Origin of the sequence: Sphingomonas sp. Root710 (assembly GCF_001429065.1) — a bacterium.
In the GTDB taxonomy this organism is placed as follows: domain Bacteria; phylum Pseudomonadota; class Alphaproteobacteria; order Sphingomonadales; family Sphingomonadaceae; genus Rhizorhabdus.
On the sequence record NZ_LMIB01000016.1, the window covers coordinates 185,603 to 241,525 of the forward strand.

Genomic DNA, 55,923 nt, shown 5'->3' on the forward strand with positions numbered 1-55,923 from the left:
GCCGGGTGCTGGGGGCCGAAGTTGATCGTGTAGTTCTGAATCTCGGTCTCGCCCTGCTGGGCCTCCGGAGTCAGGGTCTCGTAGGTCGAGGCCATTACTTCGTCCCTCCGTCACCCTTGGGCTTGCGCGGCGCGCGCGGCTTGGCCGGAGCTTTCGCCGGGTCGGTGTCCTTCGAGGTTTCGGCCTTCGGCTTCGCCGACGCGCGCGGCTTGGCGGCGGCCTTGTTCGCGGCCTTGCCCGCGCCGGTGTCGGCTGGGCTGTCGGTGGTCTTCGGCGTGGCCGGCGGCGGCGTGGCGGCCACGGGGGCCGGATCGGCATTGGCGGGCGCAGGCGCGGGCGTCGGCGCGCCCGGCTGGGCCGGCGAAACCTTTTCGTCGCCCGGCAGGATATAATCCGCACCTTCCCATGGGCTCATGAAGTCGAAGCTGCGGAAATCCTGCGCCAGCTTCACCGGCTCATAGACGACGCGCTTGTGGCTTTCCGAATAGCGCAGCTCGACATAGCCTGTCAGCGGGAAATCCTTGCGCTGCGGGTGACCGCGGAAGCCATAATCGGTCAGGATGCGGCGCAGGTCGGCATTGCCTTCGAACAGCACGCCATACATGTCGAACACTTCGCGCTCGAGCCAGCCCGCGACCGGCCAAAGCCCGGTCACGCTCGGCACCGGCTGCACCTCGTCGGTCGCGACATGGACGCGGATGCGGTGATTCTTCGTGAGGCTGAGCAGGCAGTACACCACCTCGAAACGCTCGGCGCGCTCGGGATAGTCGACGCCGGCGATCTCCATCAGCTGCTGATAGGCCAGGTCGTCGCGAACGATCGTCATCGCCTCGACCAGCGCCTCGCGACGGACATGCAGCGCATATTCGCCGACGCACTCGCGAACCTCGATCAGCCGGTCGCCCAGCGCGGCCCGGGCCGCATCGGCGAAACCCTCGATCGTCGCGAAGCGCGGAAAGGTCATCGAGCCGCTCACGATTTCCCCACTCACCGTTCCAGCGTCCCGACCCGGCGGATCTTACGCTGCAGCTGCATGATGCCGTAGAGCAGCGCCTCGGCGGTCGGCGGACAGCCGGGGACGTAGATGTCGACCGGCACGATCCGGTCGCAGCCGCGCACCACCGAATAGCTGTAATGATAATAGCCGCCGCCATTGGCGCAGCTGCCCATCGAGATGACGTATTTGGGCTCCGACATCTGGTCGTAGACGCGGCGGAGCGCCGGGGCCATCTTGTTGCACAGCGTGCCCGCGACGATCATCACGTCCGACTGGCGTGGGCTGGCGCGCGGCGCGGCGCCGAAGCGCTCGAGGTCGTAGCGCGGCATGTTGACGTGGATCATCTCGACCGCGCAGCAGGCGAGGCCGAAGGTCATCCACCACAGCGAGCCGGTGCGCGCCCACTGGAACAGCTCTTCGGTCGAGGTGACGAGGAAACCCTTGTCGTTGACCTCGGCCTGCAGCGATTTGAAGAATTCGGCGTCCGGAGCCATATTTTCCGTGGGGTGCGGGTTCCGGGCCGGGTCGAGGATCACTCCCATTCCAGCGCTCCCTTTTTCCACGCATAGACATAGCCGATGGTCAGTTCGACCAGGAAGATCATCATCGACAGCCAGCCGACGAACCCGATTCCGCCGAGCGACACCGCCCAGGGATAGAGGAAGGCCGCTTCGAGGTCGAATATGATGAACAGGATCGCGATCAGGTAGAAGCGCACGTCGAACTGTGCGCGGCTGTCCTCGAAGGCGGGAAAGCCGCACTCATATTCGGTGAGCTTTTCCGGGCTGGGCTTGTGCGCGCCCGTAAGGCGGCCGACTGCCATCGGCAGAAAGACGAACGCGCTCGACAGCGCGAGCGCCACGCCCAGGAACAGCAGGATCGGCAAATATCCGGCGGCGACTGACGCCATGAACAGGCTCCGAACAAGGGGCCGGGAATCCGGCCTTTGTGGCGTCGTTTAGGCCTGCCGCACCTGCGAAGCAAGGTGCTGGGCCGGTGAGAATGAATCGCAATAAGCGGGAGTAAATCGGGGCTTTTGCCATCCCGCCGCCTCCGTTCGTCATCTCAGCGAAAGCTGGGATCTCATTGCCTTTGCCAACGGCGAACCAAAGGGAGATTCCAGCTTTCGCTCGAACGACGATCGAGCGCCTTCAGACCCCCTTCAAACCCTGCGCGACCAGCTTGTGGATCTTGGTCGCGAGGCCATCATTGGTGGCGAGATATTCGTTGCGCTCGTGCATCCGGTCGCCGCCGCGGAAGTCGCTGACGAAACCGCCGGCCTCGCGCACCAGCAGGATGCCTGCTGCCACGTCCCAGATGTTGAGGCTGCTTTCCCAGAAGGCGTCGTAGCGCCCTGCCGCGACCCAGGCGAGGTCGAGCGCTGCCGAGCCATAGCGGCGGATGCCCGCCACTTCGGGCGCGACCTGTGCGAAGATCGACGTCCACTGCCGGATGTCGCCGTGCCCCATGAAGGGAATGCCGGTCGCGACCAGCGCCTCGCTGAGATCGCGGCGTGCCGACACGCGCAGCCGGGCGTTCTGCAGCCAGGCACCACGGCCCTTTTCGGCCCAGAAGCTCTCGTCGGTCAGCGGCTGATAGATCAGCGCCTGAGTCACCTCGCCGCGCTTCTGCCCCGGGCGCGGCTCCTCGACCGCGATCGAGATGGCGAAGTGCGGCAGGCCGTGAAGGAAATTGCTGGTGCCGTCGAGCGGATCGACGATCCAGCGCGGCTTGGTCGGGTCGCCCTCGATCTCGCCGCCTTCCTCCATCACGAAGCCCCAGTCGGGCCGTGCGCGCTTGAGCTCTTCATAGAGCGTCTCTTCGGCGCGGCGGTCGGCCATCGACACGAAGTCGGCGGGCCCCTTGCGGCTCACCTGAAGCTGCTGAACCTCGTTGAAGTCGCGCCGCAGCCGCGGCGCCGCCTTGCGCGCCGCGCGGTCCATGACGGTGATGAGGCCAGAATGGGCTACCATGGCAAAATCTCCCCCCCTCCCTGCCAAGGGAGGGGGTTGGGGGGTGGGTTAGTCCGTCGATCAGGGCAGAGCTATCCGCCACAACGCGCGGCGAAACCCACCCCTCGATCCCCTCCCTTGGCAGGGAGGGAAGTTTAGAATCAATCCGCCCGGCGGACATATTCCTGGCTGTAGACGTCGACGACGATGCGGGTGCCGCTGGCGATATGCGGGGGCACCATCACGCGGACGCCGTTTTCCAGCAGCGCGGGCTTGTAGCTCGACGAGGCAGTCTGCCCCTTCACCACCGCATCGGCCTCGACGATCAGCGCCTCAACCGTGTCTGGCAGCTGCACCGAGATCGGGCGCTCGTCATAGAGCTCCATCACCACGTCCATGCCGTCGTTGAGGAAGGCCGCCGCGTCGCCGAGCAGGTCGCGCGGCAGGGTGATTTGCTCGTAGCTGTCCTTGTCCATGAAGGTCAGGTCGTCACCTTCGGCGAACAGGAACTGGAAATCCTTGGTGTCGAGGCGGACGCGCTCGACGGTCTCGGCCGAACGGAAGCGGACATTGTTCTTCCGCCCGTCGATCAGGTTCTTCATCTCGACCTGCATATAGGCGCCGCCCTTGCCGGGCTGGGTATGCTGGATCTTGACCGCGCGCCAGATGCCGCCTTCATATTCGATGATGTTGCCGGGACGGATGTCCACGCCGCTGATCTTCATGATTCACCTGAGACTGTGAGGATTTGAAAGAGCCGGCGGGCGCCATAGCCGCGCGGGCGCGAATTGGCAACTTTGCCGGTCTTCTCGTCCCGATCAGCCGATCGACTTCGAAACCCGCGCCACCCAGCGGTACAGGCCGATCAGCAGAGCGATCACCAGCGCAGTGCCCGCCAGCATCGCCAGTCCTTCATGCCCTGCGCCGATCAGCGCCAGGGGCTCGCCGCTACCGGTGGCGACGATCAAACCGGCGAGCAGGACACCGAACAGGCTCTCGCCGACGATGAAGCCGGAGGCGAGCAGCACGCCCATGCGCTGCGACACCGGATCGGGGTGACGGCGGTCATAGATATAGCCGATCACCGCGCCGGCGACGACCGGCAGGGTTGCCGACATCGGCAGATAGATACCGATGCCGACCGCCAGCGGCGGCATGCGCAGCCACTGCCTGCGCCCGAGATAGGCGTCGAGCGCGATCAGCGCGACGCCGACCCCCGCGCCGATGAAGATCATGTGCCAGTCGAGCCCTGCGCCGAGGATGCCGCTTGCCAGCGTTGCGATCAGCGTCGCCTGGGGCGCGGGCAGCGGCGCCTTCGGCGTCGGCAGGCCGCTGCCGGCGAGCGGTGCGAAGCCATAGGCCGCGTTGAGCAGGTCGAGGATCGGCGGGATCACCGCCGAACCGGCCAGCACGCCGATCATCAGCGCCACCTGCTGCTTCCATGGCGTCGCACCGATCAGCTGGCCGGTCTTGAGATCCTGGAGATTGTCGTTGGCGATCACCGCGCAGGCGAGCACCAGTCCGGTCACGAACAAGGCGAAGGCGACGAGATGCGGCCCCGCCCCGGCATCGGCAATCGGCCGTACCGCCACCGCGAGCAGCAGCGCCGAACCCAGCACGCCGAGGATGGCCAGCCCCGACACCGGGCTGTTCGACGATCCGATCAGCCCCGCCATATAACCGCAGATCGCCGCGACGAACGCCCCCATCAGCAGCACATAGACATAGAAGCCGAGCGACAGCGGCAGCGCATAGGGTGCGAGCGGCCCCTGTCCGGCGAAATGCCAGAGCAGCCCAACGATCAGCGGCGCGATGCCCGCGACGATCACCGCAAGCCAGCCGACGCCGATGTCGCGCTCCTCGACCGGCAGCAATTCCGCCGCGGCCTTGCGCGCCTTCGACGCGGCGATCGCGCCGGCCATGCCCTGCCATAGCGGCCGGGCCAGCTTGCCCATCGTCCAGATCGCCGCCGTGCCGATCACGCCCGCGCCGAGGAAACGGACATCGCTGGTGAACACCGCGAGCGCGGCGTCCTCGGCCGGGCCCGGCGCGGCGGCAAGATAGCTGAGGACCGGCATGGCGACGCCGAAGCCGATCAGCAGGCCCAGCCCCATGGCCAGCCCGACCGACAGTCCGACCAGATGCCCCGCGCCGAGCAAGGCGAAAGACAGCGAGGTCCACAACCCGGTCGCGGCATAGCTGGTGCCGATCCGGAACCAGGTCGCGGCTTCGGCGGCAACCAGCTTGGTCGCGGCGAGCATCGCATAGCCCATCGAGGCGACCGACCCGGCCAGGATCACCCGCAGGCCCGCCTTCGACTCGGCGGCGCCCTCGGCGGTCTGGGTGCCGACGCGCAGCACCTCGGCGGCGGCGACGCCCTCGGGATAGGGCAGGTCCGATCCGGTCACCAGTGCGCGGCGCAGCGGCACCGACAGCACGACCCCCATCATCCCGCCGGCCGCGCACAGCAGGAAGGTCTGCCAGAAGGGAAAGCCCTGCCACCAGCCGATCATCACCAGCCCCGGCAGCACGAAGATGATCGCCGCAATACAGCCTGCCGCCGAGGCGACCGTCTGGACAATATTATTCTCGAAGATGCTGCTGTTGCGTACCAGCCGCAGGATCGCCATCGAGATCACCGCGGCGGGAATCGAGGTCGCGAAGGTCAACCCGACCCGCAACCCGAGATAGACGTTGGCCGACGTGAATATGAAGGTGATGAGAACGCCGAGCAGCAGCCCGCGCAGGGTCAGCTCGCGCGCCGCGCCCGCCACGGCATCCATCTTCCCCGCCATATCGCCTCCTTCGATCGAACGGGCGCAGAATGGCGGCGCAGCCGACTCCTGACAATGGGGAGCGATTCTGTTCGCCGTTGCGATATCGATTTAACGCAGGTGCAGCACACTTACACGGCTGAACATAAAATATGATTATAAACCAACGTTTTATAATTTTTTTTAACGTGCATCCCATTTTTTACTTGCGAAAATCCCTTCGCACATGCACAAAGAACGGGCCTTTCAGGCATCCTCTCCTAAAACTTTCAAGGCCGGTCCTTCGGGACCGGCCTCTTTTTTTGTTTTGCCTCAGACGCCGGCGGTCGCATCCGCGACCTTGGCTTCCCTCGCCTGCGCTCGGACGCGCTTTTCGCGCTTGCCTCTTCGAACCTCGCCAAGTTGGAGAAAGAGGAAAGCCCACATCTCCTCCTCGTCATGCTGAACTTGTTTCAGCATCCACCGGGCGGCAGGAGTGACGTCAAAGATACGCGGCGAACGTCCCTCCGCAGACAGGATCGCTCTATTTCGCAGCGAATGCTGAAACTGGTCCAGCAAGACGGTGTGGCTAGGACTGGCGTCCGGCCAATCCCCGCTCCCATGCCAGCGCATGGGCGACGATCGTGTCGAGATCATCGAGTCGCGGCCGCCAGGAGGTCGTCGCCAGGATGCGGGCATTGTCGGCGATCAGCGCATCGGGATCGCCCGCGCGGCGCGGCTCCATGCGGCGGGTGATAGCGCCGCCCGCGATCCGATCGACCGAGTCGAGCACCTCGAGCACCGAGAAGCCGCGGCCATAGCCACAGTTCATCACATGGCTGTCGCCTGGCCGCGCGATCAAGGTGTCGAGCGCATGGAGATGCGCATCGGCCAGATCGCCGACATGGATATAGTCGCGCACCCCGGTGCCGTCGGGGGTCGCATAATCGGTGCCGAAAATCGCGACCTCGGGGCGCTTGCCCAGCGCCGCCTCCACCGCGACCTTGATCAGATGGGTCGCGCCCGCGGTCGACTGGCCGGCACGGCCGTACGGGTCCGCCCCCGCCACGTTGAAATAGCGCAGTGCGCAATAGTTGATCGGATGCGCGGCGGCGACGTCCTTCAGCATCGCCTCGGTCATCAGCTTCGACATGCCATAGGGGTTGATCGGCACGGTCGGCATGTCCTCGCGCACCGGGATCTCGTCGGGGATGCCATAGGTCGCCGCGGTCGAGGAGAATATGAAATGGCGCACCCCGCCGCTGACCGCGCTCTCGATCAGCGCGCGGCTGTTGGCGGTGTTGTTGCGATAATATTTGAGCGGGTTCTCGACCGACTCGGGCACCACCACCGATCCCGCGAAATGCAGGATCGCGCCGATCCCGTCCTCCGCGATGATCCGGGCGACCAGCGCCGCGTCGGCTATGTCGCCTTCGTGGAAGCACGCCCGCGCGTCGACCGCCCAGCGGAATCCGGTGACGAGATTGTCGATCACCGACACCCGCCAGCCCGCGTCGAGCAGCGCGAGCACCGCATGGCTGCCGATATAGCCGGCACCTCCGGTCACGAGAATGGCGAAGGGGCGGGCATTGTCGGATGGCATGGGCGAAGGCTATCGCGGCAATGTTACCGGGTCAAACGCCGCGCTTGCCGCGACGGCCCCACTTTTCGGCCGGTCCGTCGCCTGCGGTTGGTAGGATTTCGCCCCGATATCCGTGAGCAAGAACGGCTCCCCTAGCCACAAGCGAACGCGGGGTATCGGCGCTGATATACCAATCGGCGAACGCCGGACCGCCCTTCGTCAAGCTCCCGCTTTAACCGGCTGCGAAAGTAAGCCAAAAGCTGAAATCGTCGGGAGTGGTTGATTTGCCTCAGGATGAATCTGACGACAACAGCATCGGCTTGGACGGCGAAGCCGTCCAAGCCCTGTTGCAGGGCGCGGTGTTGCAGGGCCATGATCCAGCCGCGATGTTGTCGGCGTCCGCCATCGATCCGTCGGTCTACGGCAATCCGCACGCGGCGATCGACGGACCGGCGCTTGTCAGGCTCGTTCGGCAAATTCAATTCTCGCTGGACGACGTCTATCTCGGCTTCTTCGTTCAGAGTTGCAGATTGGCGCTGGAAGCTGAGCGGCTACTGTCCTTCCTCCACTGCGGCAGTTTCGGCGAAGCCCTGCGGGTGAGTATCCGCTTCACCGATGCTATGTCCGCGGATGTCGGCCCCGGCATCTCCGAAGAGCATGGCTCCGGGCTACGCCATATATGCAAATATCAAACGATCTCCGGTGTCGATCGGAACATCCTCGTGTGGATCCGGTTCGTCTGGATCTATCATTTCTTCAGCTGGCTCATTGGACGTCCGCTGGCGCTGCGTCAGATTTCCGTCCGCGGCCCGAAGCCGGTCCAGTTGAACGGATTTGACCGATTTGCCCTGTTTCGCTGTCCGGTGAAGTTCAACGCTCCGCTCGACGCTTTGACATATGACCGGAATGATCTGACCGCGAGGCTCATCCACAGCTCGATCCAGGATTATAACGATTATTATGCAAGCGAGCCCGACTGGTTCGCTGCTGCCGGGCACGAGTTGAGTTGGCGCGATCGGACACAGCAGGTCCTGATCGATCTCCAGCGCGCCGGCCTTTGGTCCGCTCCTATTGAGGTCGTGGCGGCGCGCCTGCGTACGAAACCACGCCGCCTGCGCAACGACCTGTCGCACGAAAGCGAGAGTTTTCAAGATATTCGAACACGGCTGCGCGGCGAGCTCGCCGGTGCCTATCTGCTGGCCAGCGATTTGCCGGTGACCTCGATAGGATTCCTTCTCGGCTTCAGCGAACCCGGCAGCTTTTCCCGCCACTTCATCTCATGGGCAGGAATGAGCCCGTCCGCCTATCGGGCGGCCCATGTCAATGACGCCGCAAAGGTGGCGGTCGCCACATCGCTGCTGAACGAACGCCGCCTGACCTGATCCCGGTGCATCGTATGCCGGGCGCGAAGCAAGGTCATTATCGCTTTCAAGGAAGTCCGGTGCCGCCCCGCCGCTCGACCGGCGGTCTCCGATGCATTGGCCCATGTCACTTCCGACAAATCAGTGTGTCAGGCGTGTCATTGTTCTTCGTGCCCCACAACGGGAGATAGCGGTGACTGGAGCAGAGCCTCCGGCGTTCAGAACAACCAATGGAGGGGATAACGATGAAACGCAGCAAACCGACTCGTCGCGCGCGAACCCGAGCCCTGAGCCTGGGAGCGACCGCGTTGCTCAGCGGGTGCCTGTTTCCCGCGGTCGCATGGGCGCAGGCCGGAAAGGCCAGGAACGTAGAAGACGGCAAAATCGAAGAAATCGTCGTCACCGCGGAAAAGCGCGCCGAGGGGCTGCAGAATATCCCAATCGCAATCACCGCCGTTTCCGGAGCAACCCTCGAAAAGGCCACCGTCAAGGATGTATCGGACCTGACCCAGCTCGTGCCGAGCCTCCAGTTCGGCACGCGTTCGACCAACATCTTCATCGCGGTGCGCGGCATTGGTCAGGCTGGCCAGGACATCGGAAGCCAGTCCGGCGTCACGGTTGCGCTGGACGGTGTGCCTCTGCTGCACCACTTCATGATGAACGCCGCCTTCCTGGACGTCGAGCGCGTGGAAGTGCTGCGGGGGCCCCAGGGCACGATCGCAGGACGCAATGCCACCGGCGGCGCAATCAATATCAACGCCAAGAAGCCGACCGATACAACCGAAGGCGATATGAGCTTCACCGTCGGAAACTATTCACGCATCGGTGTACGCGGCGCGGTCAATGCGGCCATCTCCGACCAGGTGGCGGGGCGCCTGTCGTTCCTCGTGGATCATGCCGACGGCTGGATGAAGAACGGGTTTTTAAAGCGGCGCAACGACAATACGGAACTGGCCCAGTTACGCGGCCAATTGCTGCTGAAGCCAAGCGAGACGCTCAGCGTGCACGCTCTGGTCGAATATACGCGCGACCGAAGCGACCCCTCCTTCGCTCAAATCCTGGGGCGGGCCGACCCCAACCGGCCGACCTTCCCTGAAACGCCCGGCTATGCGTTCCCCCGGAACGACATCAAGCATCTGACCTTCTATAACGACATGCCCAACCAACGTGATCTCGAGAGCGTCCGTGCGGTTCTGACCGCCACCGCGCAGCTGGGCGACCGGGCAACGCTCACGTCGACCAGCGGCTTTATCAAGCATGACATCGCGCTGACGAACATCGACGTGGACGCCACGCCGCGTAACGAACCTTTTGCGGGATCATTCTTCCCGTTGATCGGCATCAACACCAAACAATTCACCCAGGAGTTCACGCTCACGACCGATCTTGGCAGCCGCGCCGACCTGGTGGCCGGCCTGTTCTACATGCACGGCGTATCGAAGGAGCCGCTCTACTTCAGCTTCAACGTATTCCCCAATTATCTCATATATCTGCCCACCGAGAAGCTGGACTCCTATGCGGCCTACGCGCAGTTCCGGTACAACCTCACCGACAAGCTGCGTGTGATCGCAGGCGGGCGATATACGATCGACGACAAGTCTTATCTGATGGACTCGACGACCGCCGGCGTTCCACTGAACCGGACTGGGAGCGGCGTTTTCAAGGCGTTCACGCCACGCTTCGCCGTCGACTTCACCCCCACGGACCAAACCCTGGTCTACGCCAGCGTTTCACGCGGATTCAAATCTGGCGGGTTCAACACGCTCGGCGATCCGTCCTTGCCCGTAAACGTATTCAATCCGGAATTTGTCTGGAGTTACGAAGCAGGCGTCAAAGCCACCTTGTTCGATCGTAAACTCAGACTGGGTCTGACCGGCTTCTACTCCGATTATTCCAACCTTCAGCAAACAGTCTTCCGGCAGAACACGACGACGACCGTATTCTATCCCCGGGTCGAGAATTCAGTGACCGCCAAGATCAAGGGCGTGGAGCTGGAAGGCGAAGTGGCGCCTGTGGCAGGCTTGAAGATCAATGGCGCCCTGACCTATCTCGATTCCAAATTCGGCTATTTCTGCAACAACGATCCGCTCTACCCCAATCTTCCCACGGCGGCGAATTGCGTGGGCGCCCTGAGAGATGGCGTGGCGCTGCCCCCGGGTGCGCGCGAGCTGACCGGGAATCACCTGCCGCAGGCGCCGAAATGGCAGTATACCCTGTCGGCCCAGTATATTTTCCCGATTTCGGATACGCTCGAGATCACGGCTCGCACTGATCACAAGGGACAGAGCCGGGTCTTCTTCGACATCTACAACAATCCGCAAAACTCCCAGGCTGCCTATGGCCTGACCAACTTCTCGCTATCCGTGGGGTCACAAAAGAAGACCTGGTCGCTGTCGGGCTGGATCCGCAATGCGTTCGACAAGCGCTATATCAGCTCGGCGAACGCCGGGTCCGGCGTCAATGCCGCGATCACCGGTTCTGTCGGAGTACCGCGGATGTACGGCGCGACGCTCTACACACGGTTCTGACGGATTTCGATCTACGCCCGGAGCCTGGCACTGAATGCGTAGGCTCCGGGCAAAATCTCAGAGAATTCGGAGCCGGCATTTCATCCGGTCGGAAGCGGTCGCCTTGTCCTTGATCCGGCATCGCAGTTTCACTTTGTCTCAGGTGCTCGACGATGCCCGATAACGACGCTGTCCCCATACCGCAGATGCAGCTCTATCGAGAGTGGCTGCATCGCGAGCTCGGACTTGAGTTCGAAGATTATGCGGCGATGTGGCGCTGGTCGACGGATGACCTCGAAGCCTTCTGGCGCAGCATTTGGAACTACCACCAGATAGAAACACGCACGCCTTTCGCGGCGGCGCTCGGCGAAAGCACGGAATCCGGCGCAACTTGGTTCAAGGGTGCACAGGTCAACTATGCCCGGCATGTCTTCCGGCATGTCGACTCCGCCGAAACATGCGGACAACCGGCGATCATCGCCGACGACGAGTCAGGCCAGGTTCGCCAGCTGAGCTGGAAGGAGCTTCGCCGACAGACCTATTCCCTGGCTCTCGAACTGCGCCGCCTTGGCGTCGGTCGCGGTGACCGGGTGGCTGCCTATCTTCCGAACATTCCCGAGACTGTGATCGGCTTCCTCGCCTGTGCCAGCCTGGGCGCCGTTTGGGCGCTGTGCTCGCCCGATATGGGCACGCCAGCGGTGCTGGATCGGCTCGAGCAGATTTCTCCCAAAATACTGATCGCCGCCGACGGCGTCCAATATGGCGGAAAAATCAAGGAATGCAGCCAGGCGGTGGGAGATATGCGCGCGGCGCTGCCCGGTCTCCTGGCGGTCTTGCGCGTATCTGGCCTTTGTGGCGCCACACCTATTTCGGATGCGATCGATTTCGCCACCGCATCGGGACGGACGGAACAGGAGGTCGATGCCTTCGAACCTGAATGGGTCGCGTTCGATCATCCGCTCTGGGTGCTCTATTCCAGCGGGACCACCGGTCTGCCCAAGGCGATAGTCCATAGCCATGGGGGCATTTTGCTCGCGGCCCTGGCGGGGCATCTGCATATGGATCTCGGGCCCAGCTATACGCGAAACACGCTCGGCGACAGGTTCCATTGGTATACCGCCACCGGCTGGGTGATGTGGAATCAACAGGTCAGCGCACTGCTTTCCGGAACGACCATCTGCCTCTTCGACGGCGCACCGAGCGGATCGAAGGAAAGCCCGGACTGGGCCGTACTCTGGCGCTTCGCGGCGCGGCATCGCGTGACGTGGTTTGGGGCGGGGGCCGCCTATTATATCGCTTGCAGGAAGGCCGGCGTCACGCTGGAAAATATCGATGGGCTGGGCGCCATCCGCGCGCTTGGCAGCACCGGCTCGCCGTTACCGGCCGACGTCGAACGATGGGGCAGCGAACAATTCGCGACCATTGGCCAACCCGACATCTGGTGGTGCAATATCAGTGGAGGAACCGATCTGTTCGCTGCCTTTCTTGCTGGCAATCGGGAGCTGCCCGCATATCCCGGAAAGCTGCAATGCCGTCATCTTGGCGCTGCCGTCGCTGCTTGGGACGAGGCGGGGCACGCAGTCGAAGGCGTCGTGGGAGAGCTGGTGTGCACGCGCCCCTTCCCCAGCATGCCACTCTACTTCTGGGGCGACATGGACGGCAGCCGCTATCGCTCCTCCTATTTCAATAGATGGCCCGGCGTGTGGCGGCATGGGGACTGGCTGCTGATCGAGCCGGACGGAAGCTGCTCCATTTCGGGCCGGAGCGATGCAACGATCAATCGCAACGGCCTACGCATGGGGACCGCCGAAATCTATTCGGCGGTGGAACGTCTGCCTGCCGTTGCCGATACTCTACTGATCGATCTGGAGGATGGCCAAGGGGGCAGCGCGCTGCTGATGTTCGTGGTGCCTACAGCCGACGGCGCGTTGGACCAGGTCTTGGAACGGGCGATGACGACGGCGATCCGGGCGACCCTGTCGCCGCGCTTTGTCCCCGATCATTTCATCGCCGCGCCTGGTATTCCGCGAACGATGTCGGGCAAGAAACAGGAGCTGCCGATAAAAAGGCTGTTTCAGGGATGGCCGGCGTCCAAGGTCATCAATCCGGATGTCATCGCCAATCCCGACATACTGCCATGGTTCATCCGTCAGGCAAAGGCTTGGCGCGATGGCAAGCCGCTGGAGGGCAATGACGGGGCGGCCAGATCGATGGGGATGCAGCCGTGAAAATTGGAGGCGTGCGCGCCGGACCGAGGGGTTCCCGTCTAATGCCGTTGTCGGCGCGAACCGCCTTCACAGAAGGCAAGGCTGCCGGGACGGATAAGCGTCACGCATGAGGCCGGTCGATGGGAGAGAAGGACGTGAAACATGGCCACTGAGACATCCCCCGACGGCACGCCGGCGCGCGCGACCCATCGGGGAAGCAGCCCGGGATTCGTGCTGGGTCTGTTATGCTTCGTCTACGTACTCAACTTTCTCGACCGGCAGCTGATCTCGATCCTGGCGAAGCCGATCCAGGATGAACTGGCCATCACCGACAGCCAGCTCGGCAAGATCACCGGCTTATATTTTGCGCTTTTCTATTGCTTCATCGCGATCCCCGTGGGCTGGCTCGCCGACCGGACAAACCGCGTGAAAGTCCTGTCGGTCGCCTGTGCGTTGTGGAGCTTGGCGACTGCGGCCTGCGGTATGGCCGGCAATTATGTCCAACTTGTCTTCGCGCGCATGGCCGTGGGCGTGGGGGAAGCTGGAGGAGTCCCGCCCTCCTATGCCATCATCTCCGATTATTTTGCGCGCGAACGCCGGGGCACGGCGATGGCAATCTTCAATCTCGGACCACCCTTGGGTTCCGCCTTGGGCGTGGCGTTCGGGGCTTACCTGGCCGCGACATATGACTGGCGCGTTCCCTTCTACGTCATCGGAGCGATCGGCGTGGTCACGGCCATAGTCGTATATTGGACGATCGCGGAACCGCCGCGCGGCCAGTTCGACGCGCCTCGTGCGATGCGTGAAGGGCAGATCGGACAGGCTGGTTTCGTCGAAACCGTTCAATCCTTTTTCGCCAACCCCCTGTTGCTGCTCGCCGCCCTGGCAAGCGGCGCCGCAAACTTCATTACCTATGGGATCAGCAACTTCGCCACGCTGTTCCTGATGCGAGAGAAGGGCATGGAGCTGGGACAGGTGGCGGTCTGGTACGCCCTCGTCGTCGGCATCGGCATGAGCGCGGGAATCTTTACCTCGGGTCGGCTCATCGACAAGTTCGGCGGGCGTTCGCGATCGGCCTATGCGATGATTCCCGCGGCGTCCCTCCTGCTTGCGCTGCCCTTCTTCCTCGGTTTCGTCTGGTCGGAACGCTGGGAAATCGCGCTGCTTTTCTTGATCGTTCCGATGTTCCTGAACTACTTCTTTCTGTCTGCCACCGTGACCTTCGTACAGGACGAAGTCCGGCCGGATCAGCGTGTGATTTCGGGCGCCTTGCTGTTGCTCGTCATGAATTTCATCGGTCTCGGCCTGGGCCCGACCTATGTCGGATCGGTCAGCGACTATTTCCGCCCGACACAGGGTGCTCATGCCCTCCAAACGGCCTTTCTTGCATTGGTGCCGATGTATGTGATCGCGGCCGCCCTGTATTTCGCGCTCGCGCGCCTGATCAACCGTTCCCATCCGGAAGGATCCAAATCATGAGAGGCTTTCTCCTGTCTGCCGTGGCCGTCTGTCTCATGTGCGCGCTGGGGGGTGCAATTCCCGTGCGTGCCGGGGAGGATGCGGCGCCGGTGGCGAACCCGCCGGCCGGGAAGCTGCGCGGCGTTCGCGAGGACGGCATGTCCGTGTTCCGCGCAATCCCCTACGCCCTGCCGCCGACCGGCGCGCGCCGCTGGCGTCCACCGGTTGCCATGCCCCGCTGGGACGGTGTGCGTGCCGCGCAACAAGCCGGCGTGGCCTGCATGCAACCGCCCATGACGCCAGGGATCTACGATCGCGGGCAGATGCGGATGAGCGAGGATTGCCTGACTCTGGACGTGACCGCGCCTCCCAACGCTCGAAAGGCCCCGGTGATGGTGTGGATCCATGGCGGAACGCTGATCTGGGGAACGGGGCATTCCGCCATATATGCGGGCCGGGAGTTTGCGAGACGCGGGATCGTGCTCGTCTCGATCAACTATCGGCTCGGCGTTTTCGGCTATCTGGCCCATCCCGACCTCAGCAAGGAGTCGGCCGACAATGTTTCGGGAAATTATGGGCTGCTCGACCAGATTGCCGCCCTGCATTGGGTGCGCGAGAATATCGCCGCGTTCGGCGGGGACCCGCGGAAGGTAACGATATTCGGGGAGTCAGCCGGCGCTCTCAGCACCGAATATCTGCTGGCATCGCCACCGGCGCGGGGACTGTTCGACAAGGCGATCGTGCAAAGCGGCTACCTCTTCACCATGCCCGAATTGCGGACAGCGAGATATGAAGAACAATCGGCCGAGGCCATCGGCGCCGACGTAGCCAGGAAAATTGGCGCGAACGGAATCGCCGCCATGCGGGCGATCGATGCCGAAAGCCTTCTCCGGAAGGTCAGCACGACAGGCTATCTCCCTTACGGCACGATCGATGGCAAAATTCTGCCCCGCCAGTTGGTCGACACGTTCGACCGGGGTGAGCAGGCGCGCGTTCCGTTGATCGCGGGATATAATAGCGGCGAAGTGCGGACGCTCCGCTTTCTGCTTGCGCCGTTGCCCATATCTGCCGAAGCCTATGTTGACGATATCAGGCGGCGCTATGGCGACCTCGCCGATTCCTATCTGAAATTTTATCCCGCCCGGGAAGCCGACGAAACCCGCCTCGCCGCGGCGCGGGACGTCGTTTTCGGCTGGGCGGCTGAAAGATTGGTTCGCAAGCAGGCCGCAGTCGGCCAGCCATCATATCTTTACTATTTCGACCACAGCACCCCCAGCCAGATTGCGGCCAATATGGCGGCATTTCATGCGAGCGAAGTGCCTTTCGTATTCGGGACGCTGCGCAGCACGCCGCCGGAGTGGCCGGCAATCCCGGACACGGCGGGGGAACGAGACATTTCCGCCGCCATGCTGGACTATTGGTCGAGCTTCGCGCGCAGCGGCAGACCCGTGGCTGCCCGAGGGCCGGCTTGGGAAAGCTTCGCGCCCGGCCACGCCTATATGCATTTCGCCGGCGTGCCCAATCTCTTGCGGCGGCTCATGCCGGGCATGTACGAATTGCATGAGCAGGTCATGTGCCGCCGAAAGGCCAGTGGCGCCCAGACATGGAACTGGCGCGCCGGATCGATCGCGCCCGTCCTGCCGAAGCCGTCAGCGCCGTGCGCCCCCGAACCTTGAGAAGCGGCCCCGATTTCTGCTAGCCTTTCCTCAGATCGATCCAGCACTTCGGCGACGCTCGCGGCCTGACGTCAACGAACGTCGCCGGCCTTACCCCCAACGTGCGGCGCCGGCGTGGATTCCCTATCCCGGAAATACCGGGACCAGCCCCGAGGCGAAGGCGATGCGCACGGCCTCCGCGACGCTACGCACGCCCAGCTTGTCCATCAGGTTCGCGCGATAGATCTCGACGGTGCGGGGGCTGATGTCGAGTTCATAGGCGATGATCTTGTTCGCCTTGCCGTCGATCAGGCCGAGCAGCACATCGCGCTCGCGCGGGGTGAGCTTCTCGATATTCTCGCGCGCGACCTGGATCGCGCTGACCTCCTTCTCGCGATTCTCGATCCGCGCGAAGCCGTTCTCGAGCGCGTTGAGCAGCAACCGGTTGTCATAGGGCTTCTCGATGAAATCGATCGCCCCCGATTTCATCGCCTCGACCGCGACGCCGATGTCGCCCTGCCCGGTGAGCAGGATCGTCTCGAAGCGGCCGTCCATCTTCTGCAGCCGCCGCAGCACCTCCAGACCGTTCAGGCCGGGCATGTTGAGGTCGAGCAGCACACAACCGCCCTCGGCGCGCGGCACCTGTTCGAGAAAGGCTTCGCCCGAGGCGAAGGACGAGGTGACGAAGCCGCCAGCGACGTCGAGCAGCACCTCGACCGACTGGCGCAGGCCGTCGTCGTCGTCGACGATATAGACATGCCTCGTGATCATCGCGGCCCCTCCTCCTCCATCACCGGCAGGGTGAAACGGAACACGGCGCCCCCATCGGGCGCCGCCGCCGCCGACAGCTGACCACCATGCGCCTCGACGATACGGCGCGAGATGGCAAGGCCAAAGCCCAGCCCCTCACGCTTGGTCGTGGCGAAGGGGCTGAACAGCCGTTCGAGCATCTCGGGGGCTATGCCCGGCCCCGAATCGCGCACCGCAATCTCGATCAAATTGTCCCTCGCCATCATCGTCTGGATCAGCAATTCGCGCCGGGCGCCGCCATGCGCGGCCATCGCGTCGGCGGCGTTGCGGATCAGGTTCACCAGAACCTGCTGAATTTGGATGCGATCACCCAGCACCAGCCGCTCCTCGCTTTCGAAATCATAGGCCAGCCGTACGCCGAAACTGCTCGTGTTGAACAGCGCCAGCGCCGCCGCCTCGCGGATCAGGCTGGTGACATGTTCGGCGCGCATGTCCGCCTCGCCGCGCAGGATGAAGGCACGCAGCCGCCGGATGATCTCGCCGGCGCGGGTCGATTGCTCGCTGGCGCGGTGGATGGCGTTGCGCAGCCGCTCGCTGTCCGCAGCCGCGCCGCCCTCCAGCATCAGGTCGGCTGCGCCGAGAAAGTTGACGATCGCCGACAGCGGCTGGCTCAGCTCATGCGCCAGCGCGCCAGCCATTTCGCCCATCATGCCGAGGCGGGAGACCTGGGCGAGATCGTTGCTCAGCCGGTGGAAGCGCTCCTCGGTAGCGATCGTCGGGCGCATATCACGGCCGCACACGACGTACATGCGGGTTCCCTCCACCATCGCATCGCCGATCACGAAGGAGGTCGGCACCAGCGTACCGTCCGCGCGGCGGACGTTCATCGGCAGCGGCCACCGGGCATCGGGACCCTGTTTGATCGCAGCCTTCAGGTCGCGGCGCAGCGCCGCGAGGCTGCGGCCGTCCTGGAACAGGTCGAGCATGTTGCGGCCGACCAGTTCCTCCTCGGCATAGCCGAACAGTTCGCAGGCGGTGGCGCTGCAGGCGCGGACGATGCCGCGCTCGGTGCACACGAAGATCGCGTCGGGCACAGTGGCGAGAATCGCCCGCCGTTCGGCCTCGCCATCGCGTAGCGCCTGTTCGCGCTGGCGGCGCTCGGTGACGTCGAGATGGGTGCCGAGCATACGCACCGGCCGGCCGGCCCCGTCGCGGATGATCCGCGCCCAGCCTTCGGCCAGGCGTTCGCTGCCGTCGGGATAATGGAAGGTGAAGTCGAAATGGCAGCGATCCTCGCCCGTCCGCTTGACCGTCTCGATCACCTTGCTGATCTGCAGATAATGTTCCGAATCCATCGTCTCGGGCGAGGCCGGATCGGGATCGACCAGGGGCCGGCCGAAAAAGGCCTCGCTGCGCGTCGTCCAGATCGTCCGCCCGGCGAGCAGGTCGATTTCATAAATGAAGATGCCCTGCACCGAGACCGCGGTGGCCAGCCGCGCCTCGCTCAGGCGCAACGCCGCTTCGGCCTTGCGCCACTCGGTGACGTCGGTCACCGCGATCACCGCCGAAACCCGGCCATTGCCGTGGTCGAACAGCTTGGCATGGTCGTGGATCACCAATTCATCGCCGTCGCGATGCCGCTCGATCACCTCGGTGTGCAGCCGCCCCTCCTCGCGCAGCCGCCGCCATAGCGCTTCCATGCTGTCCGGCGTCTGGGTATGTAACAGGACGCTCCGTTTGCGCCCGATCGCCTGGCTGGCGCGCCAGCCATAAAGCTCTTCGCAGCCGCGCGACCAGTGGCGGATGATATCCTGGTCGTCGATGATCATCACAGCCGCCAGCTCGACCGCGTCGACCAGCTCGCGCCGCGCGAAGCGCAACTGGATATGCGGCTGCGTCCGCCACGACCAGATCAGCGCCGCGCCTGCCAGCCCCCCTGCCAGCATCAGCAGCAGCACGAACATACCCTGCCGGGCATCGAGCAGCAGCGGCGGCATCATCGCGGCTTCGATCACGACCCACATGATGACGATGGCGAACAGCAGCGACAGGCCGGCGGTCCGCCGGTCGACCGCCATTCGCATGCGGGTGCGCAACAGAAGCTTCGAGACGCGCGTCTGACCCTCCCTTGCCGGCACCGGGACCGAATCAACCGTTTCTATCAGCCGGGGCAAGGCCGGAAATGCCGCAGATTTACGGCCTTTACCGCGCGGCGGACAATCTCTAGCCTAGCGTTTTTCCGGAGATCGACAAAATCCGCTCGGCTTGCACGAGATGGAGCCGCTCGACCATCTCGCCATTGACGCGGATCGCGCCCTTGCCGGCATTTTCAGGCGCGGCGAAGCCCGCCATCGCCGCCTCGGCCCAGGCGATTTCCGCCGCCGAGGGGCTGAACCCCCGGTTTGCGCCTTCGATCTGGCGCGGATGGATCAGCGTCTTGCCGTCGAAGCCATAGGCCTTGGCCTCGGCGCATTGCCGTTCGAGCCCGGCATCGTCCTCGAACGCGTTGTAGACGCCGTCGAGGATCGCCAGCCCATGCCCCTTGGCCGCCGCCACGGCGAGCGCCATCATACCCAGAAAGGGGGTGCGTTCCACGGTCAGCGCGGCGCCCATCTCCTTGGCCAGGTCGTTGGTGCCCAGCACGAAGGCGCCAGGCCGGGCCGCCGCCATAGCCGACGCGATCGCGTCGAGCCGGAAGATCGCCCGCGCCGCCTCGATCATCGCCCAGAATCCGGTCCCGGCCGGCGCTCTTGCGAGCGCGGCCTGATAGGCCTGCACCGTTTCGGCATCGCCGACCTTGGGCGCAAGCACGGCATGCGCGCCCGATTCCGCCGCCGCGGCGAGATCCTCTTCGGCCCAAGGGGTGCCGAGCGCGTTGACGCGGATCACCAGTTCACGGTCGCCGAAGCCGCCCGCGCGCACCGCCGCGACCGCATTGGCGCGCGCCGCCTCCTTCGCCTCGGGTGCCACCGCATCCTCGAGGTCGAAGATCACCACGTCGCACGGCAGGCTCCGCGCCTTCTCGATCGCGCGGAGGTTCGAGGCAGGCATGTAGAGCGCGCTGCGGCGGGGGCGGATAGTCATGATCGAACTCCTATTCCTCCCCGTACCGGGGGGGAATGTGCCGATCAATGCACGAAGCGCGCCACGACTTCCCGATACGACCGGCTGACCTTCACCTGCGCGCCCGAATCGAGCACCAGGAAACATTCGCCGTTGGTATGCGGCTTGACCTGGCGGACGAGGTCGAGATTGACGATCGTCGAGCGGTGAACGCGCTGGAAGCGGCGCGGATCGAGCCGCTTCTCGAGATCCTTCATCGTCTCGCGCAGGATCAGCGTGTTGTCGCCGGTGTAGATGCACATATAATCGCCGGCGGCATCGATCCGCTCGATCGAATCGACGTCGACGCGGAATATCTTGCCGCGATCCTTGATGTTGATCAGCTTTTCGAAGCGGTTCGATGCCGGCGCGTCATCACCCTCGGCCAATGTCTCGGCCGCATCGGGCGCCACTTCCTGCAACACGCCCTTGAGCCGGCCGGCTTCCTCGACACCGCGCTTCTCGGCCAGCCGCTGACGGACCCGGTCGAGCGTGTCCGCCAGCCGCTGCTCGTCGACAGGCTTGAGCAGATAATCCATCGCCTGCGCCTCGAAGGCGCGGATCGCATGGTCCTGATAGGCGGTGACGAACACGAACAGCGGCGGTTCGACTTCCATCAGTCCCTGAATGACCGAAAAGCCGTCGAAACCCGGCATCTGGATGTCGAGGAAGACCAGATCGGGCTTGTGGGTCTTGATCGCCCTGATGGCCTCACGGCCGTTCAGGCAGGTTTCGATGATTTCGACATCCTCGTGCGGCGCCAGCCTCAATTGAAGGCCCTGAATGGCCAGCGGCTCGTCATCGACGAGAATGGTTCGGATCGTCATGCACTATCCTTGCGCTGTTTCGCGGACTGGAAGGGGATGTCGATCACGACACCAAAGCCTTCCTCCCGGCCAGTCTGGACCTCAAAACGCTGGTCCGTGCCATAGGCCTGCGCCAGTCTGTCGCGAATATTCGCCAGACCGACGCCGGTAGAAGAGGTGGGGCGTTGCATGCCATCGGTCAACCCGGGCCCCGTGTCCGTTACCGAAATGATCAAACGGCGATCCGGTTCCACGCCCTGCAGCCGCGCGGCGACATTGATGTCGGCACCTTCCTCCTGCGGCGTCACCGCATATTTGATCGCATTTTCGACGAGCGGCTGGAGCAGCAGCGACGGCAACCGCGCTTCCAAAGCGGCCGGGTCGATGTCGAACCCGGCGCGCAGCCGGTCCTCGAAGCGCATTTTCTCGATATCGAGATAGAGTTTGAGCGTTTCGATCTCCTGGGCGAGGCTCACCGTGCCCTCGGGCTCGTTGGCCAGCGTGTAGCGCAGGAAGGAAGACAGGCGCGACAGCATCGCGTTGGCGCGCTGGGTTTCCTTGAGCAGTACCAGCGTCGAGATCGAATTGAGCGTGTTGAACAGGAAATGCGGGTTGAGCTGATAGCGCAGCATCGCCAGCTGTGCCGACGAGGCCTGGCTTTCCAGCCGCTCGACGCGGTCGCTCTGCTGTTCGAGCAGCAGGTAGAAGTTGATTCCGTAATAGAGCGCCGACCAGGCCGCGAGCAGCGAGAAATCGAGCAGGATCGCGCCGAAGAACTGGATGCCGACCGGCATTTCCTCGGGCCGGTAGAAGGTCGCATGCGCCCAGGTCTCGATCGACGAGAAGATCGCGGCGGCGATGATCAGGATCGGGATCGACAGCGACCAGGTGATGATCGGCCTCTGCTGGATCAGCCGGCGATAGGCCGACGCCATCAGCAGCGTCAGCGAATAGCCCGTCGCGGTGGTCAGCGCGGTCGGAACGACGAACAGCAGACCCATATTGTTCGCAAGGCCGCCCAGCGATCGCAGCACGAAATAGCCGGTCCACCCCGCCGACTGGAGCACCCAGAAGGCGTGGTTCTTGTCGTCGAAGAAGGGTTTCTGGCCAAGGGGAACGAAAGGCATGAGGTGAGTCTTAGAGGATGGAGGAGAAGTTTCCAAACCTCGCCTCTTTTCCAACGTCATCCTGAACTTGTTTCCGGATCCGCCGTGCCCCGGGAGAGCGCTCTCGGGTGGAGGAATGGATCCTGAACAAGTTCAGGATGACCTATTCCCTTACCCCAGCGCCGCCTTCAATTTCTCGCGATCGAGCGCGCCTTCCCAGCGGGCGATCACTACCGTGGCCACCGCATTGCCGATGAAATTGGTGAGGCTGCGGCACTCACTCATGAAGCGATCGATGCCGAGGATCAGCGCCATGCCCGCGACCGGCACCGAGGGGACGATCGACAGTGTCGCCGCCAGGGTGATGAACCCCGCGCCGGTGACCCCCGCCGCGCCCTTCGACGAGATCATCGCGACGAGCAGCAGGCTGATCTGCTCGCCCAGCGACAGATCGACGTCGCAGGCCTGGGCGATGAACAACGCCGCCAGCGTCATGTAAATGTTGGTGCCGTCGAGGTTGAACGAATAGCCGGTGGGCACGACGAGGCCGACCACAGGCTTGTCGCACCCCGCCATCTCCATCTTGGCGACGAGGTTGGGCAGCGCGCTCTCGGACGAAGAGGTTCCGAGCACGAGCAACAGCTCGTCCTTCAGATAGGTGATCAGCCTGAAGATAGAGAAGCCCGCCGCCCAGGATACCGCCCCGAGCACGAGGACGATGAAGGCCAGCGCGGTCAGGTAGAAGCACAGGATCAGCCCGCCGAGATTGGCGAGCGTGCCTATCCCGAATTTGCCGATGGTGAAGGCCATTGCCCCGAACGCCCCGATCGGCGCGGCCTTCATCAATATCCCGACCAGCCGGAACACCACCGCCGTCAGCCGCTCGAGCAGGTCGAGCACCGGCGCGGCGCGCTCGCCGCTCAGCGACAGCGCGATGCCGAACAGGATCGCGACGAACAGCACCTGGAGAATCTCGCCCTCGGCCAGCGCCGATACCAGCGTCGCGGGGATGATGTTCATCAGGAAGCCGGTCAGCGTCTGGTCGTGCGCCTTTTCGGCATATTCGGCGATATGGCTGGTATCGAGCGAGGCGGGCGCGATGTGCATCCCCGCCCCCGGCTGGACGACATTGGCGACGATCAGCCCGACGATCAGCGCGAAGGTCGACAGGACGAGGAAATAGCCGAAGGTCTTGACCGCGACCCGCCCCAGTTCGCCGAGGTCACGCAGACCGGCGATGCCGGTGACGACGGTCAGGAAGATCACCGGGGCGATGATCATCTTCACCAGCTTGATGAAGGCGTCGCCGAGCGGTTTCAGCTGGGTGGCGATGTCCGGGGCAAAGGCGCCGAGGGCGATGCCCAGCACGATCGCGACCAGCACCTGCGCATAGAGCGACCGCCAAAAGGGGGGGCGAACCGGAATCATGGTGTCGCCGTCGATGATCATAGCTGGCCCCCTCCCTGCTGATGGGTGGAGGATGCCCTAGTCCCCCCTCCCTGCCAAGGGAGGGGAGTTTACCTACCGCAGTTCGTATCTGAGCGCCGCCCACAAGGTCCGCGGCGTCGCGCGCTCGACCGTACCGTCCGCGCCCACCGTAGCTTCGACCCGCTTGTTCGCGATATTCTCGGCGCGCAGCTCGGCGGTCAGGCCCCGGCCCAGCGGCACCGACGCCACCGCGTCGACCGTCAACGCATCGTCGAGGCGGCGGCTGTTCTGGTCATCCTCATATTGCGCGCCGATGTAGCGGACGGTCGCGCCGACCCTGACGAGGCCGGGCCGGTTCCACTCGACGGTGGCGCTCGCCTGGTCGCGCGGGGTCTGCGCCGGGCGCAGCCCGTCGAGCGCTACGGCCGCGCCGCTCGACCGGACGCGCGGATCGATGTGCGAATAGCTGGCGTGGAGCCGCCAGTCGCCCAGCGTCGCGAAGCCCTCGACCTCGACGCCGCGGCTGCGGATCGCGTCGACATTCTGCCGCTGGCGCGTGTTGGGCGCGATGGTGACGTTCGAAATGGCGTCGTCGAGCCGGTTCCAGAAAAGCGTCGCCGCGATCCGCCAGTTCGCGATCGGCTGGAAGGACAGGCCTCCCTCGATGCCCTTCACCCGTTCGGGATCGAGCGCCGGATTGGCCACGGTCGAGTCATTGCCCGCGCGGAATGGACGATAGAGTTCGTTGAGCGTCGGCAGCCGCCAGCCGGTATAGGCCGCCGCGCGCAGGGTGATCGCCGAGGCACCCGGCGGGTTCCAGGCGATTCCCGCGCGCCCGGTCGCCTCGGTGCCCGAACGATCGGGGTAGCGCGCCGTATTCGCCGCGACGAACGCGCCGGTATTGCGGTTGATCTCGGTCCGCCGCCCATCGCTCAGCGCCCAATGATCGACCCGGCCGCTCGCGGTGAGCGTCACCCCGTCGAGGGGCAGCAGCGCCAGTTCGGCGAAGCCGCCATAAATATCCTGCGTGCCGCCTGCCACGCGGCCGACATTGGTCGCGATCACGCGCTCCTCGGTCCGCCCGCTGACGTGGCGGACGTCGCCGCCCAGCCGCAGCTGGATCGCCTCGCCCAGCGCCGGGCGAATTTCCATCCGCGCGCCAAGCCCGTTGGCGGGGACGTTATATTGGTCGAGCGACTGGCTGACGGTCGCGCGGCCCGCGCCGATGCTGGCGAAGCCACTCGAAAATTCGCGATGCTGGAGCCAGGCGCTCGCCTCCCATTGCCAGGGTCCCCGGCCGACCAGCCGGACCGAGCTGTCGACCGCCAGATTGGCGTTGCCGGTGAAGGGCACGCCGCGGTCGCGCTGGTCGAGCAGGAACGACCCGTTCGCCTGAAGCTCGGTGTCCTCGCCGACCGGGATCACCGCCCGGGCCGAAGCGCGGCTCTGCTTGTAGCGCGCCGCCCGGTCGATCGGCCCCCGATCCTCCTCGACGACGGGGATGAAACCGTCGCCGCGCGCATGCCCGCCCGACAGCATGACGAAGCCGCCGCCCAGCTTCGCGGTCAGCGTCGCGTCGGCGTCGATCGATTCGCGGCTGCCATAGGCGATGCCCGCGCTGACGCGCTTCGCCTCGTCGGGCCCGAGGCTCGACAGCTCGATCGTCCCGGCCAGCGCCCCCGCGCCATAGACGCCGCTGCCGCCGCCGCGGGTCACCCGGACATGGCCGATCCGCGCCGGATCGAGCGCCGCCCAGCTGATCCAGCCGCCGAACGGATCGATCATCGGCACCCCGTCGAGCAGGACCAGCGCCCGGGTCGAGGCGTTCCCGCCCAGCCCGCGCAGCGTCGCGCCCTGGCTGGTCGGATGTGCCGAGCGCGCGTCGGAGCGGCGGAACTGCTGGAACCCGGCCGCGTCGCGCAGGATATCCTCCATCCGCCCGCTCGCCGACAGGTCGAGCCGCGCCTTGTCGATGCTGATCACGTCATAGGCGGCGTCGCCGGGGCTATTCGCGAGCCCCTGGCCGGTGACGACGATATCCCCGGCGTCGGCGAAGGCCGGAGCCGTAACGATCGCGATACAAGCCACGCCGGACAGAAATCGAAAATGCCGCATGATCATCCCCTTCGCCTTGCGGCGGCGGATGGCCATGCGGGGCGGAAGCGTCAATCGGAAACTGTTTTCATCTCCGGTTGTCCCGATGGCGCGGCGGCGCAAAGACCCGCTAAGCGGCGACCTCGAACCGCTGCGCATAGCGCGAGGCGATCCGCGCGACCGGCATCACGACGAACACGTCGATCGTGTTGAAGGCGTGGTCGATAAAGGCGCCGTCGCCGAGTTCGGCGCCGACGCGCAGATAAGCCTTGATCAGCGGGGGCAGCCGCCGGAGCGCGAGACGCGGATCATAGCCGCCGATCGGCAAGGCCGCGAGCGGGATCGCGTCACGCCCGATCGCGCGGGCGCGCAGTTCAGCCGGGGCGAGGTGGTCGTGCGCGAGCAACGACATGCCTTCGGCGTGCTCGGCCGGATCGGTGCCCGGGAAGCTGCCGCAGCCGAACATATAGCCGATGCGGTGGCGCTGGAGATAATCGGCGATGCCGCGCCACAACAGCTGGATCGTGCCCGCGTCGCGATAGGCGGGATCGACGCAGGAGCGGCCAAGTTCGAGCAGTTCGACGCCTTCGCGCTGCGCATGCGCCAGCACGCTCGACAGGTCGAACTCATGCGCCGAATAAAAGCCGGCATGGGCGTCGGCGACGCTTTGACGCAGCAGGCGATAGGTGCCGACCACCGGACTGCCCGGCCGGGCGTGATCCTCGACCAGCAGATGATCGCAGAGCTCGTCATAGGGATCGATGTCGCGCCCGCCTTGCTGGCCGGATCCGGTTGCGCCCATGTCGCGGAAGAAGATGTCGTAGCGCAGCCGCTGCGCCGCAACGATGTCCGCCCGGCTGGACGCCAGCCGCACCGCAAGGCGGCGTTCGGCCGCTTCGAGCATTTCCGGCATGGCTTCGTCCCCCATCTGCACCGATGGCGATTCGAATAATGCGGCATTGCGACATCGCAGCTACCGCGATGCGATGCTTTTGCTACAAGGGCGCGCCAGAACCGTGACGGCGGCGATCCGATCACCGGCCAGCAAAAAGGGAAGCACGTGACCTCAGCCAGCGAGAAACTCCTCCTGTTCGGCGCCACCGGCGACCTGTCGCAGCGCATGTTGCTGCCATCGCTCTACGGCCTCGCCGCCGACGCCTTGCTGCCCGCCAACCTCGCGATCATCGCCACCGCGCGCAGCGACCATGATGACGCCGCCTTCCGCGCCTTCGCCGAAACCGCGTTGCGCCGCTATGTCCCCGCCGAAAGGCTGGACGAGGCGGCGCTGGCGAATTTCCTGACGCGACTCACCTATGTTCCGGTCGATGCTTCGAAGGCGGAGGATTTCGCCGCCCTCGCCAGCGCGGTGGGTTCGACCGACAACGGCCTGTCGATCTTCCTGTCGACCGCGCCCTCGCTGTTCGAAGCGACGATAAACGGGCTCGCGCAGGCGGGTCTCGGCGGCGACAACGTTCGCATCGGCCTCGAAAAGCCGCTCGGCTACGACATGGCCTCGAGCCGCCACATCAACGACGCGGTCGCGGCGGTCTTTCCGGAGGACCGCACCTTCCGCATCGATCATTATCTGGGCAAGGAAACCGTCCAGAACCTGCTCGCACTGCGGTTCGCCAACAGCCTTTTCGAGCCGCTCTGGCGGGAAGGCGGGATCGATCATGTCCAGATCACCGTGTCCGAAACGGTCGGCCTCGAAGGCCGGGTCAGCTTCTACGATGGTGCGGGCGCGATCCGCGACATGGTCCAGAATCACATGCTCCAGCTGCTCGCGCTGGTGGCGATGGAGCCCCCCGCCCAGTTCAACGCCACCGCGGTCCGCGACGAAAAGGTGAAGGTGCTCCGCTCGCTGCGCCCGATCGACCGGAGCAACGCCACCACGCACAGCGTGATCGGCCAATATGGCCCCGGCGCGGTCGCAGGCGGAGCGGTGCCCGGCTATGCCGACGAGCTCGGCAAAGCGTCGGACACCGAGACCTTCGTCGCGATCAAGGCGCATATCGACAATTGGCGCTGGCGCGGCGTGCCCTTCTACCTGCGCACCGGCAAGCGGCTGCCCAGCCGCCAGTCCGAAATCTTCATCCAGTTCAAGAGCGTGCCGCACTCGATCTTCGACATGAAGGGCGCGGCGCTGCAACCCAACAAGCTGATCATCCGTTTGCAGCCCGACGAGAATATCAGGCTGCTGCTGATGTCGAAGGAGCCGGGGCTGGACCGCAACGGAATCAGGCTGCGCGAGATGCCGCTCGACATCTCGATGCCCAACGCGTTCGCCGACACGCGCCGTCGGATCGCCTATGAGCGCCTGCTGCTCGACCTGATCGAGGGCGACCAGACCTTGTTCGTGCGCCGTGACGAGGTCGAGGCGCAGTGGGAATGGGTCGATGCGATCCGTGACGGCTGGGACGCCAATGCTATGAAGCCCAAGCCCTATACTGCGGGTACCTGGGGTCCGTCGGCGGCGATCGCGCTGACCGAGCGCGATGGCGTGACCTGGCATGATTAGGCGTTGAAGTTCCTCCCCGGAACGGGGAGGGGGACCATCCGCAGGATGGTGGAGGGGAGAGCGGTGAGCGCGGCGCCGGATCGCTGCCCCCTCCACCGCCTTGCGGCGGTCCCCCTCCCCGTTCCGGGGAGGAATAGGAAGGAAATGAATGATGATCGAAGCCGAATGGTGGGACTATGATGATGCAGGCGAACTCGCCGATGCGGTGGCGGGCGATGTCGGTTTCATCATCGAATCGGCGCTCGACGCGCGCGGCCAGGCGCTGATCGCGCTGCCCGGCGGCAAGACGCCGGTCCCGATCTACGAGAAGCTCGCCAAGGCGAAGATCGACTGGAAGCGGGTGACGATCATCCCCACCGACGATCGCCTCGTGCCGATGACCGATCCGCTGTCCAACGCCGCGATGATCGCCAAGGCTTTCCTGCCCAAGGGCGCGCGCGTCTTGCCGATCACCACCGACAAGGCCGCCGATCACCGCATGGCCGGCAAGGCTGCCGATGCGCGGCTACAGGAGCTGCACTGGCCGCCCGATCTCGTCTGGCTGGGCGTCGGCGGCGACGGCCATACCGCGTCGATCTTCGCGGGCCCCGACCTCGACGAGGCGCTCAACGGCCCCAAGGCGCGCCGCGCTGTCGGCGTGCTGCCCGATCCGATGCCGGCCGAAGCCCCCGTCGCCCGGGTGACGCTGACCAAGGCAGCGATCATCTCGGCGCGCACGTTGATGCTCGTCGTCACCGGCGCGGAAAAGCGCACGCTGCTCGAGCGCGCGATCAAGGATGGCGCGTCGTCGACATTGCCGATCGGCCGCGTCCTTGCCGATGCGGACCAGGCAATCGACATCCACTGGAGCGAATAGCTCAAAGCGAAAGCATGTGACATGAGCCTGAATCCCGCCGTCGAAGCCGTCACGGCCCGGATCGTCGAGCGATCGCGCCCCGGTCGGCAGGCCTATCTCGACCTCATCCGGCGCGAGCGCGATTCGGGGGTGGACCGGCCCAACCTGTCCTGCGGCAATCTTGCCCATGGCTTCGCCGCCAGCGGCGAGGACAAGCCCGCGATTCGCGAGGGCAAGGCGATGAACATCGGCATCGTCACTGCCTATAACGACATGCTGTCGGCGCATCAGCCCTATGGCCGCTACCCCGAGCAGATGAAGGTCTGGGCGCGCGAGGCGGGCGCGACCGCGCAGGTCGCCGGCGGCGTCCCCGCGATGTGCGACGGCGTGACCCAGGGCCAGCGCGGCATGGAATTGTCGCTGTTCAGCCGCGACACGATCGCGCTGTCGACGGCGGTAGGGCTCAGCCATGGCATGTTCGAGGGCGCGGCGCTGCTCGGCATCTGCGACAAGATCGTCCCCGGCCTGCTGATCGGCGCGCTGCGCTTCGGCCATCTGCCGACGATCCTGGTGCCCGCGGGTCCCATGCCCTCCGGCCTCGCCAACAAGGAGAAGCAGCGCGTCCGCCAGCTTTATGCCGAGGGCAAGGTCGGCCGCGCCGAGCTGCTCGAGGCCGAGTCCGCCTCCTATCACGGCGCGGGCACCTGCACCTTCTACGGCACCGCCAATTCGAACCAGATGATGATGGAGGTGATGGGGCTCCACATCCCCGGCGCCGCCTTCGTCAATCCCGGCACCAAGCTGCGGCAGGAACTCACCCGCGCCGCGGTCCACCGCCTCACGCAGATCGGCTGGGACGGTGGCGACTATCGCCCGCTAGGCCTGTGCGTCGACGAGAAGGCGATCGTCAACGCAGCGGTCGGCCTGCTCGCGACCGGCGGATCGACCAACCATGTCATCCACCTTCCCGCCATCGCGCGCGCGGCGGGCATCCTCATCGACTGGGAGGATATCGACCGGCTCTCGGCCGCCGTGCCGCTGATCGCACGGGTCTATCCCAATGGCGCGGGCGACGTGAACCATTTCCAGGCCGCAGGCGGCATGGCCTATACCATCGCCACCCTGCTCGACGGCGGCCTGCTCCACCGCGACATCATGACGGTGTCCGGTAGCGACCTGTCGGCCTATGCCAGGGATCCCCGGCTCGAGGGCGATGTGCTGGTCTGGGAGGACGCGCCCGCCGCCTCGCTCGACGAGACGATGCTCCGCCCGCATGACAACCCTTTCCAGCCCGACGGCGGCATGCGCCTCGTCCAGGGGAATCTCGGGCGCGGCACCTTCAAGACCAGCGCGGTCGACCGCGAGCGCTGGACGATCGAGGCGCCCTGCCGGGTGTTCGACGACCAGGATCAGGTCAACGCCGCCTTCAAGGCGGGCGAGCTGAACCGCGACGCGATCGTCGTCGTCCGCTTTCAGGGCCCGCAGGCCAACGGCATGCCCGAACTGCACAAGCTCACCCCGCCGCTCGGCGTCCTCCAGGACAAGGGCTACAAGGTCGCGCTCGTCACTGACGGGCGTATGTCCGGGGCGAGCGGCAAGGTGCCCGCCGCGATCCACCTGACCCCCGAAGCGCTGGCCGGCGGCCCGATCGCCAGATTGCGCGACGGCGACATCGTCCGCCTGTGCGGCCATGACGGCTCGATCAGCGCGCTGGTCGACGCCGCCGAGTGGGACGCCCGCGAACCCGCCGGGCCGCCGCCCGCCCATAGCGGCACCGGCCGCGAGCTCTTCGCCTTCATGCGCCACGGCGCCGACACCGCCGAGCGCGGCGGATCGGCGATGCTCGCGGCGGCAGGGCTGTGAAAAGCTACTCCGCTCATCCTGAGGAGCCACTGAGCTCGTCGAAGTGGTGCCTCGAAGGACGTCCTTCGACGCGGACTTCGCCAAGCTCAGCCTTTACTCAGGATGAGCGGATTGCTTTGACATCATGAAGATCGTCACCGTCGATCTGGGCGGCACCAATGCCCGCTTCGCGCTCGCCGAGCTGCACGCCGATCGCCGCCCGACGCTGGGCGAACCGCGCAAATATCGGACCGCCGACCATAGCGGGCTTGCCGACGCCTGGGCGGCCTTCGCCCAGCATGAGGGCGGCAGCCTGCCCGCCGCTGCGAGCATCGCCATCGCCGGGCCGGTCGAGGGCGAGCTGATCCGCTTCACCAACAATGACTGGGTGATCCACCCTGCTACCCTGGCCGCCGAGCTGGGCGTCGAGAAGCTTGACCTATTCAATGATTTCGCCGCGATGGCAGCGGCGGTCGGCGTGCTGAACCCCGATGAACTCGCTTATGTCGGCGGCCCCGAAGGCCCGCTGCCCGCCGAAGGGGTCACCACCGTGATCGGTCCCGGCACCGGCCTCGGCGTCGCCCAGCTGCTTCGCCGCGATGGCCGCAACATCGTCGTGCCGACCGAGGGCGGGCATATCGACTTTGCCGCGCTCGACGGCTTCGAGGAAAGGCTGCTCGCCCGCATGCGCGAGCGCCATCGCCGCGTGTCGGTCGAGCGGATCGTCTCGGGACCGGCCCTCGCCGACATCCGTGCGACGATCGCGCTGATCGGTCACCGGCCGATCGTGCCGATGGACGACGCCGCCATCTGGGCGGGCGCGACTGACGGCAGCGACCCGGTGGCGGTCCAGGCGCTCGACCGTCTCGTGATGGCGTTCGGCGCGGTCGCGGGCGATCTTGCCCTTGCCCATGGCGCCAACGCGGTGGTGATCACCGGCGGGCTCGCCAACCGCATCGAGGAACGGCTGAGGAGCCCGTTGTTCAACGATCGCTTCCGCGCCAAAGGGCGCTTCGAAGCCCGCATGGCGCAATTCCCGATCCGCCTCGCCCGCCACCCCGAAGCCGGGCTGCTGGGCGCCGCCGCCGCCTTTCAGGAGAAACATAGCCGATGAACGTCGAACAGGTGATGACCCTTGCTCCCGTCATCCCGGTGCTCGTGGTCCATGACGTGCGCCATGCCCGCCCGATCGCCGAGGCGCTGGTGGCGGGCGGTCTGCCCGCGTTGGAAGTGACGCTGCGCACCGATTGCGCACTCGACGTGATCCGCGAAATGGCGAAGGTCGAGGGCGCGGTGGTCGGCGCGGGGACGGTGCTCAACCCAGACGACGTGAAGGCGAGCGTCGACGCCGGCGCGCGCTTCCTCGTTTCGCCCGGGCTCACCGAGCCGCTCGCCAATGCCGCAATCGCCGCCCAGCTGCCCTTCCTGCCCGGCACCGCCAATGCCGGCGACATCATGCGCGGGCTCGACATGGGGCTGACCCATTTCAAATTCTTCCCGGCCACCGCCAATGGCGGCATCCCCGCGCTCAAGGCGCTTGCGGCCCCGCTTTATAAGGCGCGCTTCTGCCCGACCGGCGGGATCACCGAGGCGACCGCGGTCGACTGGCTCGCGCTCGACGCGGTGCTGTGCGTGGGCGGCAGCTGGGTGGTGCCGGCGGGCGAGCCCGATCCGGTCGAAATCGAACGCCGTGCGCGGGCGGCGGTGGCGCTCGCGGCGCGATAAGGCTCAGTCCCGCGCGACGATCGCGCGAAACCCGGCCGCGGCCATGTCCGCGAAGGCGGCGAGCTCGTCGCGGCTGGCCCCATCGCGTGCCGCCGCCGACATGCCCTTGAGAGCGGTCACGACCAGCGACGCCAGCGCGTCTGCGCGGTCGGGAATCTCGCGCGCGATCCGGGCCGCGAGCACAGCCTTGCTCTCGGACATCCAGCGCGCCGTCATCGCCTTCGCCTCGGGATCCTGGCTGCCGCGCGCGCCGTCGATCACCAGACAGCCGGAAATCCCGTCCTGCTCGGCGTAGAGCCGGGCCGCGCCCTGCAGCACCCGCTCGATCGCGGCGGCTGCATCGCCCTCGCCTTCCAGCGCCTCGGGCACGAACCGGCCGAAGCCGCTCGTGTAGCGGTCGAGGACCTTGGCGAACAACGCCGCTTTGCTCCCGAACGCATTGTAGAAGCTGGGTGGCGTAATCCCCAGCGCCCTGCCGATCTCCGCCACGCCGACGCCGTCATAGCCGCGCTGCTGGAACAGCGCTTGGGCCGTCTCAATCGCCCGGTCGGGATCGAACCCCCGCGGTCTGCCCCGGCTCTGAACTTTTTTTATAGCGCTCACTATAATAACCCTTGCATTGGCTTCGGCTCATTTATATAGCACCTACTATAGAAATGCAAAGGAACACAAAACATGGCACAGTTCACCGATCACAAGGCTCTCATCCTCGGCGGCAGCCGGGGCATCGGGGCCGCGCTCGTCCGCCGCTTCGCGGCCGATGGCGCGCAAGTCGTCTTCACCTATGCAGGGTCGAATGAAGCGGCCGCTACACTCGCTGCCGAAACCGGCGCGAAGGCGGTCCGCGTCGACAGCGCCGACCGCGACGCGCTGATCGCAGCGGTCGCCGCCGAAGGGCCGATCGACATATTACTGGTCAACGCGGGCACCGCTGTCCTTGGCGATCCGTTGACCTTCGAACCCGACGCGATCGACCATATGATCGACGTCAACGTCCGCGCCCCCTACTTCGCCTCGGTAGAAGCGGCGCGGGCGATGCCCGAGGGCGGACGTATCCTGATCATCGGCTCCACCAATGGCGACCGCATCCCGTTCGCCGGGGGCGCGGGCTATGCGATGACCAAGTCGGCGATGCAGGGCATGGTCCGCGGCCTCGCCCGCGACTTCGGGCCGCGCGGGATCACGGTCAATTCGATCCAGCCCGGCCCGGTCGACACCGACATGAACCCGGCCAGCGGCCCGATGGCCGATCTGATGCACAGCTTCATGGCGATCGGCCGCCATATCCATGCCGACGAGATCGCTGACTACGCCGCCTATCTGGCGAGCCCGGCCGCGGCGATGATCACGGGGTCGATGCAGACGATCGATGGCGGCTTCGGGGCGTAGTTTGTATGCCCTCAGGCGCCGGGCGGGCAGCATCCGCTGCTCTTGGCTATCCTCGCATAAGCTCGGGCGGCCGCCACGGCTCGCTTTGCGAGCCGATCTCCGCCTACGGACTGCCCCCAGCAGTCCGTAGACCGGCTTCGATCCTTGCGGGACGCTGACGCGTCCCGACCTGCTTATCGGGGGAGGGCTTTTTCCGCCTCACGCATATAATCTCGGGTGATCGGCGTCGCGCGGCGGTCGCGGATATACTGGATCTGATAGTTGCACAGATTGCCGTGGATGAAGGCTGCGCGCGCACCCGCCAGGTAGAAGGTCCACATCCGGAAGAAGCGCTCGTCATAGAGCGCGACGATCGCATCCTTCGCCGCCATCGTCCGGTCGTACCAATGGTCGAGCGTCATGCCATAGTGCAGGCGCAGCGTCTCGACATCGGCGGCGATCAGCCGGGCCGGCTCGCTGGCCGACACGATTTCCGACAGCGCCGGATTATAGCCGCCGGGGAAGATATATTTGAGGGTGAAGGCGTCGGTCTTGCCCGGCACGCCGAGCCGCCCGATCGTGTGGAGCAGCATCACCCCGTCCTCGGCGAGGAGGTCGCGGCATTTGCGGAAGAATGTCTCATATTGCGGCACGCCGACATGTTCGAACATACCGACCGAGACGATCCGGTCGAACCGCCCCTCGAGCGCGCGATAGTCGATCAGTTCGAACTTGACCCGGTCGGCCACCCCCGCCGCCTCGGCGCGCTGGCGCGCGACTTTCAGCTGCTCTTCGGACAGAGTGATGCCGAGCACGTCGACGTCGGCGGCCCGGTTCAGATAGAGCGCCATGCCGCCCCAGCCGCAGCCGATGTCGAGCACGCGCAGGCCCGGCTTGAGGTTGAGCTTGGCGGCGATATGCGCCTTCTTGTCGGCCTGCGCCTGATCGAGCCCGACCTCGGGACCGGTGAAATAGGCGCAGCTATATTGGCGGTCGGCGTCGAGAAAGAGGTCGTAGAGCCGGTCGTTGAGATCATAGTGATGCGCAACGTTGCGCTTGGACGCGCGCGCCGAATTGAAGCTCTGGACGCGCGCGCGGATGCGATCGCGGACCAGGCTGGTCAGCGTGCCGCGCAGGGTGACGCGCGCATCTTCCCATCTGCCATTGGCGCGGACCAGGTCGATCAGATCGCGGATATCGCCCTGCTCGATCACCAGCCGACCGTCCATATAGGCCTCGGCGGCGCGCAGATGCGGATTGCTGGCGATGAAGCGCGCGACACCCTTGTCGGCGAAGCGCACCGTGACCGGCTTCACTGCGGGATCGGCAGTGCCATAGGTCCGGCGGCTGCCATCGGCGAAAATGATCGTGAACTGACCGCGTTTGAACAGGCGGTTGGCGAACTTATCGAATAACGACATTCATGCGCTCCATCTGGAGGGCATAGAGACCCGGATTGTCATGCGATGCAAGATGCTTGGCCGGGCAAATTTAACCGTTAAATGTAGCTCCCGCTACAGAGCGGAAATCGTCTAGCCGAGCGCCGCCTGCTTCTCCGCCGCCAGCCGGTCGAGTTCGGCGCGGCTCTTCTTCTCCGCCGCCGATTTGAGTTGCCCGCACGCCGCCATGATGTCGCGGCCGCGGGGGGTGCGCACCGGGGCGGAGATGCCCGCCTTGAAGACGATGTCGGAGAAACGCGCTATCCGCTCGGGATCGGAGCATTGATAGTCCGCGCCCGGCCAGGGGTTGAACGGAATGAGGTTCACCTTGGCGGGCAGCTTATATTTCTTGATCAGCCGGACGAGCTCGCGCGCGTCGTCGTCGCTGTCATTCTTGTCCTTGAGCATCACATATTCGAAGGTGATGCGCCGGGCATTGTTCGCGCCCGGATAGTCGGCGCAGGCCTGGAGCAGCTCCTCCAGCCCATATTTGCGGTTGAGCGGGACGATCTCGTCGCGCACCTCCTTGGTCACCGCGTGGAGCGACACTGCGAGGTTGACGCCGATCTCCTCGCCCGCGCGCGCCATCATCGGCACCACGCCCGAGGTCGACAGGGTGATGCGCCGCTTCGACAGCGCCAGCCCGTCGCCGTCCATGACGAGCTTCAGCGCATCGCGGACATTATCGAAATTATAGAGCGGCTCGCCCATCCCCATCATCACGATATTGGTGAGCATCCGCCCCTCGGGCTGCGACGGCCATTCGCCCAGCGCGTCGCGCGCCAGCATCACCTGCCCGACGATCTCGCCCGGGGTCAGGTTGCGGACGAGCCGCATCGTGCCGGTGTAGCAGAAACGGCAGTTGAGCGTGCAGCCGACCTGGCTCGACACGCACAGCGTTCCCCGGTCGGCGTCGGGGATGAACACCATCTCATAATCCTGCCCGTCGTCCGAGCGGAGCAGCCATTTGCGGGTGCCGTCCGACGAGACCTGCGCCTCGACCACTTCGGGCCGGGAAATGACGAAGCGCTGTTCAAGCCAAGACCGCATGTCCTTGGCGATGTCGGTCATCAGCGCGAACTCGGTGACGCCGCGATTATAGATCCATTGGAAGATCTGCTTGGCGCGCAGCTTGGCCTGCTTCGGCTCGAGCTGCGCGGTCTCCAGCGCCATGCGCAGGTCGTCGCGCGTCAACCCGAGCAGATCGATCCGCCCGTCCTGCCGCGCCACGAACGCGCGCGGAACCGGCACAGGGTCGATGTGGCCGGGAATCGGCATCGAATTCAGGGGCTGCGGGTGATTCATGGCGCGCACATAAGCGATTTGCGCGGGAATTTACAGGGGGGCCGCCCGGCTACGTAAAGCCGAGCGGCTGAGGCATCATACCGCCGTCGAATCAACTTTCGCATGGCTGCCTTCTTCAGCGGGGTCTATCTTACCGCCGAAGATCATCTTGAGCTTGCCCGTCAGCGACATGTCCGATTCCCACAGTTCGGCTTCGTTGATGTCGAAGCGGATCAGGGTGAGGTTCGGGTCGTTGCGCCCGCCCGGGAACCAGGCCTCGACCGGCTTCGACCATAGCTTGTCGATCAGCGCCGGGTCGTTGTCGATCGAAATCGTGCCCGACAGGCAAGCAAAGAAATCCTGCCCCTTCGACACGAACTGCGCCATCGCCCGGCCGCCCGCAACCAGCCGGTTGTCGCGGCCGACGAAGAACAGCAGCGTGTCGACCTGATCCTTGTCGAGCTGGACCGTCAGGGGCTCGGCATGCTGGCCCTCAAGACCGACCATGACGAATGGACCGTCCGACATTTTCTTCCAGAGATGTTCCTTGAGCTTCTGTGCGTCCGACATGCTTCTCTCCTCGGCTGTCGGCCGGAAGAACGAAGCGAAGCCGCAGGAGTTTCGCGATTTCCTGCCGACGCGGCAGAATCCCTCAGTCGCGGTCCGCGGGGGCGCCCAGCGGGAACATGTGGCGATAGGGCCGCGCCTCGTCGAGCGCGCGGGCATAGCTGGCCCGGGCGAGCAACCGCGCGCGATAGGCGTGCAGCGCTTCGAACCTCTCCGGGATCGCATAGGTCCAGTCAGCGTAGAGCAGCGCGGGCGCCGCTGCGCAGTCCGCGAGGCTGAAATCCTCGCTCGCCGCCCAGGTGCGGCCCTGCATATGCTCATCGAGCACCGCATAGGCGGTGTCGAACGCCGCATGCCATTTCGCCAGCATGTCCTCGCCGCCCGGTTCGCGCCCGATCGCGGCGAATACGATCCGCTGCTGCGGATAGTTGATATAATTGTCGAAGAAACGGTCCCACATGCGCACGTCCGCCGCGATCAGCGGATCGTCGGGGATCAGCCGCGGCGCGTCCGGGAAGCGCGCGTCGAGATAATCGATGATCGACGTGGCATCGAACACCAGCTTGCCGTCATGATCGATGACCGGGAATTTGCCGATCGGCCACAGCGCGGCGAATTCGCTGCCCACCTGCTCGTCTCCGCCCAGCTGGCGTACCTCGAAGGCAATCCCCTTCTCGTAGAAGGCGGTCTCGGCCTTCTGGCAATAGGAGGACAGCGGGTGAAGGTACATTTTCAGGGGCATGACACGCTCCTAGTCGTGAAAGGTCACAGCTTCCTCTATCGGCGCGCGCTCCATGCGGTAGCCGGCCTCGGGCGCGTCATGGTCGGGATAGCCGAAGGATATGCCGAACAGCAGCCGGAAATCCTCGCTGATGCCGAGTTCGGCGCGCACCACGTCGCCGAAGAAGCCCAGCATCGTCTGCGGCACCCCGCCCAGACCATGCGCGACCAGCGACAGCAGCAGCGTCTGCGCATACATGCCGACATCGGCGGCGACGCGGACATGATCGCCGATCGCGGGCATGAACAGGAAGGCAGCATGCGGCGCGCCGAAGAAATCGAGATTCTGCCGCGACAGGGCGTCGCGCCCTGCATGGTCCTCACGCGTGACCCCCATCGCCTGGAGGTAGGTCATCCCCTGTTCGCGGCGGCGGACACCATAGACGCCGGGATAGGCGGGCCCGTCGAAGAAGAAATCAGGCGACAGCCGCTGCGCCACCCAGGCGGCGTCGAGCGCCGCCGCCATCCGGTCGCGCGCCGCCCCCGAGACGATATGCACCTGCCAGGGCTGGGTATTGCAATTGGACGGCGCGCGCTGCGCTTCTTCTAATATCGTGCGAAGCAGCGCCGCGGGCACCGGATCGGGCCGGAAACGCCGCACCGAGCTGCGCGCGCGGACGGTCTCGCTGAACGACAAGCTGTCGCCCGGCATCAGCGCAGCTTCGCGATGTTCAGGCCGTCGGCCTTGGCGCGGTCCTTGGTCGATTCCTCGCTGCGCTTGAGCGCCTTGGCGATCGCCTTCAGCGCCATGCCTTTTTTCGCCAGGGTGTGGAGTTTCTGCACCTCGTCGGGGGTCCAGGGCTGGCGGTGTCGTTCGAAACGGTCGCCGGACATACTATCCCCCTTCCAGTCATATGGTCTGCACGGGTCCTTGTCCGCAGCGGTAGCATTTCGCGCATGACGCGCCAGAAGTTTTTCGCCTGTCTGCCGTGATTTGCGCGCCGCGGTGATAGGGTGTAGCGTGCGTTGATCGCCGCCATCTCGCATGCAGGCATGCGGCGACCGAGAGACGCTTTTGCTCCCGCTTGCCATCAGGCGGAGCATGACGATGACCCAACCTCCCTGCGACACCACCCTGCTGGAGCAGCTTCGCCGCCGCGCGCTCGCCGCTGCGGCCGGCAGCGACGATCCGCTGGTCCGCCAGCAGTTCAGCGATCTGGCGCAGAGCTATGCTGAAACCGCGACCGAGCTGCGCGATCACGGCGCCGCGGTCATGCCGTCGCCGGATCTGACCCGAATGCCATGGCGGTCCGTGCCGCTATGGATCACCAACGACCAATAAACCCAGCATCAAGGAAAGCGTCATGGCCAAGGGCCAACAGAAGAAGACCAAGGAAGTCCGCAAGCCGAAAAAGGAAGCACCGCCAAAAGGCAATGCATCCAATCCGTCTCAGAAAAATACGGTGATGGGCGTGAAATCCTGACGACCCGCAGAGGCCATCGGGATCAGGCATGACGTACACACCCTAATTGACCTTCCTTAAAAATGGATGCACTTTCACGCCATAATGAGAATGGCGGGGAGATGCACGTGGATATGGCGAGCGACAAGAGCCGGACACAGCCGCCCCCGCGCGGCCCGTTCATCCATCCGGGCTATGGCGCGGGCTTCATGCTGGTCGTGTCGCTCTTCTTCATTTGGGCGATCGCCAATAATTTCAACGACATATTGATCCGCCAATTCCAGAAGGCGCTGGCGCTCGACCGCGCCGAGGCGGGGCTGATCCAGTTCGTCTATTATATCGGCTATTTCACCATGGCGCTGCCCGCGGGGCTGGTGATGCGCCGCTTCGGCTATCGCGCCGGGATCATCACCGGGCTGCTGCTCTATGCGGCTGGGGCGCTGCTGTTCTGGCCAGCGGCAGAGGTGCGGCTCTATTTGCCCTTCCTCGCTGCGCTCTACATCATCGCCTGCGGCGCGGCTTTCCTCGAGACCGCCGCCAACCCCTATGTCGTAGCCTTCGGCGATCCCGGCCGCGCCTCGCAGCGTTTGAATTTCGCCCACGCCTTCAACGGGCTCGGCTCGGTGCTCGCCCCCGCGCTCGGCGGCATCTTCATCTTCTCGGGGATCGAGCACGGCCATGCGGCGCTGGCGTCGATGTCACCCGCCGATCTCGAGGCTTATCGCGCCGCCGAGGCGCAGATGGTGCAGATGCCCTATCTGATCCTGGCGATCGTTGTCGCGCTGGTCGCGCTGGCGGTCGCCTTCGTGCCATTGCCTACGGTCGACACCAGCGGCGGCGCGGCGGATGCCGACGGCAAGCGCCCCGGCCTCGCCAGCCTGCTGCGCCAACGCGGGCTGACCCGCGCGGTGGTCGCGCAATTCTTCTACATCGGCGCGCAGGTGAGCCTGTGGAGCTTCTTCGTCGACTTCGTGAAGGAGACCGCCCCCGCCGTCTCGGAAAAGCACGCCGCCTTCCTGCTCTCGGGCAGCCTCGTCCTGTTCATGCTCGGCCGCTTCATCGGCGCGGCGCTGATGACGCGTTTCCTGCCCGCCAGGCTGCTCGCCATCGCCGCCGCGTCGACGATCGCGCTCATTACGCTTGCGGCATTTCTTTCGGGCACCGCCGCCGTCGCAGCTCTCACGCTTACGGGGCTGACCACCTCGATCATTTTCCCGACGATCTTCTCGCTGGGCGTACGCGACCTCGGCCCCCGCGCTTCGCTCGGCGCGTCGCTGCTGATCATGTCGATCGTCGGCGGCGCGATCCTGCCCCCGCTGATGGGCCTGCTCAGCCAGACCGCCCTCGGCCTGCGCGGCTCGCTGCTCGTCCCCGCGATCAGCTGCGCGATCATCGCGCTGTACGGATGGCGTCAGGCGACGAGGGATGCGGCGATTTAGCCCTCTCCCATTTGGGGAGAGGGGTTTTAGGTCTCACCCCTTATACAACCCGTCCAGCCTATCCCCATAGACCGCGCGGATTGCGTGGCGGCGGTTCTTCATCGACGGGGTCATCTGTTCATTGTCGATCGAAAAGGGCTCGTCGGCGATGGCGATGCGGCGGACCTTCTCGATCACCGACAGGTCGGCATTGACCCGGTCGACCGCCGCCATCAACGCGCGATGAAGCTCGGCATTGCCGCTGAGCTTCGCCAGTTCGGGGGAAAGCCCCTTCTCCGCCGCCCAGCCAGCCAGCCATTCCTGATCGGGCACGATCAGCCCGACGACATAGGGCCGCTTGTCGCCCGAGATCATCGCCTGGGCGATCTCGGGCTGCAGGGTCAGCATGCCTTCGACCTTCTGGGGCGCGATATTGTCGCCCTTGTCGTTGACGATGATGTCCTTCTTGCGGTCGGTAATCTTCAGCCGCCCGGCTTCGTCGAGCAGGCCGACGTCGCCGGTGTGCAACCAGCCGTCCTTGAGCACCCGCTCGGTCTCGGTCTCGTTGCGCCAATAGCCGTGCATCACCAGCTCGCCGCGCACCAATATCTCGCCATCCTCGGCGATCCTGACCTCGACCCCCTTCATCGGCGGGCCGACCGTGTCGCTCCTGATCCCCGCGCTGGGCCGGTTGCACGACACCACCGGCCCTGCCTCGGTCTGGCCATAGCCCTGCAGCAGCGTGAGCCCCAGCGCCGAGAAGAACTGGCCGATCTCGGGGTTGAGCGGCGCGCCGCCCGAGACCAGCGCCTTGCTCCGCCCGCCGAAGCGCTTCTGCACCTTGGGCTTCAGCAGCAAGTCAACCGCGAGTTTGGCGGGATAGTCGACCAACCGCAGTTTATCGCGCGCGCCCAGCTCGATCGCCTTGTCGAGCAGCTTCTGGCCGATGCCGCCCTGTTTCTCGACCGCCTTGATCAGCCGTGCGCGGATCAGCTCGAACAGGCGCGGGACGACGACCATGATCGTCGGGCCCACCTCCTCGATATTGGCGGCGAGCTTTTCCAGCCCCTCGGCATAATAGATCTGCCCGCCCAGCCCGATCGGGAGGAACTGGCCGCCCGAATGCTCATAGGCGTGGCTCAGCGGCAGGAAGGACAGGAATATCTCGTCCCCCCAGCCGAAATCGGCATCGATGATGTCGATGCAGCCTTCGACATTGCACAGGATCGCGCCATGATGCTGGCGCACGCCGCGCGGCGCGCCGCCGGTCCCGCTGGTGTAGATCAGGCAGGCGAGGTCCTCGCGCCGGACATCGGCGACCGCGTCCGCCGCCGCCGCGACATCGGCGTTGGGATCGCCCGCGAGATCGCTGAACGACAGGGTGCGTGTGCCGCCGGGGGGCAGCGCCTCCATCGCGATCAGGAATTCGCAGGTGGACGAGCGGACGATCGCCGGCAACAGCACCTGGGCCAGCTTCGCGGTCGAGACGATCGCCGCCCGCGCGCCGCTATTCTCCAGGATGTGGGTGTGATCGCGCTCGGTGTTGGTGGTGTAGGTCGGCACGGTGACGCAGCCCGCCGCCATGATCGCGAGGTCGGCGATGCAGAATTCGGGGCGGTTCTCCGAGACGAGGACGACCCGGTCACCTTCCTTCAACCCCTCGGCCTTCAGCGCCCTGGCGAGCGAGGCGACCTGGCGCGCCACCTCGGCCCAGCTCAGCGGAGTCCAGGCACCGCCCTGCTTCGACCAGAGGAACGGCGCGTCGCCTTTCTCCGCGGCGCGGGTGAAGAACATGGTGACGAGGTTCGGGAATCGCTCGAAGGTCCGCATCGTCTCTCCTGCCGCGTCTTGTGCGCCGTCAAACGGGTATAGGCCCGCGCGCGCGGCCGTGGATAGAGTCTAACCGTTACAGATGCGCGCACATCCACAACCGTCGTCATCCTGAACTTGTTTCAGGATCCACCGCGCCACGGGAGCGACGCTCTGGTTGAGGCGTGGACCCTGAAACAAGTCCAGGATGACCGATAATGGCGTCAAGCGCTGTGGCCTATTCCGACGGTCGGTCCTTCTGGAGCACCGCCGCCGCCGGCTTGACCGCCTTGCCGTCGAGCCCCATCGACACGCCCTCGCTGCGCGGATCGGCGGCGCCGGCCCAGCCGCCGTCGCGCCATTCGATTGCGTTGGCCTTCAGGCCGAGCGGCGCGACCGTCAGCTTCTCGCCCAGCGTGGCAAGCGCGGGCAGCATCGCCTCGATCGCGGTGTCGCGCTCGGCGACGCCGCCGGGCCCCGGCGCATAAAGCAGGCCGAGCGAGATCGCGTCCTGCGCGCTCAGCTTCCAGTCGATCACCCCGATCACCGCCTTGGCGACCTGCGCGATGATCGTCGACCCGCCCGCCGCGCCGATCGACAGCCGCACCTTGCCTTGCGGATCGAAGACGATCAGCGGCGACATCGAGCTGCGCGGGCGCTTGCCGCCCTCGACCCGGTTCGCGGTCAGCACGCCGTCCCGTTCGGGGTTCAGGTTGAAGTCGGTCAGCTCGTTGTTGAGGAACAGGCCATTCATGCTCTGGCCCGATCCGAACACGCTCTCGATCGTCACCGTCGCCTGCGCGACATTCCCCCAGCGGTCGACCGCGGTGAGCGACGAGGTGCCATGCTCGGGCTGCCGCTCGGCGGGTGCGAAGACCGGCGCACCGGGTGGAGTGCCCGCCGCAATGCTGGCCATTGTCGCATCGGGCGAGATCAGCGCCGAGCGCGCGGCGATATAGTCGGCGCTGAGCAATCCTTCGACCGGCACCTTCACATAGTCGGGATCGGCGATCCAAGCGTCGCGATCGGCATAGGCCAGCCGCGAGCTTTCGGCGAACAGGTGCCAGGCGACCGGCGAATCCTTGCCAAGCGCCGCCATGTCGAAACGTTCGAGCTGCTTCAGAATCGCCAGCACCACGATCGTGCCCGAGGCGGGCGGGCCCATGCCGCAGATGCGATAGCCGCGATAGGCGCCGCAGACCGGGGGCCGCTCGCGCAGCTGATAGCTGGCGAGGTCGCCCGCCGTCATCTTCGACGGATTGCGTTGCGCGCCGTTGACCGTCGTCACCAGCGTCTGCGCCGCCGGGCCGACATAGAAATAATCGGGGCCATGGCGCGCGATCGCGTCATAGAAGGCCGCGAGCTCCGGATTCTTCACCAACGTGCCGACCGGCTTGGCCTGCCCGTCGGCCGTGTAGAGATAGGCCTTGGCCCAGTCGTTGAAAAAGCCAGTCGCCGGCATCCTCGTCAGGAAATTGTTGAAGCGAGGCGTGATCGCCCAACCGTCGCGTGCCAGCTTGGTGGCGGGGCCGAACAGCGCTTTCCATTTCAGCCTGCCATGGTTGGCGTGCGCGGCCTCCATCAGCCGCAATTCACCTGGCACGCCAACGCTGCGCCCGCCGGGCACCGCCTGCCGCATCCCCATCGGCTTGCCGTCGGGACCGAAGAACCAGCGCGCATCGGCCGCCGCCGGGGCCGCCTCGCGCGCGTCATAGCTGCGGACCTTGCCGGTCCTGGCGTCATAATGGACGAGAAAACCACCGCCGCCGAGCCCCGAATGCCCCGGCTCGACCACCCCGAGCGCGAGCATCATCGCCACCGCCGCATCGGCCGCCGTCCCGCCCTTCTTGAGGATCTCGACCCCCGCCGCCGCCGCGCGCGGATCGGCGGCGGAGACCATCGGCTTCGCAGCCTGAGCCGCAACCGGCGCGAGGATGAGGAGAAGGGCGGTTAGGATGCGCTGCAACATGGCGGCAGCTTATTGGATTAACGGGCCGCTTCAACCCACAACGCAATATCCCCCTCCCTTCAGAGGAGGGGATTAGGAAGTCCCTACCACCTCCGCCACGGTCGCGAACCCATCACGGTCGAGCAGCTTCACCAGCCCGGCATTGATCCGCTTCGCCAGCCCCGGCCCTTCATAGACCAGCGCCGAATAGAGCTGGACGAGGCTCGCCCCCGCCCGGATGCGGGCATAGGCGTCCTCGGCGCCGGCGATGCCGCCCGCCGCGATCAGCGGCATCGTGCCCCCGGTCGCCTTGCGGAAATCGGCGAGGCGCTGTTGCGCCAGATCACGCAGTGGCGCGCCCGACAAGCCGCCTGATTCCCCGGCATGGCGTGACGCCAGCGCCGGGCGCGAGATGGTGGTGTTCGACACGATCAGCCCATCGAGGCGATGCGCCGCCGAAATCTCGGCGATGTCGTCGATATCGGCGGGCTCCAGATCGGGCGCGACCTTGAGGAAGACGGGTGGGCCGCCGGCGGGCCGCGCCGCCATCACCGCCGCGAGCAATTCGGTGAGCGCGCCCTTGTCCTGCAAGGCGCGCAGGCCCGGCGTGTTGGGCGAGGAGATGTTGACCGTAAGGTAGCGCGCCACCCCCGCCATCACCTGCACCCCGCGCGCATAATCGGCGATCCGGTCGGCGGCGTCCTTGTTCGCGCCGATATTGACCCCGACGATGCCGGGACGGGCGTTGCGGCGCAACAGCCGCTCATGCGCCGCCGCCTGGCCGCCATTGTTGAAGCCCATGCGGTTGATAACCGCCCGGTCCTCGACCAGGCGGAACAGGCGCGGACGCGGATTGCCCGCCTGCGGGAAGGGGGTCAGCGTCCCCACTTCGGCGAAACCGAAGCCGAGGGCGAGGATCGCGTCGGGCACCTGCGCATCCTTGTCGAACCCGGCGGCAAGGCCGACCGGATTGGGAAAGCGCAACCCCGCGACATCGATCGCCAGCCGCGGATCGGCAGCGGGCAAAGCGCCCTTAGGTTTCAGCCGCAACGCCCGGATCGTCGCGCGGTGCGCGCGTTCGGCCTCGAGGGTGAAAATCAACGGGCGGAGGGCGGTGTAGAGCGACATGCAGGTCGCCTAGAGCATTTCGTTCCGCCATCAAAGCGGCTCGCCCCACAGTTTTTTCTCGTCCCGCCGGGATTAAACCGCCGCCGTCATCCGTTCATTCATGATCGCGCCATGCCTCCCCGTGGCACATGCGCGTAACGGTTGTCGCGTGGCTCTGAACAGCCCCTGGGCCACGCGGCATCGGATGGCCACCCTGGTTCATTCGATGGCCCGGCCGGTTTACGGCCGGCCGGGCTTTCCGATCCCCCAAAAGCATCGCCACACCCTTGACCTCGACCGCATCCGCGCCCATCTGCCCAATCGGATCGAATCAGTCCGATTGGAAAACGAGCCAGCATGCGCCTGTCCAGCCTAGCCGATTATGCGGTGGTGATGCTTTCCGCCGCCGCGCGCCACGCGCCGGGCGAGCAGCTCACCGCGACGCTGCTCGCCGATGAGACCGGGGTGCCGCTGCCCACCGCGCAGAAACTGATGGGGCGGCTTGCCCAGGCGGGCCTGCTCGCCTCGGCGCGCGGCACCGGCGGCGGCTTCCGCCTGGCCCGCGCGGCGGACGCGATCAGTCTTGCCGATATCGTCGAGGCGGTCGAGGGGCCGATCGCGATGACCGCCTGCGTCGATGACCATCGCCACGACTGTGGCCTGGAAACATCATGCCGGGTCAAACCGCATTGGAGCGTGGTGAACGACACGATCCGCGGCGCGCTGGGCGGCGTCAGCCTTGCCATGCTCGCGCGCAACATTACGGGGGTGCCGGCATGAGCGACACGCGCACCACCAACGACCGGGCCGACAAGAATCGCGCCGCAATCGACGCCGCCGACAAGGCCTCCAATTATGAATGGGGCTTCACCAGCGATATCGAGCAGGACTTCGCGCCCAAGGGGCTGAGCGAAGACACCGTCCGTTTCATTTCCGCCAAGAAGAACGAGCCCGAATGGATGCTCGAATGGCGGCTGAAGGCCTATCGCCACTGGCTGACGATGACCCCGCCCGACTGGGCGAAGCTCAACGTGCCGCCGATCGATTATCAGGACGCCTATTATTACGCCGAACCCAAGGCGAAGAAGGCGCTCGGTTCGCTCGACGAGGTCGATCCCGAGATTCTCAAGGTCTATGAGAAGCTCGGCATCCCGATCGAGGAGCAGAAGGTGCTCGCGGGCGTCGAGGGGAGCCGCAAGGTCGCGGTCGACGCGGTGTTCGACAGCGTCTCGGTCGCCACCACCTTCCGCGCCGAGCTCGAAAAGGCCGGGGTGATCTTCCGCTCGATCAGCGAAGCGATCCGCGAATATCCCGATCTGGTGAAGCGCTGGCTCGGCAAGGTCGTGCCGATGCACGACAATTATTTCGCGACGCTCAACTGCGCGGTCTTCTCCGACGGCACCTTCGTCTACATTCCCGAGGGCGTGCGCTGCCCAATGGAGCTGAGCACCTATTTCCGGATCAATGCGGAGAATACCGGCCAGTTCGAACGCACCCTGATCGTCGCCGACAAGGGCAGCCATGTCTCCTATCTGGAGGGCTGCACCGCGCCGATGCGCGACGAGAACCAGCTTCATGCCGCCGTGGTCGAGCTGGTCGCCCTCGACGATGCCGAGATCAAATATTCGACCGTCCAGAACTGGTATCCCGGCGACGCCGAAGGGCGCGGCGGCATCTATAATTTCGTCACCAAGCGCGCGCTGTGCCAGGGCAGGAATTCGAAGGTGAGCTGGACCCAGGTCGAGACCGGATCGGCAATCACCTGGAAATATCCGAGCTGCGTGCTCGCGGGCGAGAACAGCGTCGGCGAATTCTATTCGGTCGCGGTCACCAACAACCGCCAGCAGGCCGACACCGGCACCAAGATGATCCACCTCGGCAAGGGGTCGAAATCGACGATCGTGTCGAAGGGCATCTCGGCGGGCAAGAGCGACAACACCTATCGCGGCCTCGTCCGCGTCGCCCCCACTGCCGAAGGCGCGCGCAACTTCACCCAGTGCGACAGCCTGCTGCTCGGCAGCGAGTGCGGCGCGCACACCGTGCCCTATATCGAGGTCCGCAACCCGTCGGCGCAGATCGAGCATGAAGCGACCACCTCGAAGATCAGCGACGACCAGCTCTTCTACGCAATGTCACGCGGGCTCGACCAGGAAGCCTCGGTCGCGCTGATCGTCAACGGCTTCGCCAAGGAGGTGCTCCAGCAGCTCCCGATGGAATTCGCGGTCGAGGCGCAGAAGCTGCTCGGGATATCGCTGGAGGGGTCGGTCGGATGACACCCTCTACCCTGGATATCGTCGAAGGCGGTTATGGATCGATCAACGACGAGACGGCCTTTTTTGAGTGGCTGGCCAAGATAAGCTGTGTTGCCAGCTTCAAAGGGCTCAACGAACATGGCGTGAGCTTGGTACGCGTGACGCTGAATACGCCGACGCCTTCAAATGCCGACTTGCAGGATTTCGTAGCACTTCACCGCCGCTATGAGCGCGACATGACGTCGCTCGCGCAATTTCTCACACCAGCGAACCAGAGCTGGTTCGCTGATCCCAATAAATATTGGTTCGAAGCCGTGTTCGGCTCGAAGGCCGACAAGGTAGAAGCATGCTGAACATCGAAAACCTCCATGCCGAAATCGACGGCAAGGCGATCCTCAAGGGCCTGTCGCTGACGATCAATGCGGGCGAGATCCATGCGATCATGGGGCCGAACGGCGCGGGCAAGTCGACCCTGTCCTATGTCCTGTCGGGCCGCCCCGGTTACGAAGTGACCGAGGGCAGCGTGACCTTCGAGGGCGAGGACCTGCTCGACAAGGAACCGCATGAGCGCGCCGCCGCCGGGCTGTTCCTGGGATTCCAGTACCCGGTCGAGATTCCCGGCGTCTCGAACGTCCAGTTCCTGCGCGAGGCGCTCAATGCTCAGCGCAAGCTGCGCGGCGAGGAGCCGCTGTCGGGCGGCGATTTCCTCAAGCGCGCCCGCGCCCAGGCCGATGCGCTGGGGCTCAGCATGGACATGCTCAAGCGCCCGGTGAATGTCGGCTTCTCGGGCGGCGAGAAGAAGCGCAACGAGATGGTCCAGATGGGGATCATCGACCCGAAGCTCGCCATCCTCGACGAGACCGACTCCGGCCTCGACATCGACGCGCTGCGCACCGTCGGCCATGGCATCAACACGATCATGCGCAAGCCAGATCGCGCGGTGCTGCTGATCACCCATTATCAGCGGCTGCTCGACTATGTGAAACCCGATTTCGTCCATGTCCTGGCGGCGGGCCGCATCGTCCGCACCGGCGGCGCGGAGCTGGCGCACGAGCTCGAGCGCGAGGGTTACGGAGCGATCGCGGCGTGATGTCTTCACATCCTCGTCATGCTGAACTTGTTTCAGCATCCACCACGACGCTTGGTCCGGGTCATGAGGCTCTTGCGACGAACTTTGCCCATGAGTCTGCTGGTTCGCACCAAGCCCGTGGGTGGATCCTGAAACAAGTTCAGGATGACGGAGCTGATAGATGACCCTCTCGCTCCCCTCTTCGCGCGACGAAGCATGGCGCTGGTCCGATCTTTCGGGGCTCCCCGCGCTCGCTGAAGCACCCGCTACAAAGGCCGCGCCGGACGCCGATTCCCACTGGATCGGAGACGGTCCGCGCCTGCTGTTCGTTAACGGCCTGCTCGATCAGGGCCGCAGCCGCCCCGGCCCGGTTACGATCGGCCAAACCGATACCGCCACCGATCACCCGCTCGGCAGGCTCGCTAGCGGCGCGGGCTGGACGCTGGCCATCGCCAAGGACGGCGCGAACCCGGCGGGCGGACCGATCGAGATCGTCCACATCGCGACCGGCGGGGCGAGCCATGTCCCCGCGCGCATCATCCTGGCCGAGGACGCGCAGGCGAGCATCGTCGAGACCTATGCAGGTGACGGCTGGGCGAACCGGCTGACCAGCATCACCCTCGGCCGCTCGGCGCGGCTCATGCGCGCGATCCGGATCGTCCAGGCGAGCGGCTTCACCTCGCTGCGCGACGAGGCCCGGCTCGACGCGGGCGCGAGCCTCGTCACCACCCTGCTCGGCGCGGGCAGCGGCGGCACGCGGATCGACGCCGCGATCACCCTCGACGGCCCCGGCGCCTTCGCCGAACATGGCGGCGCGCTGCTCGCACGCGGCGAGCAGCGTCACGACGCCGCGATTGTCGTCCGCCATGCGCGCGAGGAGGGCACAAGCCGCCAGCTGTGGCGCGCCGTTGCCGACGACAAGGCGACCGCGAGCATGGCCGCGCGGGTCGAAGTCGCGCGCGACGCGCAGAAGACCGACGGCGAACAATCGCTGCGCGGGCTGATGCTCACCCGCACCGCGACGATCAACCTCAAGCCCGAGCTCGAGATCTTCGCCGACGACGTGAAATGCGCGCATGGCGCGACGGTCGGCGAACTCGACGCGCAGGCGCTGTTCTACATGACCTCGCGTGGAATCACCCCCGATCGTGCCAAGGCGCTGCTGACCCAGGCCTTCATCGCCGACGCGATATCGCGGATCGGCGACGAAGCGGCGCGCGGCGCCTTCCAGGCCAATGCCGAAGCCTGGCTGGAGACCACGCTATGAACGCCTGGACCCAGGACTTCCCCGCCATCCCCGAGGGCTGGCACTATCTCGACACCGCCGCGACGTCGCAAAAGCCGCAGGCCGTGATCGATGCGATCGACCGCGCCTATGGGCAGGATTATGCGACCGTCCATCGCGGCGTCTATCGCCGCTCGGCCGACATGACGATCGCCTATGAGGCCGCGCGGCAGCGGGTCGCGCGCTTCATCAATGCGCGCAGCGCCGACGAGATCGTCTTCGTGCGCGGCGCGACCGAGGCGATCAACCTCGTCGCGCAGAGCTGGGGCGTCGCCAACCTCAAGGCGGGCGACCGCATCCTGCTGTCGAAGCTCGAGCATCATTCGAACATCGTCCCTTGGCAGCTGATTCAGGACCGCACTGGGGTAGAGATCGACGTCTGCCCGCTGACCGAAGACGGCAAGATCGATCTCGACGCGATGGCGGCAATGCTGACCGGGCGCCACAAGCTCGTCGCGCTCGCCCATGTCTCGAACGTGCTCGGCTCGCTGCTCGACGCGCAGCGCGCGGCCGAACTGGCCCACGCCGCCGGCGCGAAGATATTGATCGACGGCTGCCAGGCGGTGCCGCGCATCGGCGTCGACGTCCAGGCGATAGGCTGCGATTTCTACGCCTTCTCCGGCCACAAGCTCTATGGGCCCACCGGAATCGGCGTGCTGTGGGCGAAGGGCGATCTGCTCAACGCCATGCCCCCCTGGCAGGGCGGCGGATCGATGATCGACAAGGTCACGTTCCAGAAGACGACCTGGGCGCCCGCGCCGCAGCGGTTCGAGGCGGGCACGCCGAACATCGTCGGCGCACTCGGCCTCCACGCCGCGATCGACTATGTCGACGCGATCGGCCTGCCCGTCATCCACGCGCATGAGACGGCGCTGGTGGCGGCGGCGCGCGACGCGCTGTCGGCGATCAACAGCGTCCGGCTGTTCGGCCCCGCCGACTCCGCCGGAATCGTCAGTTTCGCGATCGAGGGGGTTCATCCCCACGACATCGGCACCATATTGGACGAGGAAGGCGTGGCGATCCGCGCCGGGCATCATTGCGCCCAGCCGCTGATGGAGCATCTCGACATTCCCGCCACGGCGCGCGCGAGCTTCGGCATCTACAGCGACGAAGCCGATGTCGCGGCACTGGCGCGGGGAATAGAGCGGGTGACACGGATTTTCGGATGACAGGCGAAGAGATGAACGAACCGGGGAAGATCGAGGTCGAGGAAGTGTCGGCAGTGCCGTCCGCGCCCCGCGCGCGCGTCGAGGTCGATGAACGCGGCCAGCCGGTCGATCGCGAGGCCGCTGCCGCGCCAGCGGCCGACACCGCCGACGCCGGGCGCAAGCCCGACTATCTCGACGGCTTCCTCGCCCAGAAACCCAATCTCGCGCCCGGCGCAGGCGAGCCGGGCGGCGATCTCTATGAGGGCGTGATCGATGCGCTCAAGGAGATCTACGATCCCGAGATCCCGGTGAACATCTACGAACTCGGGCTGATCTATGGCGTCGACATCACCCAGGACGCGCATGTCGCGGTGACGATGACGCTGACCACCCCGCATTGCCCCGTCGCCGAATCGATGCCGGGCGAGGTCGAACTGCGCGTCGGTGCGGTCCCCGGGGTCGGATCGGCCGAGGTGAACCTGATCTGGGATCCGCCATGGGATCCGGCCAAGATGTCCGACGAGGCCAAGTTGGAATTGGGAATGCTTTGAAATTATTCCGCTCATCCTGAGTAAGGGCTGAGCGAAGGCGAAGACCGCATCGAAGGGCCCTTCGAGATGAGCCTTCGCCAAGCTCAGTCTCTCCTCAGGGTGAGCGGAATTGGAGTGAAAGAATGACCACCACCACCCGCCAGCGCCCCGCCGCGCTGACCCTCACCCCCTCCGCCGAGGCGCGCATCGCGCATCTGATGGAGACCGCCCCGGAGGGCGCGATCGGCGTCAAGCTGTCGACCCCGCGCCGCGGCTGTTCGGGCCTCGCCTATTCGGTCGATTATGTCACCGAGGCCGATCCGTTCGACGAGAAGATCGAGACCCCCGGCGGCACCTTCTATGTCGACGGCGGATCGATCCTCTATCTGATCGGGTCGGTGATGGACTGGGTCGAGGATGATTTCTCGGCGGGCTTCGTGTTCCAGAATCCCAACGCCAAGGGCGCCTGCGGCTGCGGCGAGAGCTTCACGGTCTGATTATCCCCCTCCCTGCCAAGGGAGCGGTTAGGGGTGGGTCAGTCCGCACTCGGTGGCAGACCGGTTTGCCATTCAATTCGGCGTAACCCACCCCCTGCCCCTCCCTTGGCAGGGAGGGGGGATTAGCGTTGCGCCCATCCCCTCCAAGCCCTATTCGCCCCGCCATGCTTGCCCCACTCGATCATATCGATGCCTGGATCTTCGATCTGGACAACACGCTCTATCCCGCGTCGACGGACCTGTTCGGGCTGATCGATCAGCGGATGGGACTTTATGTCCAGCGGCTGCTGGGCGTGGGTCCCGAAGAGGCCCGCACCATCCAGAAGCAGCTGTTCCGCGAGCATGGCACCACCCTGTCGGGGCTGATGCGCCACCACGACATCGACCCGCACGAATTCCTGGCTTTCGTCCACGATATCGAGATGGACGCGATCGACGAGGACCGGCGGCTGGTCGAGGCGGTGGCGAAACTGCCCGGCCGCAAGCTGATCTTCACCAATGGCGACGTGCCCTATGCCAACCGCGTCCTCGAACGGCTCGGCCTGTCGAAGAGCTTCGAGGCGATCCACGACATCCACGCCTGCGCCTATCAGCCCAAGCCGCACGCCGCGAGCTATGAGTCGATGGTCGCGGCGTTCGGCATCGATCCCGCAACCTCGCTGTTCGTCGAGGACATGGCGCGCAACCTGAGGCCCGCCAAGGCGATCGGCATCACCACCGTCTGGGTGAACAACGGCTCCGAGCTCGGCAATTACGATGCCGACATGAGCTTCATCGATTATGAGATCCACGATGTCGGCCAATGGCTGCATGAAATTACGGGGGACATGGAATGAGCACCGACCTTCAGACGATCATCGAGAAGGCCTGGGAAGATCGCGACGGCATCGGCTTTTCGACCAGGGGCGAGGTCCGCGACGCGGTCGAGACCGCGCTGCTCGCGCTCGATTCGGGTGAGCGCCGCGTGGCCGAAAAGGGTCCCGACGGCTGGGTCGTCAACCAGTGGCTCAAGAAAGCGGTCCTCCTCTCCTTCCGACTCAACGACATGGAACTGATTCCCGGCGCGGCCGGCGGCGCGAGCTGGTGGGACAAGGTGCCGTCGAAATTCGCCGGCTGGGGCGAGAAGGAGTTCCGTTCGGCGGGCTTTCGTGCGGTGCCCGGATCGATCGTCCGCCGCGGCGCGCACATCGCCAAGGGCGCGGTGCTGATGCCCAGCTTCGTCAATCTCGGCGCCTTCGTCGACGAGGGCACGATGGTCGATACCTGGACCACGGTCGGCAGCTGCGCGCAGATCGGCAAGAACGTCCATCTCTCGGGCGGCGTCGGCATCGGCGGCGTGCTCGAGCCGCTGCAGGCCGGCCCGGTAGTGATCGAGGACAATTGCTTCATCGGCGCACGCTCCGAAGTCGCCGAGGGCGTGATCGTCGAGGAGGGCGCGGTCCTCTCGATGGGCGTCTATCTCGGCGCGTCGACCAAGATCGTCGACCGTGCGACCGGCGAGGTCTTCATCGGCCGGGTGCCAAGCTACGCCGTCGTCGTCCCGGGCACGCTGCCCGGCAAGGATGGCGGCCCCGGCCTCTACTGCGCGGTGATCGTCAAGCGCGTCGACGCGCAGACCCGCTCGAAGACCGGGATCAACGAACTCCTCAGGGACTGACGCATGGCGTCATCCCGGCCTACGCCGGGATGACGTGAAGCGGCAGAAGGGCTACTATCCTCCCTCCCTCCAGACGGGCCTATCGATACGATGGATTTCGGACAGCTCGTCATGGACATCGGCCCTTGGGCGATCGCGCTCGGCGCGGGGTTCGAGGGGGAAACCGCAGCGATCGCGGGCGGGGTTATGGCGCATCGCGACATCTTCCCGCTCGCCGCCGCCTGGCTGGCCTGCGCCTTCGGGGCGTTCGTCGCCGATGAGCTGTTCTTCCAGATCGGCCGCCGCTTCCGCGACCGGCCCTTCGTCGCCCATGCGCGGCAGAAGCCCGCCTTTGCCCGCGCGGTGGCGTTCATCGAGCGCTATCCCAACGCCTATATCCTGCTGTTCCGCTTCCTCTACGGGCTGCGCACCGTCAGCCCGATCGCGATGGGGCTGACCGGCATTTCGCTCAAGCGCTTCGCCACGCTCAACGCGGTCGCCTGCCTGCTCTGGTCGGCGCTCTACACCGCGATCGGCTATTGGTTCGGGCCGACCGTCGACCGGATCATCGTCGCGCTGACCCCCTACAATACCGAGTTGATGATCGCCTTCCCGATTCCGGGGACCTGCTTCCTGCTCTGGCTGCTTTGGCGTCGGCGGCAGAAGCGGAAAGCCGAGCGCCTGAATCCGCCATTCCACGCGCCGGAGATCGCGGAAGGATAGACCTATCCCGCTGTGTCGAAGATCGGCGCGAACGCCCCGAAGATCGCCAGCGGACCGTTCCACACCGGCGGGTTTTCCATCATCCGCGCATCCTGCATCAATGCCCCCCACGCCGCGTCGCGCGTCGCCTTGTCGGGCCACTCGATCCAGCCGAATACCACCGTCTCGCCTTCTTTCGCCTGCACCGCGCGCTTGAAGTCGGTCAGCTTCCCATCGGGAATGGCATCGTTCCAACCGTCGACCAGCCGCGACGCACCCTTTTCGCGGAACAGCGCCGCCATGTAGCGGGCATGTTCGACAAAGGCCTCACGCTTGTCGGCGGTCACGCTCGCCACCATCCCGTCGACATAGCCGAAGGTGCCGCCATCCCCGCTATCATAAACGGTGTCGAAGCCGGCATAGATCATCCGGTCGCCCTCGAACGGCAGCGGCCCGTCCGGCACCATCCGTTCGTCGTTCATCATCTTGTCGTGCGCGCCCTCGCAGGTCGCCTTGTCGGGCCACAATATCCACGAGAAGACGATCGCCTCGCCCTCCTTCGCCTGCACCGCGCGGCGGAAGTCGGTGAGCTTGCCATCGGGGATGTCGTCTTCCCAGCATTCGACGATCCGGATCGCGCCACCGCCAAGGAATACCGGGGCGGCCTTGGCGGCCAGATCGCGGTACGCCTGCTTGTTGCCGTGCTTCACCGGGATAACGAACCCCTGGACACAGGCCATCGAGTCTCTCCTGCTGTTTCGCCCAGCCTAACCGGCCAAGCGGGAAGAGTCACATGGCGGCGCGACGGACCGTCGGGGCTGGCAAGCTCAGTCGAAGCGGAAGGCCGAGATCATCGATCCCATCACCATCTCGCCATAGACCGCGCTTCCGGCGCCGTCCGATGCGCCCGCCGCCACCATCAAGGGCAGCAGATGCTCCTCGCGAGGGTGAGCGAAGCGGGCGGCAGGGGCGTTCACCCAGCCTGCGAGCTCAGCCGCTCGCC

53 protein-coding genes and 1 pseudogene (2 of these 54 only partly in view) are annotated in these 55,923 nt (G+C 65.5%); 24 read left to right on the top strand and 30 right to left on the bottom strand.

What is annotated here, in order from left to right:
- From ASE00_RS18170 to galE, 9 genes are all read right to left on the bottom strand, one after another.
- On the bottom strand, positions 1 to 95 hold the beginning of the coding sequence (locus tag ASE00_RS18170; protein WP_056382961.1) for an NADH-quinone oxidoreductase subunit D. It extends 1,126 nt beyond the left edge of the window; the window shows 95 of its 1,221 coding nt (coding positions 1-95); it begins with the start codon at positions 93 to 95; its stop codon lies beyond the left edge, outside the window.
- On the bottom strand, positions 95 to 964 hold the full coding sequence (locus ASE00_RS18175; RefSeq protein WP_056382962.1) for an NADH-quinone oxidoreductase subunit C: 870 nt from the start codon (positions 962 to 964) through the stop codon (positions 95 to 97). The genes ASE00_RS18170 and ASE00_RS18175 overlap by 1 nt, the downstream gene beginning before the upstream one ends.
- Positions 965 to 987: 23 nt before the next feature.
- Entirely contained in the window at positions 988 to 1,539 is a 552-nt protein-coding gene (locus ASE00_RS18180) for a NuoB/complex I 20 kDa subunit family protein (RefSeq protein WP_056382965.1), read from the bottom strand.
- The gene (gene ndhC, locus ASE00_RS18185) at positions 1,530 to 1,907 is read right to left on the bottom strand and encodes an NADH-quinone oxidoreductase subunit A (protein WP_056382967.1); all 378 of its coding nucleotides are present in this window, start codon (positions 1,905 to 1,907) and stop codon (positions 1,530 to 1,532) included. The genes ASE00_RS18180 and ndhC overlap by 10 nt, the downstream gene beginning before the upstream one ends.
- Before the next feature lie 241 nt (positions 1,908 to 2,148).
- Entirely contained in the window at positions 2,149 to 2,970 is an 822-nt protein-coding gene (locus tag ASE00_RS18190) for an inositol monophosphatase family protein (RefSeq protein ID WP_056382968.1), read from the bottom strand.
- A 140-nt stretch (positions 2,971 to 3,110) separates the two neighbouring features.
- Positions 3,111 to 3,674 (bottom strand): elongation factor P, encoded by a 564-nt coding sequence (efp, locus tag ASE00_RS18195; protein ID WP_056382970.1) that lies wholly within the window; start codon positions 3,672 to 3,674, stop codon positions 3,111 to 3,113.
- Positions 3,675 to 3,767: 93 nt separating this feature from the next.
- Entirely contained in the window at positions 3,768 to 5,744 is a 1,977-nt protein-coding gene (locus ASE00_RS18200) for an OPT family oligopeptide transporter (protein ID WP_056382972.1), read from the bottom strand.
- A gap of 291 nt (positions 5,745 to 6,035) precedes the next feature.
- Positions 6,036 to 6,281 (bottom strand): hypothetical protein, encoded by a 246-nt coding sequence (locus ASE00_RS18205; protein WP_056382976.1) that lies wholly within the window; start codon positions 6,279 to 6,281, stop codon positions 6,036 to 6,038.
- 10 nt (positions 6,282 to 6,291) lie between these two features.
- Positions 6,292 to 7,305, bottom strand: a complete 1,014-nt coding sequence (gene galE / locus ASE00_RS18210) for a UDP-glucose 4-epimerase GalE (RefSeq protein WP_056382978.1) — start codon at positions 7,303 to 7,305, stop codon at positions 6,292 to 6,294.
- A gap of 254 nt (positions 7,306 to 7,559) precedes the next feature.
- Between galE and ASE00_RS18215 the strand changes: the two genes are divergently transcribed.
- From ASE00_RS18215 to ASE00_RS18235, 5 genes are all read left to right on the top strand, one after another.
- On the top strand, positions 7,560 to 8,666 hold the full coding sequence (locus ASE00_RS18215; RefSeq protein ID WP_200957967.1) for an AraC family transcriptional regulator: 1,107 nt from the start codon (positions 7,560 to 7,562) through the stop codon (positions 8,664 to 8,666).
- 224 nt (positions 8,667 to 8,890) lie between these two features.
- Positions 8,891 to 11,173, top strand: a complete 2,283-nt coding sequence (locus ASE00_RS18220) for a TonB-dependent receptor (RefSeq protein WP_162256500.1) — start codon at positions 8,891 to 8,893, stop codon at positions 11,171 to 11,173.
- Between the two features lie 152 nt (positions 11,174 to 11,325).
- Positions 11,326 to 13,380, top strand: coding sequence for an acetoacetate--CoA ligase (locus tag ASE00_RS18225; protein ID WP_056382985.1), 2,055 nt, complete (start codon positions 11,326 to 11,328; stop codon positions 13,378 to 13,380).
- Positions 13,381 to 13,590: 210 nt separating this feature from the next.
- Entirely contained in the window at positions 13,591 to 14,838 is a 1,248-nt protein-coding gene (locus tag ASE00_RS18230) for a spinster family MFS transporter (RefSeq protein ID WP_235538733.1), read from the top strand.
- Complete coding sequence (locus ASE00_RS18235; protein ID WP_056382988.1) at positions 14,835 to 16,493, top strand: carboxylesterase/lipase family protein; 1,659 nt, start codon at positions 14,835 to 14,837, stop codon at positions 16,491 to 16,493. Before ASE00_RS18230 ends, ASE00_RS18235 begins: the two co-directional genes overlap by 4 nt.
- Before the next feature lie 123 nt (positions 16,494 to 16,616).
- On the opposite strand, the gene ASE00_RS18240 is transcribed toward ASE00_RS18235, so the two are convergent.
- The 8 genes from ASE00_RS18240 to ASE00_RS18275 all read right to left on the bottom strand — a co-directional run bounded on the left by ASE00_RS18240 (position 16,617) and on the right by ASE00_RS18275 (position 26,686).
- Positions 16,617 to 17,243, bottom strand: a complete 627-nt coding sequence (locus tag ASE00_RS18240) for a response regulator transcription factor (RefSeq protein ID WP_056382990.1) — start codon at positions 17,241 to 17,243, stop codon at positions 16,617 to 16,619.
- On the bottom strand, positions 17,240 to 19,306 hold the full coding sequence (locus ASE00_RS18245; RefSeq protein ID WP_082594837.1) for a PAS domain S-box protein: 2,067 nt from the start codon (positions 19,304 to 19,306) through the stop codon (positions 17,240 to 17,242). The genes ASE00_RS18240 and ASE00_RS18245 overlap by 4 nt, the downstream gene beginning before the upstream one ends.
- Positions 19,307 to 19,445: 139 nt before the next feature.
- On the bottom strand, positions 19,446 to 20,306 hold the full coding sequence (locus tag ASE00_RS18250; RefSeq protein WP_056382992.1) for an HpcH/HpaI aldolase/citrate lyase family protein: 861 nt from the start codon (positions 20,304 to 20,306) through the stop codon (positions 19,446 to 19,448).
- A 44-nt stretch (positions 20,307 to 20,350) separates the two neighbouring features.
- Entirely contained in the window at positions 20,351 to 21,151 is an 801-nt protein-coding gene (locus tag ASE00_RS18255; RefSeq protein ID WP_056382995.1) for a LytR/AlgR family response regulator transcription factor, read from the bottom strand.
- The gene (locus tag ASE00_RS18260) at positions 21,148 to 22,257 is read right to left on the bottom strand and encodes a sensor histidine kinase (protein WP_056382996.1); all 1,110 of its coding nucleotides are present in this window, start codon (positions 22,255 to 22,257) and stop codon (positions 21,148 to 21,150) included. Before ASE00_RS18260 ends, ASE00_RS18255 begins: the two co-directional genes overlap by 4 nt.
- A gap of 150 nt (positions 22,258 to 22,407) precedes the next feature.
- Complete coding sequence (locus tag ASE00_RS18265; protein WP_056382999.1) at positions 22,408 to 23,685, bottom strand: dicarboxylate/amino acid:cation symporter; 1,278 nt, start codon at positions 23,683 to 23,685, stop codon at positions 22,408 to 22,410.
- 72 nt (positions 23,686 to 23,757) lie between these two features.
- Entirely contained in the window at positions 23,758 to 25,815 is a 2,058-nt protein-coding gene (locus ASE00_RS18270; protein WP_235538734.1) for a TonB-dependent receptor, read from the bottom strand.
- Positions 25,816 to 25,888: 73 nt separating this feature from the next.
- Positions 25,889 to 26,686 (bottom strand): GNAT family N-acetyltransferase, encoded by a 798-nt coding sequence (locus ASE00_RS18275; RefSeq protein ID WP_235538735.1) that lies wholly within the window; start codon positions 26,684 to 26,686, stop codon positions 25,889 to 25,891.
- 132 nt (positions 26,687 to 26,818) lie between these two features.
- Here ASE00_RS18275 and zwf point away from each other — a divergent pair, with 132 nt between their 5' ends.
- The 5 genes from zwf (at position 26,819) to eda (ending at position 32,678) form a co-directional block, all read left to right on the top strand.
- Entirely contained in the window at positions 26,819 to 28,276 is a 1,458-nt protein-coding gene (gene zwf / locus ASE00_RS18280; protein WP_056383000.1) for a glucose-6-phosphate dehydrogenase, read from the top strand.
- Between the two features lie 151 nt (positions 28,277 to 28,427).
- Positions 28,428 to 29,132, top strand: coding sequence for a 6-phosphogluconolactonase (pgl, locus tag ASE00_RS18285; protein WP_056383373.1), 705 nt, complete (start codon positions 28,428 to 28,430; stop codon positions 29,130 to 29,132).
- Between the two features lie 21 nt (positions 29,133 to 29,153).
- The gene (gene edd / locus ASE00_RS18290; protein ID WP_056383002.1) at positions 29,154 to 30,974 is read left to right on the top strand and encodes a phosphogluconate dehydratase; all 1,821 of its coding nucleotides are present in this window, start codon (positions 29,154 to 29,156) and stop codon (positions 30,972 to 30,974) included.
- A 124-nt stretch (positions 30,975 to 31,098) separates the two neighbouring features.
- The gene (locus ASE00_RS18295) at positions 31,099 to 32,067 is read left to right on the top strand and encodes a glucokinase (RefSeq protein ID WP_056383004.1); all 969 of its coding nucleotides are present in this window, start codon (positions 31,099 to 31,101) and stop codon (positions 32,065 to 32,067) included.
- On the top strand, positions 32,064 to 32,678 hold the full coding sequence (gene eda, locus ASE00_RS18300; protein WP_056383006.1) for a bifunctional 4-hydroxy-2-oxoglutarate aldolase/2-dehydro-3-deoxy-phosphogluconate aldolase: 615 nt from the start codon (positions 32,064 to 32,066) through the stop codon (positions 32,676 to 32,678). Before ASE00_RS18295 ends, eda begins: the two co-directional genes overlap by 4 nt.
- A gap of 3 nt (positions 32,679 to 32,681) precedes the next feature.
- On the opposite strand, the gene ASE00_RS18305 is transcribed toward eda, so the two are convergent.
- Positions 32,682 to 33,281: a TetR/AcrR family transcriptional regulator gene (locus tag ASE00_RS18305; protein WP_056383008.1), complete on the bottom strand. Its 600-nt coding sequence runs from the start codon at positions 33,279 to 33,281 to the stop codon at positions 32,682 to 32,684.
- A 72-nt stretch (positions 33,282 to 33,353) separates the two neighbouring features.
- Here ASE00_RS18305 and bdcA point away from each other — a divergent pair, with 72 nt between their 5' ends.
- Positions 33,354 to 34,067 carry an SDR family oxidoreductase gene (gene bdcA, locus ASE00_RS18310; RefSeq protein WP_056383010.1) on the top strand — a complete coding sequence of 238 codons (714 nt, stop codon included), beginning with the start codon at positions 33,354 to 33,356 and terminating at the stop codon, positions 34,065 to 34,067.
- A 173-nt stretch (positions 34,068 to 34,240) separates the two neighbouring features.
- Here bdcA and ASE00_RS18315 read toward each other — a convergent pair whose 3' ends face one another.
- The 6 genes from ASE00_RS18315 to ASE00_RS18340 form a co-directional block, all read right to left on the bottom strand.
- Positions 34,241 to 35,467, bottom strand: coding sequence for an SAM-dependent methyltransferase (locus ASE00_RS18315; RefSeq protein ID WP_056383012.1), 1,227 nt, complete (start codon positions 35,465 to 35,467; stop codon positions 34,241 to 34,243).
- Between the two features lie 111 nt (positions 35,468 to 35,578).
- Positions 35,579 to 36,790 carry a 23S rRNA (adenine(2503)-C(2))-methyltransferase RlmN gene (gene rlmN / locus ASE00_RS18320; RefSeq protein ID WP_056383014.1) on the bottom strand — a complete coding sequence of 404 codons (1,212 nt, stop codon included), beginning with the start codon at positions 36,788 to 36,790 and terminating at the stop codon, positions 35,579 to 35,581.
- Between the two features lie 75 nt (positions 36,791 to 36,865).
- A complete protein-coding gene (locus ASE00_RS18325) occupies positions 36,866 to 37,339 on the bottom strand; it encodes a pyridoxamine 5'-phosphate oxidase family protein (RefSeq protein WP_056383015.1) in 474 nt (157 codons plus the stop codon).
- Between the two features lie 82 nt (positions 37,340 to 37,421).
- Positions 37,422 to 38,078 carry a glutathione S-transferase family protein gene (locus ASE00_RS18330; RefSeq protein ID WP_056383017.1) on the bottom strand — a complete coding sequence of 219 codons (657 nt, stop codon included), beginning with the start codon at positions 38,076 to 38,078 and terminating at the stop codon, positions 37,422 to 37,424.
- 9 nt (positions 38,079 to 38,087) lie between these two features.
- Positions 38,088 to 38,768: a nitroreductase gene (locus tag ASE00_RS18335; RefSeq protein ID WP_056383019.1), complete on the bottom strand. Its 681-nt coding sequence runs from the start codon at positions 38,766 to 38,768 to the stop codon at positions 38,088 to 38,090.
- Positions 38,768 to 38,950 carry a hypothetical protein gene (locus tag ASE00_RS18340; protein WP_056383020.1) on the bottom strand — a complete coding sequence of 61 codons (183 nt, stop codon included), beginning with the start codon at positions 38,948 to 38,950 and terminating at the stop codon, positions 38,768 to 38,770. Before ASE00_RS18340 ends, ASE00_RS18335 begins: the two co-directional genes overlap by 1 nt.
- 208 nt (positions 38,951 to 39,158) lie before the next feature.
- Here ASE00_RS18340 and ASE00_RS18345 point away from each other — a divergent pair, with 208 nt between their 5' ends.
- Positions 39,159 to 39,398 (top strand): hypothetical protein, encoded by a 240-nt coding sequence (locus tag ASE00_RS18345; RefSeq protein ID WP_162256501.1) that lies wholly within the window; start codon positions 39,159 to 39,161, stop codon positions 39,396 to 39,398.
- Positions 39,399 to 39,653: 255 nt separating this feature from the next.
- On the top strand, positions 39,654 to 40,958 hold the full coding sequence (fucP, locus tag ASE00_RS18350) for an L-fucose:H+ symporter permease (RefSeq protein ID WP_056383025.1): 1,305 nt from the start codon (positions 39,654 to 39,656) through the stop codon (positions 40,956 to 40,958).
- A 33-nt stretch (positions 40,959 to 40,991) separates the two neighbouring features.
- Here fucP and ASE00_RS18355 read toward each other — a convergent pair whose 3' ends face one another.
- The 3 genes from ASE00_RS18355 to ASE00_RS18365 form a co-directional block, all read right to left on the bottom strand.
- Entirely contained in the window at positions 40,992 to 42,767 is a 1,776-nt protein-coding gene (locus ASE00_RS18355) for an AMP-dependent synthetase/ligase (RefSeq protein ID WP_056383027.1), read from the bottom strand.
- 217 nt (positions 42,768 to 42,984) lie between these two features.
- Positions 42,985 to 44,715, bottom strand: coding sequence for a gamma-glutamyltransferase (gene ggt / locus ASE00_RS18360; protein WP_056383029.1), 1,731 nt, complete (start codon positions 44,713 to 44,715; stop codon positions 42,985 to 42,987).
- Between the two features lie 72 nt (positions 44,716 to 44,787).
- A complete protein-coding gene (locus tag ASE00_RS18365) occupies positions 44,788 to 45,822 on the bottom strand; it encodes a quinone-dependent dihydroorotate dehydrogenase (RefSeq protein ID WP_056383032.1) in 1,035 nt (344 codons plus the stop codon).
- A gap of 336 nt (positions 45,823 to 46,158) precedes the next feature.
- Here ASE00_RS18365 and ASE00_RS18370 point away from each other — a divergent pair, with 336 nt between their 5' ends.
- The 11 genes from ASE00_RS18370 (at position 46,159) to ASE00_RS18420 (ending at position 54,941) form a co-directional block, all read left to right on the top strand.
- Positions 46,159 to 46,581 (top strand): SUF system Fe-S cluster assembly regulator, encoded by a 423-nt coding sequence (locus ASE00_RS18370; protein WP_056383034.1) that lies wholly within the window; start codon positions 46,159 to 46,161, stop codon positions 46,579 to 46,581.
- The gene (gene sufB / locus ASE00_RS18375) at positions 46,578 to 48,074 is read left to right on the top strand and encodes a Fe-S cluster assembly protein SufB (RefSeq protein ID WP_056383036.1); all 1,497 of its coding nucleotides are present in this window, start codon (positions 46,578 to 46,580) and stop codon (positions 48,072 to 48,074) included. The genes ASE00_RS18370 and sufB overlap by 4 nt, the downstream gene beginning before the upstream one ends.
- Positions 48,071 to 48,406 (top strand): hypothetical protein, encoded by a 336-nt coding sequence (locus ASE00_RS18380; protein WP_056383039.1) that lies wholly within the window; start codon positions 48,071 to 48,073, stop codon positions 48,404 to 48,406. Before sufB ends, ASE00_RS18380 begins: the two co-directional genes overlap by 4 nt.
- The gene (gene sufC / locus ASE00_RS18385; protein ID WP_056383041.1) at positions 48,400 to 49,143 is read left to right on the top strand and encodes a Fe-S cluster assembly ATPase SufC; all 744 of its coding nucleotides are present in this window, start codon (positions 48,400 to 48,402) and stop codon (positions 49,141 to 49,143) included. The genes ASE00_RS18380 and sufC overlap by 7 nt, the downstream gene beginning before the upstream one ends.
- A 160-nt stretch (positions 49,144 to 49,303) precedes the next feature.
- Positions 49,304 to 50,389, top strand: a complete 1,086-nt coding sequence (locus tag ASE00_RS18390; RefSeq protein ID WP_056383042.1) for a SufB/SufD family protein — start codon at positions 49,304 to 49,306, stop codon at positions 50,387 to 50,389.
- On the top strand, positions 50,386 to 51,576 hold the full coding sequence (locus ASE00_RS18395; RefSeq protein ID WP_056383044.1) for a cysteine desulfurase: 1,191 nt from the start codon (positions 50,386 to 50,388) through the stop codon (positions 51,574 to 51,576). The genes ASE00_RS18390 and ASE00_RS18395 overlap by 4 nt, the downstream gene beginning before the upstream one ends.
- An 11-nt stretch (positions 51,577 to 51,587) precedes the next feature.
- A complete protein-coding gene (locus ASE00_RS18400; protein ID WP_056383374.1) occupies positions 51,588 to 52,106 on the top strand; it encodes an SUF system Fe-S cluster assembly protein in 519 nt (172 codons plus the stop codon).
- 122 nt (positions 52,107 to 52,228) lie between these two features.
- Positions 52,229 to 52,582, top strand: coding sequence for a HesB/IscA family protein (locus tag ASE00_RS18405; protein WP_056383047.1), 354 nt, complete (start codon positions 52,229 to 52,231; stop codon positions 52,580 to 52,582).
- Positions 52,583 to 52,746: 164 nt separating this feature from the next.
- Positions 52,747 to 53,418 carry a pyrimidine 5'-nucleotidase gene (locus tag ASE00_RS18410; RefSeq protein ID WP_056383049.1) on the top strand — a complete coding sequence of 224 codons (672 nt, stop codon included), beginning with the start codon at positions 52,747 to 52,749 and terminating at the stop codon, positions 53,416 to 53,418.
- Positions 53,415 to 54,239, top strand: coding sequence for a 2,3,4,5-tetrahydropyridine-2,6-dicarboxylate N-succinyltransferase (gene dapD, locus ASE00_RS18415; protein ID WP_056383051.1), 825 nt, complete (start codon positions 53,415 to 53,417; stop codon positions 54,237 to 54,239). The genes ASE00_RS18410 and dapD overlap by 4 nt, the downstream gene beginning before the upstream one ends.
- Before the next feature lie 90 nt (positions 54,240 to 54,329).
- Positions 54,330 to 54,941, top strand: coding sequence for a DedA family protein (locus ASE00_RS18420; RefSeq protein WP_056383053.1), 612 nt, complete (start codon positions 54,330 to 54,332; stop codon positions 54,939 to 54,941).
- Between the two features lie 2 nt (positions 54,942 to 54,943).
- On the opposite strand, the gene ASE00_RS24510 is transcribed toward ASE00_RS18420, so the two are convergent.
- The 3 genes and pseudogenes from ASE00_RS24510 to ASE00_RS18430 all read right to left on the bottom strand — a co-directional run.
- Positions 54,944 to 55,279, bottom strand: a complete 336-nt coding sequence (locus tag ASE00_RS24510; RefSeq protein WP_235538755.1) for a DUF1428 domain-containing protein — start codon at positions 55,277 to 55,279, stop codon at positions 54,944 to 54,946.
- Between the two features lie 33 nt (positions 55,280 to 55,312).
- Positions 55,313 to 55,660 (bottom strand): annotated as a pseudogene (locus ASE00_RS24515) (DUF1428 domain-containing protein); the annotation flags it as partial.
- Between the two features lie 87 nt (positions 55,661 to 55,747).
- Positions 55,748 to 55,923: the end of a DODA-type extradiol aromatic ring-opening family dioxygenase gene (locus tag ASE00_RS18430; protein ID WP_056383055.1), read on the bottom strand. Its footprint extends 613 nt past the window's final position; the window shows 176 of its 789 coding nt (coding positions 614-789); its start codon lies off the right edge, out of view; the stop codon is at positions 55,748 to 55,750.

Bases quoted from the DNA above. Each gene is read 5' to 3' on its own strand.
- ASE00_RS18315 (WP_056383012.1), bottom strand. From the start codon at position 35,467: ATGTCGTTATTCGATAAGTTCGCCAACCGCCTGTTCAAACGCGGTCAG.
- efp (WP_056382970.1), bottom strand. From the start codon at position 3,674: ATGAAGATCAGCGGCGTGGACATCCGTCCCGGCAACATCATCGAATAT.
- ASE00_RS18335 (WP_056383019.1), bottom strand. From the start codon at position 38,768: ATGCCGGGCGACAGCTTGTCGTTCAGCGAGACCGTCCGCGCGCGCAGC.
- pgl (WP_056383373.1), top strand. From the start codon at position 28,428: ATGATCGAAGCCGAATGGTGGGACTATGATGATGCAGGCGAACTCGCC.
- ASE00_RS24510 (WP_235538755.1), bottom strand. From the start codon at position 55,279: ATGGTGGCGAGCGTGACCGCCGACAAGCGTGAGGCCTTTGTCGAACAT.
- ASE00_RS18400 (WP_056383374.1), top strand. From the start codon at position 51,588: ATGAACGAACCGGGGAAGATCGAGGTCGAGGAAGTGTCGGCAGTGCCG.
- ASE00_RS18390 (WP_056383042.1), top strand. From the start codon at position 49,304: ATGACCCTCTCGCTCCCCTCTTCGCGCGACGAAGCATGGCGCTGGTCC.
- ASE00_RS18420 (WP_056383053.1), top strand. From the start codon at position 54,330: ATGGATTTCGGACAGCTCGTCATGGACATCGGCCCTTGGGCGATCGCG.
- ASE00_RS18175 (WP_056382962.1), bottom strand. From the start codon at position 964: ATGACCTTTCCGCGCTTCGCGACGATCGAGGGTTTCGCCGATGCGGCC.
- ASE00_RS18240 (WP_056382990.1), bottom strand. From the start codon at position 17,243: ATGATCACGAGGCATGTCTATATCGTCGACGACGACGACGGCCTGCGC.
- ASE00_RS18340 (WP_056383020.1), bottom strand. From the start codon at position 38,950: ATGTCCGGCGACCGTTTCGAACGACACCGCCAGCCCTGGACCCCCGAC.
- ASE00_RS18200 (WP_056382972.1), bottom strand. From the start codon at position 5,744: ATGGCGGGGAAGATGGATGCCGTGGCGGGCGCGGCGCGCGAGCTGACC.
- ASE00_RS18190 (WP_056382968.1), bottom strand. From the start codon at position 2,970: ATGGTAGCCCATTCTGGCCTCATCACCGTCATGGACCGCGCGGCGCGC.
- ASE00_RS18345 (WP_162256501.1), top strand. From the start codon at position 39,159: ATGACGATGACCCAACCTCCCTGCGACACCACCCTGCTGGAGCAGCTT.
- bdcA (WP_056383010.1), top strand. From the start codon at position 33,354: ATGGCACAGTTCACCGATCACAAGGCTCTCATCCTCGGCGGCAGCCGG.
- ASE00_RS18330 (WP_056383017.1), bottom strand. From the start codon at position 38,078: ATGCCCCTGAAAATGTACCTTCACCCGCTGTCCTCCTATTGCCAGAAG.
- ASE00_RS18395 (WP_056383044.1), top strand. From the start codon at position 50,386: ATGAACGCCTGGACCCAGGACTTCCCCGCCATCCCCGAGGGCTGGCAC.
- ASE00_RS18275 (WP_235538735.1), bottom strand. From the start codon at position 26,686: ATGGGGGACGAAGCCATGCCGGAAATGCTCGAAGCGGCCGAACGCCGC.
- ASE00_RS18180 (WP_056382965.1), bottom strand. From the start codon at position 1,539: ATGGGAGTGATCCTCGACCCGGCCCGGAACCCGCACCCCACGGAAAAT.
- ASE00_RS18410 (WP_056383049.1), top strand. From the start codon at position 52,747: ATGCTTGCCCCACTCGATCATATCGATGCCTGGATCTTCGATCTGGAC.
- galE (WP_056382978.1), bottom strand. From the start codon at position 7,305: ATGCCATCCGACAATGCCCGCCCCTTCGCCATTCTCGTGACCGGAGGT.
- ASE00_RS18245 (WP_082594837.1), bottom strand. From the start codon at position 19,306: ATGCGAATGGCGGTCGACCGGCGGACCGCCGGCCTGTCGCTGCTGTTC.
- fucP (WP_056383025.1), top strand. From the start codon at position 39,654: ATGGCGAGCGACAAGAGCCGGACACAGCCGCCCCCGCGCGGCCCGTTC.
- ASE00_RS18265 (WP_056382999.1), bottom strand. From the start codon at position 23,685: ATGATCATCGACGGCGACACCATGATTCCGGTTCGCCCCCCCTTTTGG.
- sufB (WP_056383036.1), top strand. From the start codon at position 46,578: ATGAGCGACACGCGCACCACCAACGACCGGGCCGACAAGAATCGCGCC.
- dapD (WP_056383051.1), top strand. From the start codon at position 53,415: ATGAGCACCGACCTTCAGACGATCATCGAGAAGGCCTGGGAAGATCGC.
- ndhC (WP_056382967.1), bottom strand. From the start codon at position 1,907: ATGGCGTCAGTCGCCGCCGGATATTTGCCGATCCTGCTGTTCCTGGGC.
- ggt (WP_056383029.1), bottom strand. From the start codon at position 44,715: ATGTTGCAGCGCATCCTAACCGCCCTTCTCCTCATCCTCGCGCCGGTT.
- ASE00_RS18220 (WP_162256500.1), top strand. From the start codon at position 8,891: ATGAAACGCAGCAAACCGACTCGTCGCGCGCGAACCCGAGCCCTGAGC.
- ASE00_RS18250 (WP_056382992.1), bottom strand. From the start codon at position 20,306: ATGACTATCCGCCCCCGCCGCAGCGCGCTCTACATGCCTGCCTCGAAC.
- ASE00_RS18260 (WP_056382996.1), bottom strand. From the start codon at position 22,257: ATGCCTTTCGTTCCCCTTGGCCAGAAACCCTTCTTCGACGACAAGAAC.
- ASE00_RS18225 (WP_056382985.1), top strand. From the start codon at position 11,326: ATGCCCGATAACGACGCTGTCCCCATACCGCAGATGCAGCTCTATCGA.
- eda (WP_056383006.1), top strand. From the start codon at position 32,064: ATGAACGTCGAACAGGTGATGACCCTTGCTCCCGTCATCCCGGTGCTC.
- ASE00_RS18270 (WP_235538734.1), bottom strand. From the start codon at position 25,815: ATGGCCATCCGCCGCCGCAAGGCGAAGGGGATGATCATGCGGCATTTT.
- ASE00_RS18325 (WP_056383015.1), bottom strand. From the start codon at position 37,339: ATGTCGGACGCACAGAAGCTCAAGGAACATCTCTGGAAGAAAATGTCG.
- ASE00_RS18380 (WP_056383039.1), top strand. From the start codon at position 48,071: ATGACACCCTCTACCCTGGATATCGTCGAAGGCGGTTATGGATCGATC.
- ASE00_RS18235 (WP_056382988.1), top strand. From the start codon at position 14,835: ATGAGAGGCTTTCTCCTGTCTGCCGTGGCCGTCTGTCTCATGTGCGCG.
- ASE00_RS18295 (WP_056383004.1), top strand. From the start codon at position 31,099: ATGAAGATCGTCACCGTCGATCTGGGCGGCACCAATGCCCGCTTCGCG.
- sufC (WP_056383041.1), top strand. From the start codon at position 48,400: ATGCTGAACATCGAAAACCTCCATGCCGAAATCGACGGCAAGGCGATC.
- ASE00_RS18405 (WP_056383047.1), top strand. From the start codon at position 52,229: ATGACCACCACCACCCGCCAGCGCCCCGCCGCGCTGACCCTCACCCCC.
- ASE00_RS18355 (WP_056383027.1), bottom strand. From the start codon at position 42,767: ATGCGGACCTTCGAGCGATTCCCGAACCTCGTCACCATGTTCTTCACC.
- ASE00_RS18255 (WP_056382995.1), bottom strand. From the start codon at position 21,151: ATGACGATCCGAACCATTCTCGTCGATGACGAGCCGCTGGCCATTCAG.
- rlmN (WP_056383014.1), bottom strand. From the start codon at position 36,790: ATGAATCACCCGCAGCCCCTGAATTCGATGCCGATTCCCGGCCACATC.
- edd (WP_056383002.1), top strand. From the start codon at position 29,154: ATGAGCCTGAATCCCGCCGTCGAAGCCGTCACGGCCCGGATCGTCGAG.
- ASE00_RS18365 (WP_056383032.1), bottom strand. From the start codon at position 45,822: ATGTCGCTCTACACCGCCCTCCGCCCGTTGATTTTCACCCTCGAGGCC.
- ASE00_RS18370 (WP_056383034.1), top strand. From the start codon at position 46,159: ATGCGCCTGTCCAGCCTAGCCGATTATGCGGTGGTGATGCTTTCCGCC.